Source organism: Dietzia sp. SL131, from assembly GCF_026672565.1.
Classification (GTDB): Bacteria; Actinomycetota; Actinomycetes; order Mycobacteriales; family Mycobacteriaceae; genus Dietzia; species Dietzia kunjamensis.
Genome location: NZ_JAPPRI010000003.1, coordinates 3,756,257 through 3,798,664 on the forward strand (window position 1 = coordinate 3,756,257; position 42,408 = coordinate 3,798,664).

The 42,408-nt window shown below is 69.6% G+C and carries 42 protein-coding genes and 3 pseudogenes (1 of these 45 running past the window's edge); 19 read left to right on the plus strand and 26 right to left on the minus strand.

Annotation, left to right across the window (positions count from 1 at the left end):
• The 3 genes and pseudogenes from OVA21_RS18600 to recR form a co-directional block, all read left to right on the plus strand.
• On the plus strand, window positions 1–2,234 hold the 3' portion of the coding sequence (locus OVA21_RS18600; protein ID WP_268093067.1) for a DNA polymerase III subunit gamma and tau. The gene continues 541 nt to the left of window position 1, outside the view; only the last 2,234 of its 2,775 coding nucleotides appear in the window; its start codon lies off the left edge, out of view; its stop codon occupies window positions 2,232–2,234.
• A 148-nt stretch (window positions 2,235–2,382) separates the two neighbouring features.
• On the plus strand, window positions 2,383–2,718 hold the full coding sequence (locus OVA21_RS18605) for a YbaB/EbfC family nucleoid-associated protein (protein WP_067714618.1): 336 nt from the start codon (window positions 2,383–2,385) through the stop codon (window positions 2,716–2,718).
• A 112-nt stretch (window positions 2,719–2,830) separates the two neighbouring features.
• A pseudogene (gene recR / locus OVA21_RS18610) lies at window positions 2,831–3,436 on the plus strand (recombination mediator RecR); the annotation flags it as partial.
• A 189-nt stretch (window positions 3,437–3,625) separates the two neighbouring features.
• Here the strand turns inward: recR and OVA21_RS18615 are convergent.
• The 4 genes and pseudogenes from OVA21_RS18615 to OVA21_RS18630 all read right to left on the minus strand — a co-directional run bounded on the left by OVA21_RS18615 (window position 3,626) and on the right by OVA21_RS18630 (window position 7,168).
• Window positions 3,626–4,555 (minus strand): amidohydrolase family protein, encoded by a 930-nt coding sequence (locus OVA21_RS18615; protein ID WP_096906202.1) that lies wholly within the window; start codon window positions 4,553–4,555, stop codon window positions 3,626–3,628.
• 246 nt (window positions 4,556–4,801) lie between these two features.
• A pseudogene (locus tag OVA21_RS18620) lies at window positions 4,802–5,499 on the minus strand (type 1 glutamine amidotransferase).
• Between the two features lie 179 nt (window positions 5,500–5,678).
• Window positions 5,679–7,001 carry a MurT ligase domain-containing protein gene (locus OVA21_RS18625; protein WP_268093068.1) on the minus strand — a complete coding sequence of 441 codons (1,323 nt, stop codon included), beginning with the start codon at window positions 6,999–7,001 and terminating at the stop codon, window positions 5,679–5,681.
• A gap of 44 nt (window positions 7,002–7,045) precedes the next feature.
• The gene (locus tag OVA21_RS18630; protein ID WP_256385628.1) at window positions 7,046–7,168 is read right to left on the minus strand and encodes a hypothetical protein; all 123 of its coding nucleotides are present in this window, start codon (window positions 7,166–7,168) and stop codon (window positions 7,046–7,048) included.
• On the opposite strand from OVA21_RS18630, the gene OVA21_RS18635 reads away from it, so the two are divergent.
• From OVA21_RS18635 to OVA21_RS18645, 3 genes are all read left to right on the plus strand, one after another.
• Window positions 7,167–8,108 (plus strand): exonuclease domain-containing protein, encoded by a 942-nt coding sequence (locus tag OVA21_RS18635; protein WP_259908094.1) that lies wholly within the window; start codon window positions 7,167–7,169, stop codon window positions 8,106–8,108. The genes OVA21_RS18630 and OVA21_RS18635 overlap by 2 nt on opposite strands.
• 143 nt (window positions 8,109–8,251) lie before the next feature.
• Window positions 8,252–9,613 carry an aspartate aminotransferase family protein gene (locus OVA21_RS18640; RefSeq protein ID WP_067714604.1) on the plus strand — a complete coding sequence of 454 codons (1,362 nt, stop codon included), beginning with the start codon at window positions 8,252–8,254 and terminating at the stop codon, window positions 9,611–9,613.
• 7 nt (window positions 9,614–9,620) lie between these two features.
• Window positions 9,621–10,052, plus strand: a complete 432-nt coding sequence (locus tag OVA21_RS18645) for a phage holin family protein (RefSeq protein ID WP_069389444.1) — start codon at window positions 9,621–9,623, stop codon at window positions 10,050–10,052.
• A 232-nt stretch (window positions 10,053–10,284) separates the two neighbouring features.
• Here the strand turns inward: OVA21_RS18645 and OVA21_RS18650 are convergent, their stop codons facing one another.
• The 5 genes from OVA21_RS18650 to OVA21_RS18670 form a co-directional block, all read right to left on the minus strand.
• On the minus strand, window positions 10,285–11,385 hold the full coding sequence (locus OVA21_RS18650; protein WP_268093069.1) for a peptidoglycan recognition protein family protein: 1,101 nt from the start codon (window positions 11,383–11,385) through the stop codon (window positions 10,285–10,287).
• A 404-nt stretch (window positions 11,386–11,789) separates the two neighbouring features.
• Window positions 11,790–13,649, minus strand: a complete 1,860-nt coding sequence (gene leuA, locus OVA21_RS18655; protein ID WP_268093070.1) for a 2-isopropylmalate synthase — start codon at window positions 13,647–13,649, stop codon at window positions 11,790–11,792.
• A 157-nt stretch (window positions 13,650–13,806) separates the two neighbouring features.
• Entirely contained in the window at window positions 13,807–14,238 is a 432-nt protein-coding gene (locus OVA21_RS18660; protein WP_268093071.1) for a GNAT family N-acetyltransferase, read from the minus strand.
• Between the two features lie 52 nt (window positions 14,239–14,290).
• Window positions 14,291–15,103, minus strand: coding sequence for a trypsin-like serine protease (locus tag OVA21_RS18665; RefSeq protein WP_268093072.1), 813 nt, complete (start codon window positions 15,101–15,103; stop codon window positions 14,291–14,293).
• 88 nt (window positions 15,104–15,191) lie between these two features.
• On the minus strand, window positions 15,192–16,085 hold the full coding sequence (locus OVA21_RS18670; protein ID WP_268093073.1) for a DMT family transporter: 894 nt from the start codon (window positions 16,083–16,085) through the stop codon (window positions 15,192–15,194).
• A gap of 71 nt (window positions 16,086–16,156) precedes the next feature.
• Here OVA21_RS18670 and OVA21_RS18675 point away from each other — a divergent pair, with 71 nt between their 5' ends.
• The gene (locus OVA21_RS18675) at window positions 16,157–17,419 is read left to right on the plus strand and encodes an aspartate kinase (protein ID WP_067714585.1); all 1,263 of its coding nucleotides are present in this window, start codon (window positions 16,157–16,159) and stop codon (window positions 17,417–17,419) included.
• Window positions 17,420–17,603: 184 nt separating this feature from the next.
• On the opposite strand, the gene OVA21_RS18680 is transcribed toward OVA21_RS18675, so the two are convergent.
• Window positions 17,604–18,494, minus strand: coding sequence for an endonuclease domain-containing protein (locus OVA21_RS18680; protein WP_268093074.1), 891 nt, complete (start codon window positions 18,492–18,494; stop codon window positions 17,604–17,606).
• A gap of 438 nt (window positions 18,495–18,932) precedes the next feature.
• Here OVA21_RS18680 and OVA21_RS18685 point away from each other — a divergent pair, with 438 nt between their 5' ends.
• From OVA21_RS18685 to OVA21_RS18700, 4 genes are all read left to right on the plus strand, one after another.
• Entirely contained in the window at window positions 18,933–19,967 is a 1,035-nt protein-coding gene (locus OVA21_RS18685) for an aspartate-semialdehyde dehydrogenase (RefSeq protein WP_268093075.1), read from the plus strand.
• Between the two features lie 201 nt (window positions 19,968–20,168).
• Window positions 20,169–20,396, plus strand: coding sequence for a hypothetical protein (locus OVA21_RS18690; RefSeq protein WP_067714579.1), 228 nt, complete (start codon window positions 20,169–20,171; stop codon window positions 20,394–20,396).
• Window positions 20,389–20,724, plus strand: coding sequence for a type II toxin-antitoxin system PemK/MazF family toxin (locus OVA21_RS18695; RefSeq protein ID WP_069389890.1), 336 nt, complete (start codon window positions 20,389–20,391; stop codon window positions 20,722–20,724). The genes OVA21_RS18690 and OVA21_RS18695 overlap by 8 nt, the downstream gene beginning before the upstream one ends.
• Before the next feature lie 68 nt (window positions 20,725–20,792).
• The gene (locus tag OVA21_RS18700) at window positions 20,793–21,464 is read left to right on the plus strand and encodes an enoyl-CoA hydratase/isomerase family protein (RefSeq protein ID WP_268093076.1); all 672 of its coding nucleotides are present in this window, start codon (window positions 20,793–20,795) and stop codon (window positions 21,462–21,464) included.
• Between the two features lie 113 nt (window positions 21,465–21,577).
• Here the strand turns inward: OVA21_RS18700 and OVA21_RS18705 are convergent, their stop codons facing one another.
• From OVA21_RS18705 to OVA21_RS18715, 3 genes are read right to left on the minus strand one after another with little or no spacing between them, the layout of a single operon-like run.
• Window positions 21,578–22,180 (minus strand): TetR/AcrR family transcriptional regulator, encoded by a 603-nt coding sequence (locus OVA21_RS18705; protein ID WP_268093077.1) that lies wholly within the window; start codon window positions 22,178–22,180, stop codon window positions 21,578–21,580.
• A 52-nt stretch (window positions 22,181–22,232) separates the two neighbouring features.
• Window positions 22,233–23,132 (minus strand): 3-hydroxyacyl-CoA dehydrogenase, encoded by a 900-nt coding sequence (locus OVA21_RS18710; RefSeq protein ID WP_119193257.1) that lies wholly within the window; start codon window positions 23,130–23,132, stop codon window positions 22,233–22,235.
• The gene (locus OVA21_RS18715; RefSeq protein ID WP_268093079.1) at window positions 23,129–24,562 is read right to left on the minus strand and encodes an NAD(P)/FAD-dependent oxidoreductase; all 1,434 of its coding nucleotides are present in this window, start codon (window positions 24,560–24,562) and stop codon (window positions 23,129–23,131) included. The genes OVA21_RS18710 and OVA21_RS18715 overlap by 4 nt, the downstream gene beginning before the upstream one ends.
• Before the next feature lie 210 nt (window positions 24,563–24,772).
• Between OVA21_RS18715 and OVA21_RS18720 the strand changes: the two genes are divergently transcribed.
• The 3 genes from OVA21_RS18720 to OVA21_RS18730 all read left to right on the plus strand — a co-directional run bounded on the left by OVA21_RS18720 (window position 24,773) and on the right by OVA21_RS18730 (window position 27,171).
• On the plus strand, window positions 24,773–25,021 hold the full coding sequence (locus OVA21_RS18720) for a BatC protein (protein WP_119193263.1): 249 nt from the start codon (window positions 24,773–24,775) through the stop codon (window positions 25,019–25,021).
• Window positions 25,022–25,027: 6 nt separating this feature from the next.
• The gene (locus OVA21_RS18725; protein WP_268093080.1) at window positions 25,028–26,263 is read left to right on the plus strand and encodes a cupin domain-containing protein; all 1,236 of its coding nucleotides are present in this window, start codon (window positions 25,028–25,030) and stop codon (window positions 26,261–26,263) included.
• Between the two features lie 92 nt (window positions 26,264–26,355).
• A complete protein-coding gene (locus tag OVA21_RS18730; protein ID WP_268093190.1) occupies window positions 26,356–27,171 on the plus strand; it encodes a sucrase ferredoxin in 816 nt (271 codons plus the stop codon).
• 79 nt (window positions 27,172–27,250) lie between these two features.
• Here OVA21_RS18730 and OVA21_RS18735 read toward each other — a convergent pair whose 3' ends face one another.
• The 4 genes from OVA21_RS18735 to OVA21_RS18750 all read right to left on the minus strand — a co-directional run bounded on the left by OVA21_RS18735 (window position 27,251) and on the right by OVA21_RS18750 (window position 31,025).
• A complete protein-coding gene (locus OVA21_RS18735; protein WP_268093081.1) occupies window positions 27,251–28,153 on the minus strand; it encodes an HNH endonuclease in 903 nt (300 codons plus the stop codon).
• Between the two features lie 59 nt (window positions 28,154–28,212).
• Window positions 28,213–28,650, minus strand: a complete 438-nt coding sequence (locus OVA21_RS18740; protein ID WP_268093082.1) for a (deoxy)nucleoside triphosphate pyrophosphohydrolase — start codon at window positions 28,648–28,650, stop codon at window positions 28,213–28,215.
• Between the two features lie 61 nt (window positions 28,651–28,711).
• Entirely contained in the window at window positions 28,712–29,812 is a 1,101-nt protein-coding gene (locus OVA21_RS18745; protein ID WP_268093083.1) for a hypothetical protein, read from the minus strand.
• Window positions 29,813–29,870: 58 nt separating this feature from the next.
• Window positions 29,871–31,025 carry a phosphotransferase family protein gene (locus OVA21_RS18750; RefSeq protein ID WP_268093084.1) on the minus strand — a complete coding sequence of 385 codons (1,155 nt, stop codon included), beginning with the start codon at window positions 31,023–31,025 and terminating at the stop codon, window positions 29,871–29,873.
• A gap of 308 nt (window positions 31,026–31,333) precedes the next feature.
• Between OVA21_RS18750 and OVA21_RS18755 the strand changes: the two genes are divergently transcribed.
• The 3 genes from OVA21_RS18755 to OVA21_RS18765 all read left to right on the plus strand — a co-directional run bounded on the left by OVA21_RS18755 (window position 31,334) and on the right by OVA21_RS18765 (window position 34,590).
• The gene (locus OVA21_RS18755; protein WP_268093085.1) at window positions 31,334–32,314 is read left to right on the plus strand and encodes an LLM class flavin-dependent oxidoreductase; all 981 of its coding nucleotides are present in this window, start codon (window positions 31,334–31,336) and stop codon (window positions 32,312–32,314) included.
• 63 nt (window positions 32,315–32,377) lie between these two features.
• Entirely contained in the window at window positions 32,378–33,007 is a 630-nt protein-coding gene (locus tag OVA21_RS18760) for a trimeric intracellular cation channel family protein (RefSeq protein ID WP_442778964.1), read from the plus strand.
• 92 nt (window positions 33,008–33,099) lie between these two features.
• On the plus strand, window positions 33,100–34,590 hold the full coding sequence (locus OVA21_RS18765) for a glutamine synthetase beta-grasp domain-containing protein (protein ID WP_268093087.1): 1,491 nt from the start codon (window positions 33,100–33,102) through the stop codon (window positions 34,588–34,590).
• Between the two features lie 54 nt (window positions 34,591–34,644).
• Here the strand turns inward: OVA21_RS18765 and OVA21_RS18770 are convergent, their stop codons facing one another.
• The 4 genes and pseudogenes from OVA21_RS18770 to arsB all read right to left on the minus strand — a co-directional run bounded on the left by OVA21_RS18770 (window position 34,645) and on the right by arsB (window position 37,286).
• The gene (locus OVA21_RS18770) at window positions 34,645–35,274 is read right to left on the minus strand and encodes an arsenate reductase ArsC (RefSeq protein ID WP_268093088.1); all 630 of its coding nucleotides are present in this window, start codon (window positions 35,272–35,274) and stop codon (window positions 34,645–34,647) included.
• Between the two features lie 66 nt (window positions 35,275–35,340).
• Window positions 35,341–35,733 carry an arsenate reductase ArsC gene (locus tag OVA21_RS18775; protein WP_442778965.1) on the minus strand — a complete coding sequence of 131 codons (393 nt, stop codon included), beginning with the start codon at window positions 35,731–35,733 and terminating at the stop codon, window positions 35,341–35,343.
• A gap of 39 nt (window positions 35,734–35,772) precedes the next feature.
• Window positions 35,773–36,177, minus strand: a pseudogene (locus tag OVA21_RS18780) (arsenate-mycothiol transferase ArsC); the annotation flags it as partial.
• On the minus strand, window positions 36,174–37,286 hold the full coding sequence (arsB, locus tag OVA21_RS18785; protein ID WP_069390035.1) for an ACR3 family arsenite efflux transporter: 1,113 nt from the start codon (window positions 37,284–37,286) through the stop codon (window positions 36,174–36,176). The pseudogene OVA21_RS18780 and the gene arsB, both read right to left, overlap by 4 nt.
• Window positions 37,287–37,384: 98 nt before the next feature.
• On the opposite strand from arsB, the gene OVA21_RS18790 reads away from it, so the two are divergent.
• The gene (locus OVA21_RS18790; RefSeq protein ID WP_067716176.1) at window positions 37,385–37,735 is read left to right on the plus strand and encodes an ArsR/SmtB family transcription factor; all 351 of its coding nucleotides are present in this window, start codon (window positions 37,385–37,387) and stop codon (window positions 37,733–37,735) included.
• A 126-nt stretch (window positions 37,736–37,861) separates the two neighbouring features.
• Here the strand turns inward: OVA21_RS18790 and OVA21_RS18795 are convergent, their stop codons facing one another.
• The 5 genes from OVA21_RS18795 to OVA21_RS18815 form a co-directional block, all read right to left on the minus strand.
• Window positions 37,862–38,431, minus strand: a complete 570-nt coding sequence (locus OVA21_RS18795) for a TetR/AcrR family transcriptional regulator (RefSeq protein WP_063972255.1) — start codon at window positions 38,429–38,431, stop codon at window positions 37,862–37,864.
• 105 nt (window positions 38,432–38,536) lie between these two features.
• Entirely contained in the window at window positions 38,537–39,214 is a 678-nt protein-coding gene (locus tag OVA21_RS18800; RefSeq protein ID WP_227022378.1) for a lysophospholipid acyltransferase family protein, read from the minus strand.
• A 146-nt stretch (window positions 39,215–39,360) separates the two neighbouring features.
• Complete coding sequence (locus OVA21_RS18805) at window positions 39,361–39,618, minus strand: oxidoreductase C-terminal domain-containing protein (RefSeq protein WP_007628308.1); 258 nt, start codon at window positions 39,616–39,618, stop codon at window positions 39,361–39,363.
• 183 nt (window positions 39,619–39,801) lie between these two features.
• Entirely contained in the window at window positions 39,802–41,190 is a 1,389-nt protein-coding gene (locus OVA21_RS18810; protein ID WP_007628310.1) for a cytochrome P450, read from the minus strand.
• A gap of 17 nt (window positions 41,191–41,207) precedes the next feature.
• Window positions 41,208–41,528, minus strand: coding sequence for a 2Fe-2S iron-sulfur cluster-binding protein (locus OVA21_RS18815; protein WP_007628312.1), 321 nt, complete (start codon window positions 41,526–41,528; stop codon window positions 41,208–41,210).
• A gap of 121 nt (window positions 41,529–41,649) precedes the next feature.
• Here OVA21_RS18815 and OVA21_RS18820 point away from each other — a divergent pair.
• The coding region (locus OVA21_RS18820) for an AraC family transcriptional regulator ligand-binding domain-containing protein (RefSeq protein ID WP_268093089.1) at window positions 41,650–42,408 on the plus strand (759 nt) is incomplete at its 3' end.

Here is a 42,408-nt window from a genome sequence, read left to right on the forward strand (position 1 = left end):
CGATGCGCGGGCTGCTCGAGCGGATCTGCGAGCAGGAGGGTGTGCAGGTCGAGCCGACCGTGTTCCCCCTGGTCATCCGGTCCGGCGGGGGATCGCCGCGCGACACGCTCAGCGTGCTGGACCAGCTCATGGCCGGCGCCGGTGACGAGGGCATCACCTACCCGCGCGCGGTGAGCCTGCTGGGGGCGACCGAGGTCGCGCTCATCGACGACACGGTGGATTCGCTGGCCGCCGGCGACGGGGCCACGCTGTTCCGGACCGTCGACAAGGTGGTCGAGGCCGGGCACGACCCGCGCCGGTTCGCCGCCGATCTGCTGCAGCGGCTGCGCGATCTCATCATGGTGCAGTCCGTGCCGCAGGCGATCGAGCGTGGGCTCGTCGACGCGCCGGTCGAGCAGGCCGAGACCATGCGGCGTCAGGCCGAGAACATCGGGCCCGCCACTCTCGCCCGCTGCGCCGACATGGTGCACGAGGGGATGGGGTCGATGCGAGGGGCCACCTCTCCGCGGCTGTTGCTGGAGATCCTCTGCGCCAAGCTGCTCCTGCCCTCGGCGGACGACTCCATGATCGCGCTGCTGCAGCGTGTCGAGTCGCTCGAGTCGGGCGCCGTGCGGCCGGCCGCCGCGGCGGGTGCCGTCGGTGGCGGTGGATCCGCACCGGGAGGGTCGCCTCGGGGAGACGACGACGAGCCCCGCCCCGGCACCGCCGGCGGGCCGGGGCCGCAGGCTGCCGGCCAGGCCGAGGGGCGGCCCAAGTTCGTGCGCCGGTCGCAGCAGCAGGCCGCGCCCGCCGCAGAGCAGCCGGCGCCGCAGACCCCCGCGCCGGCGGGCCAGGGTGCGCCCCCGGCTGCGGCTCCGGCTGCAGCTGCGCCTTCAACTCCGCCTCCGACTCCGACGCCGGCTTCGACTCCGACTCCGCCTCAGGCGTCCGCGCCAGAGCCGCCGCACGCCGCCGCCGAACCCGCGCCGAGCCGACCCGCCGCGCCGACTGCGCCCGCAGCGCCGACTGGGACCGAAGCGCCGAACGAGCCCGCCGTGGCAGACGACCCCGCCGCCCCGGCCGTGCCCGCCGGGTCCGTCGCGGAGCAGATCGCGGCGAACCAGATTCCCGAGTCGGAGTCCTCGCAGCACGCTCAGTCGCGGCAGTCGGCACAGCCCCCGCAGTCGGCCCAGCCGCCGACCTCCGAGCAGCAACCCGTAGGTGACGTACTGCCCGGGCCGGCATCCGAGCCCGCCGCAGGTCCCGACGCGCCGACCGCCGCGCCGTCCGCTCCCGCCGCACCCGCCGCTCATCCCGGCACGGCGACCACAGCGCCAGCCGCCGAAGCGGGCGCTCCGGAGCCTGCGCAGGAAGCCTCGGCCGGCGCAGACGCGACTCCTGCCGTCGCATCGGCCCCGCCCCCGCCCGCGCCCGCACCCGCGCCGGCGCAGACCGACGACCCGTGGCGCGAGCAACCCGCGGCGGCGACCGAGCCGTCCGCGACCGAGCAGTCCGCACCCGTGCCGCCAGCATCGGTTCCGGAGCAGGCGTCGTCCGGGCCGGACCCGGAGCCGCAGCCCGAGGCGGCGTCCGCGCTCGCGGCTGGCGCACCCGGCATCGAGGCCGAGGACATCCGCCGGGCCTGGCCCGCCATCCGCGACGCCGTCCGCGCCCGCACCCGCACCGTGGAGGTCATGCTCGCCGGCGCGACGGTCGCCGGGGTGGACGGCCGGGTGATCCACCTGGTGCACGACTACGCGCCGCTGGCCAAGCGCCTCTCGCAGCCGCACAACGCCACCGCCATCACCGACTCGATCACCGAGGTCGTGGGCGGCGACTGGACCATCCGCTGCACGTCGGGCTCCGCGTCCGCGGCAGCCGGGGACGCCGCGGCTCCCGCCGACGCGTCGCCTCCAGCACCCGGACGGGGATCCGCCGCGGGCCCTACTGACGCCCCCGGCGCGCCCCAGCAGGGCGAGCCGCGGGGCTGGGAGCGTCGCCTGCGCGGGGCGGACGCGGGGCAGGGCCAGGGCGGCGGTCGCTCGGGCGGCGGGTACGACGACATCCCGCCGCCGCCCGAGGAACCGGAGCCGGAACCGGGCGAGCCCAACAGCCCGCCCCCGCAGCCGGTCAGCGAGGAGGAGATGGTGGACGAGGCCCGCAGTGGCCCCCAGAACCTCGACCACCGGACCGGTGAGGACATCGCGTTGGCCCTGCTCAAGGAGCACCTGGGGGCCCGCCCGCTCGAGCGCTGACCCACCCGCCCCGCCGCGCGCCGGGGCACGGTGTCCTACCGGACGGTTACGCTGGGAACCGACCGACCGGGGCCGCCCCGGCAGGGTCAGGCCTGAACACCAGCCATGAACTCAGCACTGCCCCGCACACCGCCGAAAGGACCCCGCCATGCAGCCCGGACCCGACATGAACGCCCTGCTCCAGCAGGCACAGCAGATGCAGGCCCAGCTCGCCGAGGCGCAGCAGGAGATCGCCGCGAGCACCGTCGACGGTCAGGCAGGCGGCGGACTCGTCACCGTCTCCATGCGCGGCACCGGTGAGGTCACCGGCGTCACGATCGACCCGAAGGTCGTCGACCCCGAGGACATCGAGACGCTGCAGGACCTCCTCGTCGGCGCGTTCGGCGATGCCCACACCAAGGTGCAGGAGCTCGCCGAGTCCCGGCTCGGCCCGCTGGCCTCCGGTGGCGGCCTCGGCGACATGATGGGCGGACTGGGAATGTGAGCCTGCGGGGCCCGGCACGTTCCGGGCCCCGCCACCGGGTTCCGACTCGTAATCGGACCCGCCACCCGGCGACGCAGCCGTCGTCGGGACAGCAAGAGCACAGGAAAGCGCGATGTACGAGGGACCGGTCCAGAACCTGATCGACGAGTTCGGCAAGCTGCCGGGCATCGGTCCGAAGTCTGCGCAACGCCTGGCCTTCCACCTGCTGCAGGCCGAGCCCGACTCCGTCGAACGCCTCCGCTCCGCGCTGCAGGCCGTGGTCGAGGGCGTCACCTACTGCGAGGTCTGCGGGACCGTCGCGGCGGCCGAGCGCTGCCGTATCTGCTCGGACCCGCGCCGCGACCCCACGCTCATCTGCGTGGTCGAGGAGCCCAAGGACATCGAGGCCATCGAGCGCACCCGGGAGTTCCGCGGGCTCTACCACGTGCTCGGCGGGGCGCTCGACCCCATCAACGGCATCGGACCCAACGAACTTCGCATCGCCGGGCTGATGCGGCGGGTCGGCGGGGAGGCCGAGGGCGAGGAGATCGCCGAGATCATCATCGCGACCGATCCCAACACCACCGGCGAGGCCACCAGCACTTACCTGGCCCGTCTGCTGCGGCCATTCCCCGATCTCGTGGTGAGCCGCCTGGCGTCCGGCCTGCCGATGGGCGCCGACCTGGAGTTCGCCGACGAGCTCACCCTCGGCAGCGCACTGTCGGGGCGCCGCATCCTCTCGGGCGGGCCCGCCCAGGCCCCCCGGTCGGGCGGCGTGCTGCGCCCCGAGCAGATCGACCCCGCGCAGCCCGCCGTACCCGCGCCGAACTCGGCGCCCGCCCAGGACACCCCGCCTGCCCCGGACGCGTGGGCCCCGGCCCCGGCCGACCCCGCGCCGAGCCCGGAGATCGGCTACCCGGGCGCGGAGTCAGAGCCCGAACAGCCTCGCGGCGTTTCCGTGCCACACCGCCCGTAGCCAGTCGTCGCCCATCCCGAGCCCGGCGAGGGCCTCGAGCTGGTGCGCGTACGGGTACGGGATGTTCGGGAAGTCCGTCCCCAACAGAACCTTGTGGCCCAGATCGGCCAGGCGACCGCGCTCGTCCTCTGGAAACGGCATGGTCTCCTCGACGAAGTCCGTGAACGCCATCGTGGTGTCGAGGTAGACGTTCTGGTACCGCTCGGCCAGATCGAGGAACTCCGAGTACTCGCCCATGCCCATGTGGGCGACGATCAGCGGCAGCTCAGGGAACTGCTCGAGCACCGCAGCCACCGGCTCAGGTCCGGTGAACTCGCCCGCCACGGGCCCGGACCCGCAGTGGATGACCGTGGGCACCTGCGCCTCGGACAGCACACCCCACACCGGTTCCAACAGCGGGTCACGGGGGTCGTACTCGCCCACCTGGATGTGCGACTTGAACACCCGTGCCCCGGCGTCGACGGCATCCCGGACGTAGTCGGCCGCCGCCGGCTCGGGATAGAAGGTCGCCGTGTGCAGACAATCCGGGTGCCGGGAGGCGAACTCCGCGGCCCACGCGTTGAGCCAGGCCCCCATCTCGGGCTTGTGCGGGTACAGCATGGACGAGAACGCCAGCACCCCGTACGAGCGCAGCCGCTCGACCCGCTCGTCCTCGGCCTCCCGGTACGTGATGGGCCAGGGACGCCCGATCTTGGGGCCGGCGGCGTCGAAGTAGTTCCACACCTTGTCCATGACCCGCGTCGGCATGAAATGGGTGTGCACGTCGATGACCCCCGGCAGCCCCAGCGGCTCCCACAACGCGCGGACCTGCGCTGCCTCGACGGCGGGATCGGGCGGGGACACGGTCCCGGTGAGGGTGGCGGCGCCGTGGTGTTCACACATGTCACCGAGGGTATGTCAGAGGCGCCGACCCGCAGGGCGATCGGGCGTCCACGGCCATCGCCACCCCCGGACGCAGACGACCTCCCGGTCACGACACGAATCCGCCCCTCGGTATGCGATCCGCCCGCGGGCGCCGCAGCGCGTATCAAAATTCGGAGGGCGGATCGAGGCGGCTCGGGGCAGATCGGAGGGCGGATCGCGACCCGGGGAGCAGATCGCGATCCGGCGAGCGGACCGCCGGACGGCTCAGCGGCGAGCGGCCGCGATCCGTTCGCGGCGCAGCTGCGCCACCGCGGGGACCTCGACCGGCGGTAGCGAGTCCACACCCAGCGCGCGGCACAGCAGCAGGTCGGCCAGCTCGGGATTGCGGGCCAGCGCCGGCCCGTGCATGTAGGTGGCGATGATCGACCCCTGCACCACGCCCTCGACCAGCCCGCCGGCCGGGACCTGCTGCCCGGCCGGGACGCCGTTGCCGACCCCGGAGGTCACGCGGCCCAGGGGGCGGCGTCCGGGCCCAGGACGGTGGCGCCCATGTGGTTCTCGAAGCCCGTCAGCGGCTGCGTCAGGCCCGCGACCTGCGGCGCGACCACCAACTCGCCGATCGAGCGGGAGGCCTGCGGCGTCGTGGTGACGTCCAGCAGGCCGAGGCCGGGCGCACGGGATCCGTCAGAGACCACGAACCACTCGCCGAACACCTGCATCCCGGCACAGATCGCCAGGACCGGCGCGCCGCGCTCCACCGCTCGCTGCAACCCCGGCGACGCGGTCAGGTGCCGGGACGCGAGCTTCTGCGCCGCGTCCTCGCCACCGCCCACGGTGTAGAGGTCGCACGAATCCGGGACCTCGTCCTCCAGGGTGATCCGCACGATCTCGGCGTCGTATCCGCGCCACCTCAGGCGCTGGCGCAGGACCAACGAGTTGCCGTCGTCGCCGTACGTCCCCATGACGTCCGGCAGGACCAGGCCGATCCGCACGGTCGACTCGGAGGGCCGGGCCGAATCCGCGGCGACGGTGTCCAGCGGTGAGGCCGAGGCGCCGGCGTCGCGGCCCCCGGCGTTGCGCGGGTCGGGATTCGTCCCGGAACCGCCCGCGCCGGGGATCTCCGCGCCAGTGTTCTGCTCGCTCATCGCTGCTGCTCCTTCCGGTCGGCCCCGGCCCCGGTGCGGGGCCCGACAGCGGCGATCGCCCGCCCCAGATCGCGGAACGCGGTGTAGTTGGCCAGCACCTCCACGCGCCCGGGTGGGCAGCGGCGGATCGCGGTCAGCGGGTCCGGCTCCAGCTGGTGCTCGACCCCGGCGTAACTCAGCCGCACCGACAGGTCGGCGGCGCGCTCGCCCGAGGCGTACACGGTCACGCCCTCGAAGCTCTCGAAGCGCACGTCCCACAACCACGACAGGTCCACGCCGTCGGCGACCTGCCCGTTGACCGCGATCACCAGACCGTCGGCGGAGGGGTCGATCATGCCGAGCGCCTCCTGCCAGCCGGCCGGGTTCTTGGCCAGCAGCAGGTGGGCGGCCCGCCCGTCCACGTCGACGGTCGAGTAGCGCCCGGCCACGTCGTCGACCTGCTCCACCGCCCGGACGGCGGCGGCGGGGTCGGCGCCCATCGCCACGGCGGCGGCGACGGCCTGCGCGGCGTTGCCCCGGTTGGCCCGCCCCGGGATGGCCAGACTCATGGGGGCGCTGAACCCGTCGGGCCCGTGGATCGCCTCGTCGTCGACCCACCAGTCCGGTTCGGGCCGCTCGAACGTCCGGCCGTCGGGCAGCGTGCCCTCGGACCGCCACCGCACGGCCCCGGTGGAGTCCACTGTCCGCGAGATGGGTTCGCCGGTGCGCGGGCAGCTCACCGAGTCGCCCGCCCACGCGGACCCTGCGGCCACCCAGACCACGGACGGGTTGTCGTACGCCACGGAGGTGATCATCACGTCGTCGCAGTTCGCCACCACCGTCGCCTGCGGCTGCGCGGCCACCCCGGCCCGCAGCCGGCGCTCGATGGCGTTGATCTCCCCGACCCTGTCCAGCTGATCGCGGCTGAGGTTGAGCAGGACGATCGCCTCGGGCGCCGTGTTCTCCGCGACCGCGGGCGTGTGGAGCTCGTCGACCTCGATGGCGGCCAACCCGGCCACCCGGTCGGCCCCGAGAGCGGACACGATCCCGGCGTCCATGTTGTCGCCGTTCGCGTTCGAGGCGACCCGGCCCACCGTCGACAGGGCGGAGGCGACCATCCTCGTCGTCGTCGACTTGCCGTTGGTCCCCGTGACCAGCACGGTCCGCCGGCCCGCCGCGAGCTGGCGCATGAGGCCCGGATCGAGCTTCAGCGCCACCAGGCCGCCGATCATCCCGCCCGACCCGCGCCCCGACACCCGGGACGCCCAGGTCGCCAGCCGGGAGACGGCCACGGCCACCCGGCCGCGGGGGGTGAGTGCGGTGATCGCGGGGGAACTCATGCCGCAGAGTCTAGGCAGCGCGGCGTCCGGGCAGCACGGCCGCCTCAGAACCGCACCGCACCGCCCAGCGCGTAGCGGCCGCTCGCGGTGTTCACCACGGTGTGAACGCCGTGACCTGCGACGGTGACGGCCGGGATGTCGGAGGGGTCTGGGACGATGGTGGGCATGGCAGGTTGGGTGGTGGTGGACGTCGAGACGTCGGGGATGACGCCGGCGGTCGACCGTGTGTTGTCGGTGGCCGCGGTGGTGATCGACGACGACGGCGAGGTGGTCGAGGAGTTCACGACCCTGCTCAATCCGGGGGTCGACCCGGGGCCGGTCCACGTGCACGGCCTCACACCGGCACTCCTCGCTGGCAAACCACGCTTCCCGGACGTGGCCGCGGAGTTGGACCGGGTGCTCGACGGGAGGACGGTCGTCGCCCACAACGCCGCCTTCGACGCGTCGTTCCTCGCGGCTGAGGCCCGCCGGGCAGGACTCCCGGCGCCGCTCGAGCGGTTCCTGTGCACCCTGGACTTCGCCGGTCGGCTGCACCTGTCCACCGCCGACCTCAAACTGTCGACGCTCGCCGCCCACTTCGGGGTGGTGCAGCGGGCCGCGCACGACGCCCACGATGACGCCCTCGTGTTGGCCGGGGTGTTCGCCGGACTGCTCGAGGTGGCCGGGGGCAAGGACGTGCAGCCGAAGGTGCGCGAACTCGACGCGATGGTGGCGCATCCCGAGACCGGTTACCTCGTGTCCACTGTGTGGGCGGAGGCTCTCGCCGCCCCCAGGCTGTGGCGGCCGGCCGGGCGGCTCAAGCGCGGCGGCGGGCTGGTGCAGGGCATGGAGGTGGTCTTCACCCAGGACGTGGACCGCGATCCGGAGGAGATCGCCGGCCTCGTCGTCGACTCCGGTCTCTACGTCGCCGACCGCATCTCGTCCCGCACGTCCCTCGCAGTGTGCGACGCACCGGGTGCCGTGCGGGGTCGGACCGCGTTCGCCCGCAAGAAGGGGCTCGAGCTGGTGCCGTACGCGCGGTTCGAGGAGATGCTCGCCGCCGTCGCCCCCGGGCGGCCCGTCGCCGGGGCCCAGGCCGTGGACAGTGCGCAGGGGGCGCTCTTCTGACCCCGCGCTCCGCGCTGCTCGGCGCCCGCGTTCCGCGCCTCCAGACCCCCGCGTTCCGCATCGTGGGGCGCTGGCCCGAGGCGGCGCGGCGGAACTGACATGATGGGCGACGGCCACCGTCGTCGACCACAGGAGTACCGCAAGTGCCCGCACCCCAGAACGCCGCCGCCCGTGAGGTCTACGAGAAGGAACGCGCCCACGTCCTGACCCCGTGGTCGGCCTGGGGTTCGAGCGACCCGATGGTCGTCACCGCGGCCGAGGGCTGCCACCTCACCGACGGGGACGGCAACCGGCTGCTCGACTTCACCTCGCAGCTGGTCAACACCAACATCGGCCATCAGCACCCGGTGGTCGTCAAGGCCATCCAGGACCAGGCCGCCGAGCTGTGCACCATCAACCCGGCGCACGCCAACGCCGCCCGCGCCGAGGCCGCCCGCCTCGTCGCCGAGGTCGCGCCCGCCGGGATGAACCGCGTGTTCTTCACCAACGCCGGCACCGAGGCCGTCGAGCACGCCGTCCGCATGGCCCGCCGCCACACCGGCCGCCACAAGACCCTGTCGGCGTTCCGCAGCTACCACGGCGCCACCACCACCTCGATGAACCTCACCGGTGACACCCGCCGCTGGGCCAACGACATGGGCAACACCGGCGCCGTGCACTTCCACGCCCCGTTCCTGTACCGCTCGCAGTTCTACGCCGAGAACGACAAGCAGGAATGCGACCGGGCGCTCGAGCACCTCGACTCGCTCATCGGCCTCGAGGGCCCCGACCACTTCGCCGCCCTCATCATCGAGTCGGTGCCCGGCACGGTCGGCATCATGGTGCCGCCCGCCGACTACCTGCGCGGTGTGCGCGAGATCTGCGACAAGTACGGGATCGTCATGATCTGCGACGAGGTCATGTCCGGCTTCGGCCGCACCGGCGAGTGGCTCGCCCTGGACCACTTCCGCTCCGGCGACGACGACTGGGCGCCCGATCTCATCACCTTCGCCAAGGGCTCGAACTCGGGTTACGTCCCGCTCGGCGGCGTCATCCTGCACGACCGCATCGCCGCCTCCTTCGAGACCACGCCCTACACCGGCGGGTTGACCTACGCCGGGCACCCGCTGGCCTGCGCCTCCGTGGTCGCGACGATCAACCTCATGCGCGACGAGAAGATCGTCGAGAACGCGAAGATGATCGGCGAGGACGTCATCGGCCCGCGCCTGCGCGAGCTCGCCGAAAAGCACCCGTCGATCGGCGAGGTCCGCGGCCTCGGCGTGTTCTGGGCCGTGGAGATGGTGGCCGACCGCGAGACACGCGAGCCCCTCGCGCCCTACGGTGGATCATCGGAGGCCATGGCCCGCACGTTCGGTAAGGCCAAGTCCGACGGCCTGCTGCTGTTCATGAACTACAACCGATTCCATGTGGTGCCGCCGTGCATCATCACCCCGGACGAGGCCAACGAGGGCCTCGACATCTTCGACCGCGCACTCGACGTGGCCGACGAGTACGTGAGGAGCTGACCATTCGATGGCGCTGATATTGCGGCTGATCGTCAACGCCGTCGCCCTGTGGGTGGCGACGCTGATCGTGCCGGGCATCACCCTGCACGAGATCTCCGGGGCCGCAGCCTCTGGCGCCGGCGACATCGAGAACGAGGTGAACGTCCCCACCATCACGGCGCTGCTCGTCGTCGCGGTGGTGTTCACGCTGGTCAACGCGGTGATCAAACCGATCGTTCAGTTGCTGTCGCTGCCGCTGACGATCCTCACCCTTGGCCTGTTCCTGCTGGTGGTCAACGCGCTGATGCTCATGCTCACCGGCTGGATCACCACGACGTTCCAGCCGTTCGGGGCCGAGTACGTGGTGAGCGGGTTCTGGGCGGCGTTCTTCGGCGCGATCGTGATCGGCCTGGTCAACTGGGTGCTCGGCATGCTGGTCCCCAGCCGCGCCCGCGACTGAGCGGCGGCCGCCCGGGCGGGCACCCGCCGGGCCGGCACCCGCCCGCGACCGAGTGGCGGCGGCGGCCGCGGCTGAGCGGCGCCCGGGCGGGCACCCGCCCGCCGAGCAGAGGAATTCGCGCACCCGCTACTCGCGCGATGCAGTAGAGATCCTCTTCTCGGCGACTGCGACGGCGACGGCGACGGCGACGGCGATGGCGCCGCGAGGGGCGGGCGGCGCCGCCCGGTTCAGGTCAGGAGCCGAATGCCGCCGAGGAGACGGCGGTCGGGGCCCAGCCCCGCGCTGCCTGGTCGCGGATGAACTGCATCTGCGGGTAGAACGAGTTGCCCGGGCAGGCGGTCCCGCCCCAGTCGCGGTGGCCCGACACGGCCATCATCGGTCGCGTGGCCCCGCCCTGCGGGTTGCGATAAGTGATGCCCGCACGCGGGTTGATGCCGGTGGCGTTGCACAGGGCCCGGACGCAGTCGATGGCCGCGCCCACCGCGCGCGAGGTCGGCGGTGCACCGGTGAAGTCACCGAGCAGGCTGATGCCGATGTTGCCGTTGTTGAAGCCACCCACGTGGCCACCGGTGACGACCGGGGGAGCGATCCCGGCGACCGGCGGGACCTGGAAGACCGGATTGCCGACGGGCGTACCGCCGCGGCCCTGGTAGATCCGGCCCTCGGGGTCGATGAGCAGGTGGTACCCGACGTCGCCCCAGCCCAGGGTGTTGGCGTGGTAGTTGTAGATCGCCCGCACGCTGGCCGCACGGTCCGGGCCGACCGCCGAGGCCGTGTGGTGGATCGTGATGGACTGCGCGGGGAAGTAGGAGGGTGCCCAGCGGAAGCCCGCGACATCGCCCGCACCCCACGCCGCGCGCGGGATGACCGGTAGGCCCGCCAGGCCGACGCTGCCGAGGCTGTAGTTGCGCGGGGTGCCGCGGCCGTCGTCGAACACGGTCGCCTCCGCGCCCGCGGGCGCATCGACCTCGTATCCCACGGCACCATCAGGCGCGGAGACGAGCTCGGAGGCGGGCGTGCTACCGGCGTCCGGGGCGGAGTCCATTCCCTCGAGTGGGAGCCAGTCGCCGACCGAGCCGTCGGGGAAGGCGAACCGGATCCGGCCGACGATCTCCTCGGCACTGGGGAACGTCACACCGACGTAACCGAGCGGGCCGTTGGGCTGAATCATCCCGCTGCCGGTCGAGATCGACTGCATGAGGTCCTGGGCCACGCCGAGCGAACCGGTGGTGAAGGGATTGGCCCCGGCGACGGGGCCACGGACGGTGGAGGCGACGGCGGCGCCCACGCCGACGGATGCGGCTGTGAGAAATCCACGGCGTGTAACGGACATACGGGCTCCAGACTGAGGTTTGCGAAGGGCCGACCCATACCTATCGGCACGGCCCGCCGCTACATTACGCGGTTGACGTGACCGAATCGAGACCCTCGTTACCGGAGGGATATCTGAGGGTGATGTGACTGATGTGGCGGCGCCTGTCGGCACGATGAGGCCAAAAGGGCTGTGCCGCCCCACGATTCGGGCGCGCCCCGACGCGCGACGAGAAGAACGTTCCGCACACGGCATCTCGGGCGATGTGTGCGGAACGGTCCTGTCGATGGCCGGGCGACGCGCCCGTCCGGCCGGCGGGCCCACCCGGCCGGCGGGCCCACCCGGGCGGCGGGCTCACCCGGAGGGCAGGCCCGGCCAGACGGCGGGCACCACCCCGTCCGCCGGCCCGGCCGACCATCAGACGGTCAGGGGGCCCAGGTGCGGGCGCCCTCGACCGAACCGACGGCCTCGGCGCCCTCGGCCTCGTCGGCGTAGGCGCGGTTCACGGCGGAGACCACGGCACGCAGGGAGGCGGTGGTGATGGAACCGGCCCGTCCGACTCCCCAGAAGACCCGGTTGCCGAACTGCACCTCGACGTACGCGGCCGCGGTGGCGTCATCCCCGGAGGTCATCGCGTGCTCCGAGTAGTCGAGGATGCGTACCTCGTCGTCGAACATCTCGTTCAGGGCGGCGACGAACGCGGCGAGGGGTCCGTTCCCGGACCCCGCCAGCTCACGGGTCTCGCCCTTCCACTTGATGACGGCCTCGATGGCGTCCTCGCCGTCGTCGGTCTCGGCGGGTACGAGGTGCTGCGACATGCGCTCCATGGGCGAGACGCGGTCCAGGTACTCCGTCGAGAAGATGTCCCACATCGCCTTGGGGGTGACCTCGCCGCCCTCGGAGTCGGTGACGTTCTGGACGAGTTGCGAGAACTCCATCTGCAGGCGCCGCGGCAGCTGCAGGCCGTAGTCGCTCTTCATGATGTAGGCGACGCCGCCCTTGCCGGACTGCGAGTTCACGCGGATGACGGCCTCGTAGGTGCGGCCCTCGTCCTTGGGGTCGACCGGCAGGTAGGGGACCTCCCACGTGATGTCGGTGATGTCCTCGCCGCGGGTGTCGGCCTCGGCCTGCAGGGCGTCGAAGCCCTTGTTGATGGCGTCCTGGTGCGAGCCGGAGAACGCGGTGAAGACCAGGTCGCCGCCGTAGGGGTGGCGCTCGGGCACGCGCAGCTGGTTGGCGTACTCGACGGTGCGACGGATCTCGTCCATGTCGGAGAAGTTGATCTGCGGGTCGACGCCGCGGGTGAGCAGGTTCATGCCCAGCGTCACCAGGCAGACGTTGCCGGTGCGCTCGCCGTTGCCGAACAGGCAGCCCTCGATGCGGTCGGCGCCGGCCTGGTAGCCCAGCTCGGCGGCGGCGACGCCGGTGCCGCGGTCGTTGTGCGGGTGCAGCGACAGGATGGTCGACTCGCGGTGCGCCAGGTTGCGGTGCATCCACTCGATCTGGTCGGCGTACACGTTGGGAGTGGCCATCTCGACGGTCGCCGGCAGGTTGAGGATGATCGGGTTCTCGGGGGTGGCGCCGACGACCTCCGTGACGGCGTCGCAGATCTCCTTGGAGAACGCCAGCTCGGTGCCGGTGAAGGACTCGGGCGAGTACTCCCAGCGCCAGTTGGTGTCGGGGTAGTCCTTGGCGATCGTGGTGACCAGCTCGGCGGCGTCGGTGGCGATCTTCTTGATGGCGTCCCGATCCTTACGGAAGACCACCTTGCGCTGCAGGATCGACGTCGAGTTGTAGAAGTGCACGATCACGTCGGACGCGCCCTCGCACGCCTCGAACGTGCGGCGGATGAGGTCCTCGCGGCACTGGACCAGCACCTGGATGGTGACGTCGGAGGGGATCGCATCGTCCTCGATGATCTCGCGGACGAAGTCGTAATCCGTCTGCGAGGCGGACGGGAATCCGACCTCGATCTCCTTGTAGCCCATGCGGACGAGCAGGTCGAACATGCGGCGCTTGCGCGCGGGGCTCATGGGATCGATCAGGGCCTGGTTGCCATCGCGCAGGTCCACGGCGCACCACTGGGGGGCGTGGGTGATGATCTTGTCCGGCCAGGTGCGGTCGGGCAGGGAGACGTCCTCGACCTCCTCGGCGAACGGCCGGTACCGGTGCGCGGGCATCGAGGAGCCGCGCTGCTTGTTCCACGACGGCTGGTCGGGGCGGCCGGGCTTGGAGGGGGGAGTCAGGGTCGACGACGACGAGACGAAGGCATCAGCGGGATTCATTGCAGTGGCTCAACTTCCTAGGGGGGCGATCGGCAGGGATCGGACCGGCGCGACAGATCCCGCGACGGGGAGCCGGTCCGCCTCAGCGGGCCCCGCCGCGGCACCCAAGAAGGAGCACGCGCTGCATGCGGGCCATCATACACATCTGCGCGGGATGTCACGGAATCGGAATGACGAACGTCGAGGCCTCGGTCGTGGTCCCTTCGGGCGGTGCCGACGGCGGGTCCTGCGTGAGGTCGTCGGGCACCTGCATGGATCCCCAGACCTTGCTGCAGCCGGCCTCCTCGGCCACCTCCACCGCCTTCTCGACCAGTCGGTGGGCGATGCCCATGCCGCGCAGGTCCTCGCGGACCCGGATCCCGTAGACGAACAGGTCGGGGCTGGCGCCGAGGTGCCCGGTCTCCACCGCGACGAGCATCGCGACCGGCACCTCGTCCTGCAGCGCCAGCACGAGCAGGTTGGATCCGCGGTCGAGGAAGTCCGTGGTCCATTCCGCGGTGGGCGGGGTGCTGAGCAGGTCGCCCGCGGACAGCACGAGGTCCACGTCCGCACGCGCGGCGCGGCGGATGACGAGCTCCGGCGGGGTCATTTGTCCAGTGTGGCAAAAATCGAGGGGGTTCGGCATCACCGACTGCCCTGGGTCATCGGTTGGCGATCATCCAGTCGATCCAGCCGTTCTGGGCGGGGATCGATTCGTACCGGGCCGGGTTGGTGCCGTCGGGCTGCCGGCGGTCGTGGTCGGAGCCGGAGTGGACGCCCACCAGTCGGTCGCCCTGGAAGACGGGTCCGCCGGAGTCGCCGTACCCGTATCCGCCCTGGATGGTGTGGGAGCGGCCGATGCGTGAACCGGCTCGGGGCTCCATCCGGTCGAGGCGGGTGAGGCCCGTGCGGAGTTCGGGGGAGCGCAGGCCGCGGGGGGTGGTCTCGCCGAATCCGTGGAAGCGCAGGACCTCGCCGGGGGCGGGGTCGACGCCGGCGCGCTGCACGGACGGGGACGGCGCGGGGTGGCGGAGCTTGAGGAGCATGAAGTCCCCGGCGGGGGCCTTGTAGGCGGCGGCCGGGGTGTGGCGACCGAGGCTGCCGGTGTCGAGAGACCCGAATGCGCCGACGATGGGCGGGCTGGCCAGGGAGGCGGTCGCGGTGAAGCCGCCGGGAACGGTGGCGAGGTTGCCGAATCCGAGGGTGTACGCGTCGGGGTTCGTCGGCCCGCAGTGGGCGGCGGTGGCCACCCAGCGCGGGTGGATGACGACGCCGGTACACGGGGCGCCGAGGACGCCGTCGAAGACGGTGATCTGCACGGCCCACGGGGCGGGGCCGGAGGGGGCGCCGTTCACTACCGCGCCGGCCGTGGGTGCCGCGACCGCGAGCGACGTGGCCACCGTCCCGATGATGGCGGCGACCGTGGCGGCCAACCGGCCGGGGCGGGTGGGGCCACTGTGACGTGTGAGGCGCATGGGTCCCAGCTTAGGCGATGGTGGGGAGTTCTCGGGCCGCTCGACATGGGTCCTCATGGTGAGGACGTCGCGGCGTGCACCGGGGGCGTTACTCGGTGGCGCGGCGGTTCGGCGCGCGGTGGTCGGGGATCGACTGCGCCGAGTCGACGTCCTTGTGCGCGAGCCGCACCGTCGCGAGCACCATCACGGTGAGGGTGGCGCCCAGGAGCATCAGCGCGGCGCCGTCGACTGAGAACCACTCGCCCAGCACCACCACGCCCAGGCCGAGCGAGACGACCGGGGTGGTGACCGTGGAGGCGGGCACGGCCTGGTGCACCGCGCCGGCGGAGAACGACATCTGTTGGAGCGTCAGTGCGGCGACGGCGGCCACCCCCAGTCCGTACACCTCGCCGGTCGTGGCCACGGTGAACAGTCCGCCGTCGTGGAACCGCTCGGTGACGCCCTTCGTCAGCAGTGCGACGTAGGCGAACGCGGTGCCGCCGGCCACGCCCAGCAGGAGGGCACGGTTGCCGTTGGAGCGGCGGTTGCGGGAGACACCGAGGAGGGCGACGACGACGAGGAGTCCGCCCGCGCACGCGAGTGCCCACTGCCACCAGGGCGGGTGGGCGTCTCCTCCGGTGGGCCGTCCGTAGATGACGAGCACCATCACGCATCCCGTCAGGACGTACCCCCAGAAGAGTTCGGTCTTGGTGACCCGCCGTCCGGTGACCCAGGCACCGAGGGGGAGGGCGAACGTCAGTGAGAGAACGGTGATCGTCTGGACGAGGATGAGCGATCCGAACGCGAGCGCGAGGCCCTGGAACGCGAATCCGGCGAGGCTGATGACCATGCCGGTCCACCAGTACCGGCTCGCGAGCACGTTGAAATGACCCTCGTGTCGACCCTTCGCACGCTGGGGGGATCGGTGCCGCATGACGGTTCCGAAGGCCTGGCTGAGGGCGGACGCGAGGGCGAGAATCACTGCCGCCCAGATTTCACTCATCCCTGATGAGTAAACACCTCCCGTAAAGTAGGTCTGCGGTAAGCCGATCAACACCGGAAGGGTGTGACCGCGTGGCACTCGTAGTGCAGAAGTACGGCGGCTCCTCCGTGGAGTCCGCAGAACGAATCCGTCGGGTGGCGGAACGGATCGTGGAGACCAAGAAGGCGGGCAACGACGTCGTGGTCGTGGCCTCGGCGATGGGCGACACGACCGACGAGCTACTCGATCTGGCCGATCAGGTCTGTCCCTCGCCTCCGCAGCGCGAGATGGACATGCTGTTGACCTCGGGGGAGCGCATCTCCAACGCGCTGCTCGCGATGGCCATCAGTTCGTTCGGGATGGAGGCCTATTCCTTCACCGGATCCCAGGCCGGGATCATCACCACGACCAGGCACGGCAACAGCCGCATCATCGACATCACCCCGGGGCGCGTCCGTGAGGCACTGGACGAGGGCAAGATCGCCCTCGTCGCGGGCTTCCAGGGCGTGTCGCGCGAGACCCGCGACGTCACGACCCTGGGTCGCGGCGGGTCCGACACCACCGCGGTCGCCATGGCCTCGGCCCTGGGTGCGGACGTGTGCGAGATCTACTCGGACGTGGACGGCATCTACACCGCCGACCCGCGGATCGTGCCCGATGCCCGCAAGCTCGACACCATCTCGTACGAGGAGATGCTGGAGATGGCGGCCGTCGGGTCCAAGATCCTCAACCTGCGCAGTGTGGAGTTCGCCCGCCGCTACCACGTGCCGCTGCGCGTCCGCTCTTCGTATTCGACCAACCCGGGCACGCTCGTGGCCGGAAAAGTGGAGGACATCCCCGTGGAAGACGCAGTCCTGACCGGAGTCGCTCACGACGCCTCGGAGGCCAAGATCACGGTCGTCGGCATCCCCGACCAGCCGGGGTACGCGGCCAAGATCTTCCGCGTGGTGGCCGACGCCGAGATCAACATCGACATGGTCCTGCAGAACGTCTCCAAGGCTGAGGGCAAGACCGACATCACCTTCACCTGCCCCCGCGAGGTGGGTGCCAAGGCCGTTGAGGTCCTCTCGCAGGCCAAGGACGATCTGGGTATCGACCAGGTGCTCTACGACGACAACGTCGGCAAGGTCTCCCTCGTCGGCGCGGGTATGAAGTCGCATCCGGGCGTCACCGCGACGTTCTGCGAGTCGCTGTCCGAGGCCGGCATCAACATCGAGCTCATCTCGACCTCCGAGATCCGCATCTCGGCGCTGGTCCGCGAGGACGAGTTGCCCGACAGTGTCCGCGCGCTGCACAAGGCGTTCGAGCTGGGCGGCGACGAGGAGGCGCAGGTCTACGCCGGCACCGGCCGCTGACCTGACCCCTCCGCCGGCCCGCCCCAAGCCAGGCCGGCCCGGCGCCCGGCGCCCCGCGCACCCGGCGCCTGCGCACCCGGCGCCCCGCTGAGCAGAGGAGTTCGCCTGTATTGCCCGAGTGGCTCAGTGCGAAATCCTCTGCTCGGCGATCACCCGCCGCGGCTCGTCGTCCGAATCGGTCGGTTCAGCCGCGAAAGCTCCCGTAGCCGCGGCGGTGGAGGGCTGCGCGCACGTGGGCCAGGATCTCGCCGGGGGTGCGGACCAGCGAGGTCGCGGTGACCACCTCGATGTACCAGCCGGCCGCCCGAAGCCGGTTCCGTCGGATCTCGTCCTTCGCCTGCTGCTCTTTCGTGCGATGGTCCCCTCCGTCGTATTCCACCGCCACCTTCAACTCCGGCCAGGCGATGTCCAGGCGATACCTGAACTCGGGGACCCGGTGCTGCAGGACGAATCCGGTCAGACCGTTCTCGAGTAGGAACAGCCGCGTCCGGGTTTCCCAGGGCGACTCGGCATCTGTGTCGACCTCCTCGAGCCTCTCGAGAACAGTCCGGCGACCGCGGACGCCGTGCATGTCCTCCACCAGGGCCGGTAGGCGGCTGATCGGTAGGACGCCCATGGTGGTGGAGGCGTCGAGCGCGCAGATGGCCTCGACGCGCCGTTCGCGACGAGCGATGTCGAACAAGACCCACTCGGGGCTGGCGATGCGGATGTCGGGGGAACGTCCCGACGTCAGCACGTGGATGTGCTCGGGCGGGATCCGGTACTGCCAGCCCGCCAGCCCGGGCCGTTCGATCCGCCGGCCCGGCGCCACCACATCGTCCGCGAACTCGCGCGGCGGGAAGTCGTGCCCATAGAGCGTGGCTGCGATCCACCCGGTCAACGTTGCGTCCGGGTAGAGCGTCATGAGCGCTTCGGCCCGCGCCCAGGCGTCGACGTGCACGTGGTCCCGGACCCACAGTCCGTGGTGCAGGCGGGTGTAACCGCGGTTCGTGACGCGGCTTCCGGTCAGGTGCCGCAGGTCGCGGGTGCGGATGGGGGCTGTGCGGATGGGGGCGGTGCGGGATTCTGCGCTCACGGACCGTGACTCTGCCAAGCGGACGTTGACTGACAGGGGCGCAGAGCAGGGATCCGCGTCGACCTGTGGATGGGGCCGAGGGGTGTGGATAGCGATGCCACGGCCTCTGGCCCAGGACGTCGACCTCCTCGGCGAGCACCGCGGTCCTCGCCGAGAAGAGGAATTCGCGCAACGCCACTCGGCCGATACAGGCGAATTCCTCCGGACGGCGAGGCCGGGGGGCGAGCGACCGGATGGCGGGGCGTGCCCCGCCATCCGCGCTCCGCCCCGGCCTCGCCTTGCGTGGTGTCTGTGCCCGAAGCGCGGCCGGGTGTGACGCACGCCGCTGTCGGAGCTGGGCGACCCCGGTAGGATGGGGTACTGCCGGTCGGTCGAGCGCAGGGCGGAGAACCCGTCCGCGGCGGGCCGGGACCAACCTGTCAGGAGTTGACCTTTTCGATGACCACTGTCGCCGTAGTCGGAGCCACGGGCCAGGTGGGGCGCGTCATGCGTGCCCTGCTGGAGGAGCGGGACTTCCCGGCTGACAAGGTCCGTTTCTTCGCGTCCGCCCGGTCCGCCGGGACCACGCTGCCGTTCCGCGGTGAGGACATCGTCGTCGAGGACACCGCCAACACGCCCGACGAGGAGCTGGCGGGGATCGATATCGCCCTGTTCTCCGCGGGCGGCACGATGTCGAAGGAGCAGGCCCCTCGGTTCGCCGCCGCCGGCGCCGTCGTCGTCGACAATTCCAGCGCGTGGCGCAAGGACCCCGACGTCCCGCTCGTCGTCTCCGAGGTGAACCCGGACGCGGCGAAGAACCCACCCAAGGGCATCATCGCCAACCCCAACTGCACCACGATGGCCGCGATGCCGGTGCTCAAGGCGCTGCACGATGCGGCGGGCCTCAAGCGTCTGGTCGTGTCGACGTACCAGGCGGTCTCCGGTTCCGGGCTCGCCGGCGTGGACACGCTGAACGATCAGATCACCGGCAATGTCGGCGCCGGCCACGAGCTGGTTCACGACGGCTCGGCGCTGAAGACCGACGACCACGGGCCGTACGTCGCGCCGATTGCGTTCAACGTGCTGCCGCTCGCGGGTGGGCTCGTCGATGACGGGTCCGAGGAGACGGACGAGGAGCAGAAGCTGCGCAATGAGTCGCGCAAGATCCTCGACCTGCCGGAGCTGCGGGTCGCCGGCACCTGCGTGCGGGTGCCGGTGTTCACCGGTCACACGCTGAGCATCAACGCGGAGTTCGACAAGGACATCACGCCGGAGCAGGCGCGCGAGCTGCTGTCGAAGGCGCCGGGCGTCAAGGTCGTCGACGTGCCGACCCCGCTGGACGCGGCGGGCATCGACGAGTCGCTGGTGGGCCGCATCCGCCAGGACCAGTCGATCGAGGGCAACAAGGGCCTCAACCTCATGGTGGCGGGCGACAACCTCCGCAAGGGTGCGGCGCTCAACACCATCCAGATCGCGGAGCTGCTGGTCAAGTAGCGCACCTGCTGGTCGAGTGGCCAGTCGCGGGCTGAGCCGGTCGGGAGTGCAGCCGGTCGGGAGTACGACGACGACGAGGCCCCGCAGTCGCACACAGACGAGAGCCGCCGCCCGGTCACGCAGACCGGGCGGCGGCTCTTGTGCACAGGGCTCGCGAGGAGTTCGCTATCTCGGCGGTATGACCGTGAGTATACTTTCGGTATGTCCCACACGACGATCAAGGTGAGTCGCGACCTCCGGGATCTTCTGAAGAGGCAGGCCGCCGAGGAGCACCGCACGCTGGGCGATCATCTGGCGTATCTCGCCTCACTCGCCGAGAAGCAACGGCGGCTCGAGCGCCTGCGTGCGGAGATAGACGCGACATCGCCTGAGGATCTGGCGTCCTACCGCGAGGAGTCCGAGTGGTGGGAGCGGGCGCAGGATGCCTGACCCGACTCCCGGGGAGGTCGTATGGGTTGTCCTCGATCCCGTGGTGGGTCGTGAGCAGAGCGGTCGCCGGCCCGCGGTGGTGGTCTCGTCGCGCGCGCACATCTCCCTCGCCGATACTCTCGTGATGGTGGTGCCGGTGACGTCGGTGGATCGCGGATGGTCGAACCACGTCCTGCTCCGCGGAGACGTGTTCGACCGCGACTCCTGGGCGATGACCGAGCAGGTGCGCACCCTTTCGCGCCAGCGTGTTGTCGGCCATGCCGGCCAGGTGGATGCGGGGACCCTGGCAGACATTCGCCGGTGGATCCAGGATTTCCTCGACGAGTAGCGGTCGACCGCCGAACCCCGACCCCGACCCACCCGCACCCCACAACCCACCACCCGAGAGGACCACCCATGACCCCGACCCTGACCCACCACGAGGACATCGCCGTCCTCACGCTCGGCGACGACGAGAACCGCTTCACCCCGGACCGGCTCGACGCGATCAATGCCCACCTCGATGAGGTCGAGCAGTCGGCGAAGGGGCTCGTCACCGTGGGGTCGGGCAAGTTCTACTCCAACGGACTCGACCTCGACTGGCTCATGGCCAACTCCGACCGCCTCGACTGGTACGTCGGCCGGATCCACGAGCTGTTCTCCCGCGTCCTGACGTTCTCCCTGCCGACGGTCGCTGCGGTCAACGGGCACGCCTTCGGCGGCGGCGCCATGCTCGCGACGGCCCACGACTTCCGGGTGATGCGCGACGACCGCGGCTACTTCTGCTTCCCCGAGGTGGACATCAACATCCCGTTCACACCGGGCATGGCGGCGCTCATCCAGGCCAAGACGACCCCGCAGACGGCGATGACCGCGATGAGCACGGGCCACCGCTACCCGGGGTCCGAGGCGAAGGAGGCGGGCCTCGTCGACGACACCGCTGCGGAGGCCGAGATCGTCACCGCGGCGCTCGGGCGTCTCCAGCCGATCCTCGGCAAGGACCGCACCACTCTCGACGCCATCAAGTCCACGATGTTCGCCTCCGTCACCGAGGCACTTCGGCAGAGCCCGGAAGGAGAAGCGGGGTAACACGGATTCGGCCGCACGACGAGAGCCGCCGCTCGGTATCGCACACCGGGCGGCGGCTCTCACGTGATCACGGGCCCGGCGTCTCGCTGCCGGACGCCCGGGCCTCCTCGGAGCTAACAGTCGTCTCCGTGAGCGAGCACCTCGAAGGCCTCGTCGAGCAGATCGGCCAGGGAGGGGTCGCCCTCGCGTTGCCGTGTCGCATGTTTCCTCAGCGCGGCGCCGCACGCGGCCATGCTCAGATCCACCGTGAGTCGGGCGCGGAACTCCGTGCCGCTCTCCACGCGCTGACGGGCCGATTCGTACAGAGGGCCGAGGATGTCCTCGATGTCGGGTCGCCTCTCCGGGCCCAGGACGAACCCGATCCGCTCACCGAGTACGGCGAGGTTGCCGAGGGCGACGATGTCGTCCTCGGGCCGGGTGTAGGCCTGCTTGAGGATGCCGTGGAGGATGCGCAACGCAGACATGTCAGAGGGCGCGTTCTCCACCTGCTTCGCCCACCGCGCAACCTGTTCGCGGACGAAGTACAGGAACACGTCCTCGCGGCGGGCGAAGTAGTTGTGAAACGTCCGCGTGGAGACGCCGGCCCGCTCGGCGATGGCGGCGACGGTGGCCCCTTCCACGCCGTGGCTGACGAGGAGTTCCACCGCCGCCACCGAGAGCCGTGTCCGGGTGTCGGCCTTCTCGCGCTCGCGCAGACTAGCTCTGCACGATTGCACGGCCGTGCAAGGAGATGTGGCCAAGCTCTCCCGCGTCGCGGACCGCCTCGGGTCAGGTGTGGTTCCAGCTGGTGACCGGCTCCTGCACGTTGCCGTCGGAGTCGTAGGTGTAGAAGCCCTCCCCGTCGCCGAGGCCGGCCTTACCGGCGTCGATGCCCTTCTGGAGCAGGTCGGCGAACTTGATCCGCGTCGGGTCGCCGGAGGCGCGGGCGATGTTGGCGGCGACGTTGAAGCCGACGGTGTCGTAGACCTGGAACGGGCCGGCGGGCGCGCCGGTGGCGGTGCGCCAGACGTTGTCGATGTCGGCGGGATTGGCGATGCCGTTGACGTAGAGCTCGGCGCCCGCGTTCAGCCAGGGGACGAGCAGGCCGTTGAGCAGGTAGCCAGGTGTCTCCTTGAGGACGGGCACCGGCACGAGTCCGATCTCGGCGGCGAACTCGAGCACGATCTCGAAGTACTTACGGTCGGTCTGCTGCGCGACCATCACCTCGCCGGTGTTGTAGCGCCAGACGAGGTTGGCGAAATGTAGGGCGAGGAACCTCTCGGGTCGTCCGGTCTCGGCCGCGAAGTCGCTGGGGCGGAGGGTGGAGGTGTTGGTGGCGAAGATGGTCTTCTCCGGCGCGCTCTGGCCGATCTTCGTCCACACGTCCTTCTTGAGGTCGAGATTCTCCGGCACGGCCTCAATCACCAGGTCGGCGTCGGCGACGGCCTCGGGGATGTCGGTGGTGGTGCGGATGGAGGCGATGGCTTCGTCGAATCTCCTCTCGTCGAAGTCCGGCAGGTCGCGCCTGTAGTAGTCGCGCATCCATTCCCACCGCTCCGGGAGCTTGGCCACGAGCTCGTCGGAGATGTCGTAGCCGGTCACGGTTTTCCCGTGGTAGGCCGCCTGCATGATGATCTGGGAACCGAGTACACCGGTTCCGAACACGGTGACGTTCGTGATGTCCGTCATGACTGGCTCCTCTCGCCCGGGGTGGCGACCCCGGTTGCGGTTCTGGTCGCGGATTCGGCGTTGGCGCCGGTGGTGGGTGTGGCGGCGGGTTCGGTGGGACCCTGCCGTCGGGCCCGAGCGTACTCGTCCGGCTGGTGCACGACGACCTGTGTGCGCCTGCGGGTGAGGTAGTCGCGGAACCACGACACGAGTGCGGCGGCGCGCTGGGACCAGCCCGACAGCAGGACGAGGTGCACTCCGAGCCAGGCCAGGAAGGCGAGCATGCCCTGGATCTGGAACCGGCGCGGGCCCATCTCCGCGATCGCGTGGCCGCGGCCGACCATGGCCATCACGCCCATGTCGCGGAAACGGAACGGCTTCCGTTCCCGTCCTTGGAGGTCCGCGCAGATGTTGTCGGCCGCCCAGGTGCCGGACTGTTTGGCCACCGAGCCCAATTGGGGCAGTGCGCGGCCCTTCGCATCGGTGATGTTCGCGGCGTCGCCGAGGACGTACACGCCCGGCACGCCGGGGGCGGTGAGGTCGCGTTCGACGTCCACACGCCCGCCGCGGCCGGTCGTCAGACCGGCGGGCTCGAGCAGGCCGGAGGCCTTGAGCCCGGCCGTCCAGATGACGATGGCGGCCGGTAGCTCGGTGCCGTCCTCGAGCTTCACGCCGCTGGTGGAGACCGAGGAGACCGCTCTGCCCAGGTGGATCCGGACGCCGAGCTCTTCGAGGCTGCGGCGGGTGTACTTCTGCGAGCGCGTCGAGAACGGCGGCAGGACGGTGTCTACCATGTCGACCAAATGCACCTCGCACTGCGCGGCGGCGAACTCGTCCGAGTAGTACTCCGACACCACGAACTTGATGTTCTCCGCGATCGCGCCGGCGGTCTCGACCCCGTTGGGGCCCGCCCCCACCACGACCACCGCGAACGTGCCCCGGCGCTCCGCGGCGTCGCGGGTCGCGGCGGCTCTCTCGAGCGCGCCGAGCATCGCCGAGGACAGGCTGGTGGCGTCGTCGACGGAGTACAGCGGGTACGCCAGCTCGCGCGCTCCCGGGGTGTCGAAGAAGTTGGGTTCGGACCCGGTGGCCAGCACGAGAATCCGGCCGCGATACGTCAGCCCGTCGTCGGTGGTGACGGTCTTGGCGGCGGCGTCGACGGAGGCCACGCGCGCGGTCCTGATCGTCACGTGCTCCCGTTGGCGATGCAGGATGCCGCGCAGCGGGCGCGCCACGGTGGAGATCGCGATCTGCGCGGTCGCCGCCTGGTAGAGCAGCGGCTGGAACTGGTGGTAGTTGTTCTGGTCGAGCAACAGCACGTCCACGCCGGAACGTCCCAGTTGCTTGGCGGCGTAGAGGCCGGCGAATCCGGCACCCACGATCACCACGTCGTGTTGGATCGCCGAGTGTCCGTCGGCGGGATCAGTGTCTTCTGCCGATGTATTCGCCATGGCTCGTCCCTACTCGGCCTGTGAGGAGATGTCCACCGCGGGCCATCGCCCGCGGTGGACCGGTCGCGGGCGATGCCGGACCGGTGCCATAGTGGGAATCGCACGTCCCATCGTGTCCGGGCGTACAGCCTCGACAGGTGGCCACATCGCACGACATCGCGCAGCTCGACCCCGTGCGGGTCTGGGCCTGCACCGAAGAGAGGAATGCAGATGGCTATCAACGACGACGACATCACCACCTCCGGCGCGCGGGGAGAGGGCACCGCGGACGGCGGCTCCAACCCGGGCGGGCATGACGGCGGCGCTGACGGTTCCGCTTCCGCGGGCGAGGGCACTGCCGACGGCGGCTCGAACCCCGGCGGCCACGATGGTGGCGCTGACGGCTCGGCCGGCGAGGGCACTGCCGACGGCGGCTCCAACCCGGACGGGCACGACGGCGGCGCTGACGGCGCGGCCTGAGCGAAGGTGCTCGAGCGGTGCGTCGCACGCGGCCGGGATGAGTTCGCGGCGGACTACTGGGGTCACCAGCCCCTGCTGAGTCCGGCGGCCCGTCTGCCGCGCGACTTCTCCGACCTGCTCACGCCGGCGATGGTCGACGAGATCATCGCCGAACGTGGCTTACGCACGCCGTTCATCCGGATGGCGCGGGAGGGCACGCTCGTAGACCGGGCCTGCTTCACCCGTACCGGCGGGTTCGGCGCACTGATGCCCGACCAGGTCGACCCCGACGGCGTACTCACGGAGTTCGCCGCCGGGGCGACGATCGTGTTGCAGGGTCTGCACCGGTTCTGGCCGCCGATCATCGACTTCGTCCGAGGCATGACCTCGGACGTCGGCCACCCGGTGCAGACCAACGCGTACATCACCCCGCCCGCAAACCGGGGGTTCGATCCGCACTACGACGTCCACGACGTCTTAGTGCTCCAGGTGTCCGGCACCAAGCGGTGGCGTGTGCACGAGCCCGTTCATCACCATCCGCTGCCTGACCAGCCGTGGACCGATCACCGCGAGGCGATCGCCGAACGGGCGAAGGACGAGCCGGTCATCGACACCGTGCTCGAGCCGGGGGACTGCCTCTACCTGCCGCGCGGCTGGATCCACTCCGCCGAGGCGCAGGGTGACACCTCCATCCACCTCACGGTGGGCGTGGCGCCACTCACCGGGCACGACGTCGCCACGGCGATGATCGAGGCACTGGCCTCGGAGGAGGAGCTGCGGGCGTCGTTGCCGTTCGGGCTCGCCCCGGTCGATGCCGCGCGCGCGGAGCCCCACGCCCGCGAGGTCCTCGACGTGCTGGCCCGGTTGATCGGCGAGAAGCAGGAGCAGCTCAGCGCTCTCGCCGGCGACGCGCTCGCCGAGAAGTACCTCGACCTCACCAGGCCTGCCGCGATCCGCCCGCTGGCCACCCTCGACGCCGTCGAGTCCCTCGAGCCCGACACCCGGCTGCACCTGCGCGAGGGGCTCCATGCACGGGTGGACTGCACCGACTCCGACGCCGACTCCGTCGCCGCCAATCTCGGCACGGTGGTGTTGAGGCTGCCCACCAAGTTGGTGTCGTTCCCGGCGGTATGCGCTTCCGCCCTGCGCGCTGTCCTTGAGGGCGCTCCCGTGAGTGCCGGTTCGCTGCCCGGCCTCGATGCCGACGACGGCCTGGTGGTTCTCCGGCGGTTGCTGCGGGAGGGCGTGGTGGTGGCGCTGTGAGCAGGCCTGCGGACTGGGAACCGTGCAGTGACTCGTCGTTGCGCCGCGGCGATCCCCTGGACGGGTCGGGCTCCCGGGGATTGCGATGGCTGATGGTCGAGCTGGCCGGCCCGTGGGGTTATTCGGCGTTGCTCGACTCGCCGTCACTCCTTCCGCCCGAGCTGGGTCGCGAGATCGCCGGGCGTGCCCAGGAGGCTGATGTGCGGGTTGCCGCGATCCGCAGGCCGGGTCGTCGTCGTCATACAGAGGAGCGACGCTGGCGGTGGGCGCTCGCCGACGCCCGGCCCGGGCATGAGTCGCTGCGGTGGGGCGCGGTCGACGGCCCGGTCGGGTACGCCGAGATCCCCCTCGACGGTTCCGCCGGCACCCCGTCAGCGGACCCGCTGGTCGCGGTGTGCGCGCACGGCAAGCACGATCAGTGCTGCGCGGTGCGGGGGCGCAGCGCCGCGGCGCGGATCGCCGAGCGGTACCCGGAGGCGACCTGGGAGTGCTCCCACCTGGGCGGCGACCGCTTCGCCGCGACGATGCTCGTCCTGCCGCACGGCCTCTTCTACGGCCGCGTCGACCAGGCGCAGGACCCGGCCGACATCGTCGCCCGCTACACCGAGGGCCGCGTCGACGAGCGGTACCTGCGCGGACGCAGTAGTCATTCGGCGGCCGTGCAGAGCGCCCAGCACCATGCCCGTGCGGTGGTGCCCGACGACCGCATCGACGCCTTCGCCCCGGTTCGCGTCGTGGAACGGGACGAGCACGTCGAGGTGACGCTCGAGGGCCCGCGCGGTCCGGTCGAGGTGTGGCTGCGGGAGACCTACTCGGAGCCGATCTTCACGATGTGCCGGGCCCACGCCCCCGGTCCGGTGAGGCAGTGGGAGCTGGTCGACATCACAGACGGATCAGAAAGAAGCTAAAGTGAAATTATGCGCCCGGCGCATATCAGCCCACGTCGATGGAGTGTCGCTAGCCAGCGCCCGGCTTTCTGGCTAGCTTTCAGCCGGCGTTCTTGAACTCATCGTATCGGGCTGCCAACCGTTCCCTGTCGGGCTTATCGGGGCCACGTCTCGGCAACCAGAGATTGCGCTGGTTCATCTCCTGTAGGCCGTGGCTTAGCATCGGGCCGTCTACCTCCGCGAGCACCTCTTCGTTTATGTGAACGGTGTAGTCAGGCGAGATTCCTAGAATGTTCTCGTCATAGGCTGCGTGGTGAATTTTGCAGAGGGAAAGTCCATTTGTCACGTGAGGTTGACCTTCGTCTTCCGAATCGGCAGTAATATGTGCTGCGTCCAAGAGGGGAACCTTTTTGAGTACGCAAACAGCACACCGTTCGCCATAGGCGGTCAGTACGCGCGCACGAAATTCTGGCTGATGCAAGCGCTGACGTACGACTCTTTCTGCGTATCGTCTTTGGTCTTCGGTTAGGTGTGAGGGGTCAGGGAGGAAACGAAGGCTCTCATCGAGGGCCAAGAGGAAGCGCTGATGTTCCGGTTCGTCTTTCACAACGTAAACAGGCATGATAGGTACGAATTGGCCGGTCGCTACCTTCCGAAGCATCACAATCGGTAGGCCGAGCTTCATTGCTTCGCGCAGCTTCTTATTTGAACCGCCTCGGGGGTCTTGATCCGCGCGCTGTTTTTCGTAAGAGTAGCGATATAGCGAATTCCCATGATCGCCATCATCGTATTCGCTATCGGGGTCACTTACGATAGTAAGCGTCGCCGCGTATGATCGCGGGTTCCAAATTCCCTTGTAAGAGTTCAGAATTCGTTCGGGGCCCCAGCCAAAATCAACCTGATTAAGCCATTCGCGAGAGAGGGTTGGGTTCGATGCAAACTCCGCTGCGAGAGCGTGCATCAGGGACTTGCGCTTAGTTAGCTCAAGTGACAGGTCTGGCATGTAATGAAGCATGCCAGGTGGGATCCGTTCTAACCTGGTTTTGTGAACCCTCGATACGCTTAATTCGCGTCGGGTCGCCGTTGCTTGACTGCCATGCAGCGTGGTCGCGATGCACTCAGTTCAAGCGCTGCGACGGCAGGGAGATCCGGTGTCGCCCAGTCGAGCGATGAAAGGGCGGGGAGAGGTAGCCAGCGCAATTCATCGTGATCGGAGCTACGGGTAGGTGCCAATGCAGACGTGACGAGGTAGCAGGCCAGGTCAATGTCGAGATCGCCGACCGTAGTTGCCGTCCTATCGACGAGACTGCCAACCGAGATCGAGATCCCTAGCTCTTCCTGGATCTCGCGAATCAGTGCGCGTTCGGGGGTCTCGCCGTCGTCGATCTTCCCGCCTGGAAACTCCCACTTGCCGGCCGCGGACTTGCCGGGTGCTCGTTTGCAGGCGAGCACCTTGCCATCCCGATAGAACACTGCCGCTACCACTTCGATCCGCGGCAATTGAGCTCCCTTGTCAGCGCGCTTAACATTCGGGAGTAGACCTTATCGTCAGCGGCGCCAGTCACTCAGCCATATCTCCCCAGTCGTCGAATCCCGACGGGTCGTGGCGGCCCAGGTTCGCGTGCTCGAACAGGCCCCAGCCCACGTCGCCGTTGCAGGTCGCCCGGGCCACGTGGTCGACGGTGTTGAACGGCAACATGGATACGACGTCCGGGGCAGTCATGTCGTAGGTGACCGACTCGCTCCAGTCGCGGCCCATCCAACGGCCGTGCGACCACGCCGGGTCGCCCACGTAGCCCGCGCCCATGCTCAGCGGGACACCGAGCAGGGTCTCCACCTCGAGGAGGAGCGGCTCGCCGCGCGGGTTCGTCAGGTGCAGCCGGGCGCACTCCGGGTGACGGGTACCGCTGCGGTAGTCGACCTCAAGCCGTGGCCAGCCCAGCTGCTCGATCCGGCCGTCGGCGAACACCCGGCTCGCGTGGTTGAGCGTGCGATGGCCATCCGGACTCTCCTGCAGGATGATGACCATCGCGTAGTCATCGAACCGCAGCGGGATGTACGTCCACCAGAATCCCTCGCGCGGCTCCGCGGCCCACCGCCCCGGCGGATCCGACTCGCCACTCGGGCGGATTCCCCACGAACGGTCGCGCGTACCGAGCCACACGTCTGGGTCCACGGCGAAGTCGCGGCCGTCGACCGAGAGCATCCCCGACCAGCTCCCCACCTGCGCGAAGCGGCTCGCGTCCAGCATCGCCCGCGTACCCTCCAGTAGGACGTGCCTCTCCTCCAGGACTGCTTCGAACGAGCCCTCCCACGTCATGTCCATGGACAGGTCCGGGTGCTCGCAGATCAGACGCAATGACCGTAGCGGCTCGATCAGCTCGATCCGGTACCCGCCCACCGCCGGCTTGAGCGACCGCGACTCGAGCGCATCGGAGAACCGCACGGACCGCTGCGCATCCTCGTGGCGCACAGTCGCGAATGCGTCCACGACGCCGAGGTTGGGATAGACCCCGAACCCGGTCACCAGGAACACCTCGCCGGTGCGGTCGTGCGCGTTGAAGTAGTAGCGGTCGTAGAAGTTCCGATCGCTCGTCACCGCCTGCGCCATCGGCAGCGGCGTCTGGTGGACGGGGAACTCGTCGAGCGGGGTGGGTTTCACGTGGATCCTCGGAAGTGGTCGGCCGGGGGCGCGGCGGGGGAGGGGCCGGTGGGCGCGGTCAGTCTGCGATGAGCCGGGCGAGCATGGCGTGGTGGAGGACGTACTCGTCCGGGTGCGCGGGAGCGTCCTGCTCACCGAAGTGGATACGACGTCGAGTGATCCGCGACAGGATGATGGCCTGCCGCAGCCCGGCGTACACGTAGTAGAACGGGAGATCTCGAACGGTGGCGCCGGTGAGCTGCTCGTACTGCTCGACGACCTCGCCGTGGTCGAACAGGTCCGGAATGCCGGGGAAGTCGAAGGCGACCGCGAGCTCCTGGAACAGGTCGTGGAAGTACAGGAACCACCCGAGGTCGACCTCGGCCGGAGCGATGGCCGCCATCTCCCAGTCCAGCACGGCCGTGGGGGTGGTGCCCTCGTAGAGGATGTTGCCGATGCGGGCGTCGCCCCAGCTCAGGACGTCCGGTCCGGTCTCGTCGGGCCAGTGGGCGTCTATCCACTCGAAGGCGCGCTCGATCACCGGGATCGTGAGCCCGTCCTCGCGGGTCGTCCACTCGTAGTAGGCGCGCTGCTCGTCGACGTGGGCGCGCAGCGCGCTCATGCCGGGAGCGGGCGCGAGCGACGACACCAACTCGGCCGCCTGCGGGATCTGGTGGATCGCCGCCAGCACCGCGACGGACTCGCGCTGGAACTCCCGCCGTCGCTCGGGGGCCATCTCCAGCAACCAGCCGTCGAAGACGTACGGGGGATTGTCGACCGGCGCGCGGCCCGTGGCGCGGTCCATCACCAGGAAGGGCGTGCCGAGGATGGCCGGATCCTGCTCGAGCCAGCGGACACCGGGGACCGGCAGGTCGGTGTTCTCGCCGACCACCCGCATCACGTCGAACTGCTTGGCCAGGTCGTAGACGGGAAACACCGGAAACGCGTCGTCCTGCGGACACATCCGGGCCACCAGCTGCGCCGACTGCGGCTCGGCCGTGCCTCCTGGCGAGGCCGGGCCGGCCGGGGTCCAGGTGGCGTCGAAGAGGACCGAGATGTTGGACATCCCCGAACTCTCCGGCCTGCTCACCGCCGAGACCTCGACACCTGCGGAGGCGTCGACCTCGTCGCGGGCCGCGAGCCAGGCGGTGAGGCGCTCGCGGAACTCGTCCAGGTCCGCCTCGCCCGAGGTCACCCGTTGGTGGAGTGGTTCGTCGGAGCGTGCGGTGGTCATGCGATCGTCGTCATGTGGTTCGGACCCTTCGTACGGACCTGATGCGCGGGCGGGACCCGCACCCAGCCCAGTGTGACCCAACGCATAATCCGGGGGATCTGAAATGCGCATCCCCGCAGTCGCCCACGCGGTCTGGGGCGGGGACCCTCGTCGTCGTCGTACTTCGTCGCAGTGCTTCGCCGTAGTTCCCTGGACCGACAGGGGGTGGGGAGATCGGTGATCCGTCACCGACATGGGCGGATCGGTAGCCTCTGGGCGTGGGCCAGCACGGCCCTTAATGCAACGGTGAACGTAGAAAAAGGTGTGTTGTGTCGGTCCCCTTGAGCATCCTCGACCTGGTCTCCATCTCGGAGGGCTCCGCCGCCCGTGAGGGCATCGCCGCGTCGATGGAGTCCGCGCAGCTCGCCGACCGGCTGGGCTACTCGCGACTCTGGTTCGCCGAGCACCACAACACGCCCAACCTCGCCTCCAGCGCCACGGCGCTGCTCATCTCGCAGGCGGCGTCGGTGACCGAGCGGATCCGCGTCGGCTCCGGCGGCGTCATGCTGCCCAACCACGCCCCGCTCATGGTGGCCGAGCAGTACGGCACGCTGGCCAACATCCACGGCGACCGCATCGACCTGGGCCTCGGCCGCGCGCCCGGCACCGACGGCATGACCGCCCAGGCTCTGAGCCGCTCGTCCGCCGAGCCGCAGGCCTTCGCCCGGCACATCTACGACCTGCAGGGCTGGTTCGGCGAGGAGGGCACGGCGCGGAGCACCCCGATCCTGTCGTCGGTCTCGCAGAACACGGAGGTGCCGATCTGGGTGCTCGGCTCCACCGTCAACGGCGCGTCCATCGCCGGGCAGCTGGGGCTGCCGTTCTCGCTGGCCTCGCACTTCGCGCCCGATCAGATCGACGACGCCATCCGCGTCTACCGCGACTCGTTCAGCACCGAGGCGCCCACCGCGCGCATCGACAGGCCCCAGGTGATGGCCGGCATCAACGTCGTCGTGGCCGACACGGACGAAGAGGCGCAGCGGCAGTTCACCACCCTGCAGCAGATGTTCCTCGACCTGCGGGCCGGGCGCAGCCGCAAGATCCAGCCGCCCGTCGACCCGTCGGAGTTCGCAGGCAGCACGCCCGCGATGCTCGAGATCAGCGCCGTCGGCTCGCCCGCCACGGTCAGGGCGCAGCTGGACGAGTTCGTCGAGCGCACCGACGCCGACGAGCTCATCACCGTCACCTACGCCTACGACCCGGCCGTGCGGAACCGGTCGATCGAGCTGCTCGCCGACCTCTGGTTCTAATCACGCGTCGCACCCGTGGAATTCCTCACCATACTGTTCCTCATCGGTATCACCGCCGAGGCGATGACCGGCGCGCTGGCCGCCGGTCGCGAGCGCATGGACCTGTTCGGGGTGGTGATCGTCGCGTGCGTCACCGCCATCGGCGGTGGCTCGATCCGGGACGTCCTGCTGGGCCACTATCCGCTCATCTGGGTGGAGAATCCGTCCTACCTCGCGTTGGTCGCGCTGGCCGCGGTCGTGACCGTGTTCGTCGCCCCGCTCATGCGGCACTTCAGGGTGCTCTTCCTCGGACTCGACGCACTCGGACTGACCGTCTTCGCGATCTTCGGTTCCCGGATCGCCCTCGAGATGGGCCACGGCGTCCTCATCGCCGTCGCTGCCGCGGTCATCACGGGCGTGTTCGGGGGAGTCATGCGTGACCTGTTGTGCGACCGGGTGCCGCTCGTGTTCCGGCACGAGTTGTACGCCAGTGTCGCCATCCTGGCCGCGCTCGTCTACGTGGGTCTCGCGGCTGCGGGCGTCCCGGAGAATTGGGGCGCGGCGATCACCCTCGTCGTGGGGTTCGGCCTGCGAGTGGCCGCGATCCGCTTCACACTCTCACTGCCGGTGTTCGACTACCAGGAGATCGAGCACCGTCGACGCGGACGTCGTCGGCACCGCTGGAGCCGGGTCTCGTCGGCAGACCTGGACTGACGCATCGGGCTCGTCAACCGCGGCGCGCCCCCGGCCGCGCGCAGGCCCCGCCGTCCGGAAGCGGGCCGGCCCCGCCGCTGATAGAACGGGGCATGGCCATCGACGCACTGGAACCCCACCCGCTCGTCCGACTACTCGGCAAGCCCTCGGCCGACTTCACCGCCGCCGACCTCGTGCGGGCCACCGAAGAGCTGGAGCTGAGCCAGGTCAACCTGCGCTACGTCGGCGGCGACGGCCGGCTCAAGACGCTCGCTTTCCCCATCAATTCGCGCGAGCACCTCCACGAGGTGCTCACCCGCGGCGAACGCGTGGACGGCTCGAGCGTCTTTCCCGGCACCGACACCGACGCCAGCGACGTCTACATCGTGCCCCGGCATCGCACCGCGTTCCTCAACCCCTTCGGAGAGCGCTGCTCGCTCGACGTGCTGTGCGCGTTCTACGCGCCCGACGGGACGCCGCTGCCCTATGCGCGCGAGCAGGTGGTGCGCCGCGCCGCCGAGGCGCTGACGCGGCAGACCGGCATGACGCTCGAGGCGTTCGGCGAGCTCGAGTACTACCTCGTCGACGCGCCCGAGGCGATCTACCCGGTCGAGGAGGAGCGCGGTTACCAGGAGTCGGCGCCGTTCTCCAAGCACGAGCGGGTCCGCGAGCAGGTGCTGGGCCACCTCGCCGCGATGGGGATACCGCTGAAGTACGCACACGGCGAGGTCGGCAACATCCTCACCGATGACCGGCAGATGGTCCAGCACGAGATCGAGCTCCAGCCCCTGCCCCTCGAGCAGGCGGCCGACGCCCTCGTCCTGACCAAGTGGGTGGTGCGCGAGGTCGCCTACTCCCACGGCCTCGAGGCGACCTTCGCCCCGCTGGTGAGCGGCGAGGGCGCCGGCAACGGCCTGCACATCCACAGTCGCCTGGTACGCGACGGCGCCAACGCCATCGTGGGTGAGGCGGGCATCAACGACACCGGGCGACGCCTGATCGCCGGTTACCTCGCGGCGGCCAGGGCCCTGTCCGCGGTCGGCAACACGGTGCCGACGTCCTACCTGCGGTTCGCCGAGGGCGACGAGTCGCCCGAGGACATCTGCTGGGGGATGCAGGACCGCACCGGCCTGGTCCGGGTCCCGTTGGCCTGGGGCGGCGACGTCCTGGCCGACATGGTCGCCCACGCCAACCCCGGCAGCTCCGAGCCGATCCCCGAGCCCGCCACGCACCCCCAGACCGTCGAGTTCCGGCTCGGCGACGGCTCAGCCGACGTGCACCTGCTCCTGGCGGGCATGGCCGTGGCGGCCAGGTGCGGGCTCGACGACCCGGGCAGCCTGGAGCAGGCCGAGCGCCTCAACGCCGCCGACGGCGAGGACTTCGAGACCCTGCCCACCTCGTGCGCGGAGTCGGCCGACGTGCTGGAGGCCGAGCGAGAGATGTTCGAGGCCGACGGTGTGTTCCCCGCCGAGCTCATCGACTCGGTGCTCGCGGGGCAACGCGGTGATGACGACGACGATGACGACGACGACGAGGTGGGCGACTCCGGAAGCGGAGAGGCCGACCGGGATGAGCTCATCCGCCGTCACTGGCACGTCGGCTGAACGTGCCCGGTCGGCGAGGTGGCACTACCGGCCGTGCGGCTCCCGCGGCTCAGCTCAGCGGCTGATCTCCGCCCACAGTGCCCGGACCCGGCCGTCGATCTCCTCGACGATCCGGCGGACGGTGTCCTCGGACTCACCCCGGGGGTCGACCAGGTCCCAGTCCAGGTAGTTCTTGCCCGGGTAGACGGGGCACGCGTCGCCACAGCCCATGGTGATCACGTAGTCGGCCGCGCGGACCACGTCGTCGGTCAGTGGCTTGGGGAACGCCCCGGCCATGTCGATTCCCCGGGACTCCAGCTCGGCGAGGACCCGCGGATCCACCTCCGAGCTGGGGAGTGAGCCGGCAGACCGGACCTCCACGTCCGCGCCGGCATGATGCCGCAACAGGGCCGCGGCGATCTGGGAACGGCCGGCGTTCTGGACGCAGACGAACAGCACCTGGGGGACCGCGGACTCGAGCTTGCCCTGGGCCAGTGCGAGAGCCCGGAGCCGATCGGCCGCGAAGTGCTGGGCCAGTGCCGCGAGATGTGTCCTGACCTTCGCCGTGCGGCCCAGCGTCGCGTAGGACTCGAACACGTACCGCTCGACGGTCTCCGGCGAGAAGATCCCCTCGTATGTCGTGGCGAGTCTCTCGGCGGCGCGGTGCAGGACGTGGACGTCCAGCTCGGGGGTGTCGGTGATCATGAGGGGCCCTTTCAGCTTGAGGTGGAGCCGGAGGTCACGCCGATGGAGATCAGGTCAGGGGAGCCACTACGACTCGGTCTCGAGCAGTTCGGAGATCAGCGCGGTGACCCGCCGCTTGATCTCGTCGCGGATGGGGCGGACGGCCTCGATTCCCTGGCCTGCCGGGTCCGCCAAGTCCCAGTCCTTGTACCGCTTGCCGGGGAAGATCGGGCACGCGTCGCCGCAGCCCATGGTGATGACCACGTCGGAGGCGCGGACGGTGTCGGTGGTGAGGATCTTCGGGGTCGCCGAGGTGATGTCGACGCCGTCCTCGGCCATCGCCTCGACGGCGACCGGGTTGATCTGATCCTTGGGTGCCGACCCGGCAGACAGGACGTCGATTCGTCCTCCGGCCAGGTGGGACAGGTAGCCGGCGGCCATCTGGGAGCGCCCGGCGTTGTGGACGCAGACGAACAGCACCCGGGGCCTGGAATCGGTCAGCTCTGCGAGCAGGGTGCGGACGCGGCGATCGATGTCGTCGCGGACCAGACGCATCCGCTCCATGCCCTCGATGCCCCGGTGCGACGGCTCGTCGGTGCGCCAGATTTCGAGCGCGCTGACCTCGTCGTCGTCGATCTCCCCGGCGGCCTCGTCGCCCAGGACGATCACCCGGTCCACCTGTCGCAGCAGGTCGGGGTCGACGGCCGTGGGGGTCTCGCCGGACATGTCGGCGCCGACCTCGGCGACCACCTCCGCGGACAGCGCGTTGACGGCCGAGCCGGGCCGGGTCCCCGCCGAGTGCACCTCGATCGCGTCACCGGCGTGCAGGCGCATGAGCGCCGCCGCCATCTGGGACTTGCCGCCGTTCTTCACGCACACGAACAGAACGCTGGGGACGTGGTGCGCCTGCTGCTCCCCGGTCATGAGCGGGTCCCGGTCACCGAACGATCGGGCAGGGTCGGGTCGCCCGGGAAGAGTTTCGGTCCCGCCCACAGGGCGACGTAGACGAGCCCGATGAGGACCGGGACCTCGATGAGCGGCCCGACCACGCCTGCGAGGGCCTGGCCGGAGGCGATGCCGAAGGTGCCGATCGACACCGCGATCGCCAGCTCGAAGTTGTTGCCCGACGCGGTGAAGGCCACGCTGGTCGACTTCGCGTAGTTCAGCCCGACCGCCCGCGAGGCGAACAGGCTGATGAGGAACATGAGGACGAAGTACAGCAGGAGGGGCACGGCCATCCGCGCCACGTCGAGCGGCTGGGACGTGATGGCATCGCCCTGCATGGCGAACAGCAACACGATCGTGAACAGCAGCCCGTAGAGGGCCCACGGGCCGATCCGGGGGAGGAACGTCTCCTCGTACCACTCCCGGCCCTTGGCCCGCTCGCCGAACACTCGGGTGAGGAAGCCGGCCAGCAGCGGGATACCGAGGAACACCAGCACCGAGAGCACGATCGCCCACACCGAGAACTCGGCCGTCGTGGTCTCCAGCCCCAGCCAGGAGGGCAGAAGCTGGAGGTAGAACCAGCCCAGGGCGCCGAACGCCACGACCTGGAACACCGAGTTGATCGCCACCAGCACCGCCGCGGCCTCCCGGTCGCCGCAGGCCAGGTCGTTCCAGATGAACACCATGGCGATGCAGCGGGCCAGGCCGACGATGATCAGCCCGGTACGGAACTCCGGCAGGTCGGGTAGGAAGACCCACGCGAGGGTGAACATGAACGCCGGACCGGCGATCCAGTTGAGGAACAGCGACAGTGTGAGGAGCTTCCGGTCACCGGTGACCCGGTGGGTCTCGTCGTAACGGACCTTCGCGAGGACCGGGTACATCATCACCAACAGGCCGATGGCGATCGGGACGGAGATCCCGCCGATCTTCACCGAGTCCAGCGCCCGGTCGAGGCCGGGGATGAACCGTCCGAGCAGTAGCCCGACGGCCATCGCCGTGAGGATCCAGAGGGCCAGCCAGCGGTCGAGGAACGACATCTTCTTGGCGACCGGTGCCACGCCGGGCCCGGTCATCATGGTGCTCATCCGGGAGAACGTCCTTAGATCGATGATTGTCTATGGGGGAGGCTAGGCTGACATATCGGTGAGTGTCAATGTATCTTCGGGGTCAGGTGAGGTGGACGATGACAACAGTGGAACCCGGCCTGTCGGCCCCGGTGCAGGACGCGTGTTGCTCGATGTCGGCGGGGCCGGTGGACGCTCCCACCGCCGAGCGGATGTCGGCGCGACTCAAGGCGCTCGCGGACCCGATGCGGCTGCGCCTGTTGTCGCATATCGCGGCTCAGGGGTGTGACTCGGTGTGCGCGTGCGACCTCCTCGAAGTGGTCGACATCAGCCAGCCGACGATCAGCCACCATCTCAAGAAGCTCGTCGAGGCCGGGTTGCTGGTCCGCGAGCAGCGCGGCAAGTGGGCGCACTACTCGGTGGTGCGCGAGTCCTTCGACGACCTGCGCAGCTTCCTCGACCTGTCCTGACCGGGTGACGACCCCTGCCCTGTGGTGTGCTTTCGCATGGCGCGGAAGTGCGCGGTGGAGTCGAGAAGTGAGCGGTTGCCCGGAGTGGTGGCCGGACGGCAGGCTCCCGACGCCCGGCGTAGGTCACTATTCGAGTGAGAGGAACCGGACGGCGACCTCGGAGATCTTCCGCGCTGTCGCGGTTCGGTCCCACTTGGGGAGCGCAAGATGACTGACCGTCAGGCGCACCAGGGTGTCGGCCGCGTCGATGACATCGCCCGGGGGGAGACCCGGATAACTCTCCGCGACCCATCCGGCCAGGGTGTCGGAGGCGAGGTCGAGAAGCGGCGCGGATGTCGTGAGCAGCGGGAGCATCCCCGTGGACGCCTGACCTCCCGCATCAAGGTCACGGTTGGAGATGAGCACCGCCTTGAGCAGGGGGCTGCGCCCGGCCTCGTTCAAGGTGTAGTCGACGGCGGCTGCGATGCCTCGCTTCGCATCGCCGATGTGCGCCTCCAGCGCGCCCCGGATGCCCTCGAGGAAGTGCGAGGCCTCCCGGAGTACGACGGCTTCTCCGAGGCCGGCCTTGTCACCGAACTCCTTGTACAGAGCCGCCCGCGACACCCCGGCACGATCAGCCACCTGCCCCATGCGCACCCGGTCCCAGCCGCGGTCGACAGTCAGGTCGTGGGCAGCCTCGAGGACAGCCAGGCGCATGTGCTCCTTGAATCGTTCGCGCATTGACGGTGCCCGCATGACAGAAAGGTTAGCGATTCCTGTCTCGCGATCGACTCGCGTCACTGACTTGGACACGGCCACACGCTACCTAGCGTGCTCGTCGGCCAGTTGGTCGACCATCGCTGCGAGGGTGTCCTGAAGTCTTTGCACACCCGCAGCGGCTCCCGTCGCCGTCGGCAATTCTCGGAGGTCCTCGAGCGGGACCGGGTCCCCGACCAGCAGGGTGACCCGACGACGGCGGCCCAGCACCACCCTTCCTTCGTAAGCTGGCGCGATGGCCTGCACACCCCATTGGGCGACGGGGATCAATGGGACTGACGTCTCGAGCGCGATGCGAACAGCACCCGACCTGAGCGACATCAGACGTGCATCCGGTCGGTTCGTGATCGATCCCTCCGGGTAGACGACGACGAGGGCGCCGCGATCCACTGCTTCGATCGCGGCGCGGATCCCGGCTCGCCCGTCGGAGCGGTCGACCTGGACGTGGCCGGCCGACCGAAACCACCAGCCCACTGCTCTGCTCTGAAACAGGCTCGATTTTGCCATGAACCGGGGGGTCCGGCCCTGGGCGAGGACCATCTCCGCGAGGAAGAGCGGGTCGGCTTGGGAGACATGGTTGGCCGCCAGTACTGCGCCCCCCGACCCGGGAAGGCGCTCTGTACCGCGCCAGTCCGCTCTCCTGACGAGCAGCAGAAGGGGTTTGCAGACGACCAACGCGAGCCACCATGCAGGGCCGCGGGCGTCCGCGGGTGCGCGTCGCACGCCTGCGGACTGATGCGAGTCACGGGCGCCCGGAACGAAAGGCAGAAGTCTCATCGCGGGCCCTGCCGTCGACCTCCAAACCATCCTTGTTCACCTCGGGGGTCAGACGTTCGGTGGTGACCACGACCAGTGGTCGGTCTGCTTGCTCACACCGCCACCTCCGGTGTCAGGGCAGTCGTGTCGACGGCGACTTGGCCGAGAATGCCGTTGGTGGTCATGGAGTCCCCGGGGCGGTTGACGCTGTCAGCGGCGACCGGCTCGCCCTGCCTGAGGTAGTAGCAGGTGCGGTTTCGGTCAGAGGTGGGGTCACCGCTCAGGACGATGTCGTCATAACCGTTGTTGAGTCCCGCGATCCGCAGCTTGTGGTCGTACTGGTCCGACCGGGACCATGGGAGCGCCGACACCTTCTTGTCCCTTCCACAGATCGTCCTTGTTCCTTCCACAGGTCTTCGAGAAGGGGGTCGCTGGTAGGGCAACATCGGCTCGTCACCGGCCCACGATGTCACCGGACCAACCCTCCCGGCGGAGGCGGGTGGCCGACTGCGCGCCGGCATGGCTGGCGCCGACCACCACCGCGCGCCCCGAACTCATCCGGTTCCCTTGGGGGTGAGCTCGACCATCAGCTTGCTGATGCCGCGAACGAAGTTGGACTGCACGTACTCCGGCTCACCGACGACATCGATCCTCTCGAAGCGTGGGAGCAGCTCCTCCCAGAGGATCCGCAACTGCAGCTCGGCCAATCGGTTGCCCATGCACCGATGGACGCCGAACCCGAAAGCGATGTGGTTGCGGGCGTTGGGCCGGTCGATGATCAACTCGTCCGGCCGCTCGAACACGGACTCGTCCCGGTTACCTGACGCGTACCACATGACCACCTTGTCACCCTTGCGGATGAACTGGCCGTTCACCACGGTGTCGGTCTTGGCGATCCGCCGCATGTAGGCAAGAGGGGTCTGCCAGCGGATGATCTCCGAGACCATGTTGGGGATCAGATCCGGATTGGCCTTCAGCTTCTCGAACTGGTCGGGGAACTGGTTGAGCGCGAGAACCCCCCCACTCATCGAGTTGCGGGTGGTGTCGTTGCCCCCGACGATGAGCAGGATCAGGTTGCCGGCGAACTCCATTGGTCGCTTGATCAGGTCCTTGGTGGCCTCGTCGCTCTGCAGCATCGTGATCAGGTCGAAACCCGGCTCTTCTCCCTCCGCCAGGCGGGCGGCCTTGTCATGCCACAGTGCGCTGAGTCCACGCGCCATGTCGACCATGCCCTTGAACAGCTCGTCGTTGTCGGAGGGCCCTCCATTGGCCTGCTCCATGGAGGTGGCCAGGTCCGACCACTCGACAAGCTTGTGGCGCTGCTCGTAGGGGAAGTCCAGCAAGGTCGCCAGCATGCGCGCGGTGAGCTCGATCGACACCGTCCTCACCCAGTCGAAAGGCTCGTTGACGGGCAGGTTGTCCAGGACGTCCCTGACGCGCTCCCGGATGAGGCCCTCCATCTCGCGCAGGTTCTTGGGAGCCACCACGCCTTGGACGGCGCGCCGTTGAACGTCGTGCCTGGGCGGATCCATGGCGATGAACATGGCGATGTCCATGAACCGCGGCGGCGCCCCGATGACGATCAGGGGCTCGGCGGAGAAGGCCTCGTGGTTCTTGTCCACAGCGATGATGTCGGCGTGCCGCGTCACCGACCAGAACGGCCCGAACGGACTGTTGGGCTGGTAGTGCACCGGGGCCTCGTTACGCAGGCGCTCGAAGTAGGGGGCCCACTGCCCCTGTCGGTACAGGAAGGGGTTGCTGAGGTCGATGTCTTCGAGCGCGAGTTCTTCGACCGGCGGGATCGGGCGTTCGACGAACATCTTCTGCCCGTTCGTGCCCGTCAACCAACGTCGGCTCTTGTCGTAGAGGTGCGCGGCCTGGACCTGGCGATCCAGGGGTATGGCGGCGTCGACCTTCGTCTTCACTGCGTCAGGGATCTTCATCTCGTCAACACCTCCTGTTACATCTGGAATTCAGGCAACTGCACGGTCAAGCCGTCCCATGACCGGGAGACCTGGACTTGGCACGACAGCCGCGACGTCGGCTCTCGCTCGGGGTTCATCGACAGCATCTCCTCCTCCTCCGGGCCGGAGGGGCCGACCTTGGCGGCCCAGGCGGAATCGACGATCACGTGGCAGGTGCCGCATGCGGCCTCTCCGCCGCAGTCACCATCGATGCCCGGAATGGCGTTGTTCGTGGCGACCTGCATCAGCGAGCAGCCCTCCTCGATGGGCGCCTCGTGCTTCTCCCCGTCGTATGACACGAAGGTAACGACTGTCATCTACAACTCCCTCACTATTGACTACGTCATCGACATTTTCTCCAGTATTGTCGTTGATATCGGCGATGACCATGTTGAATCGTGTCATCCTGCTGTGAGATCGGGTCACGTGAGGAGCGCTGTGCAGAGAAGCGAGCCGGGCGTCCCAGCGCTTGCCTTCGCGCAGCTGCTGGCCAGTCCGGCGATCGATCCGGACAGTGCCGAGCAGTTCCGTGCCATCATGGCGCGCGAGGGAACCGGGGAACTGTCTCTGATCCGGACCCAGGAGCAGGCACCGCTGCGGTGGTTTCGCGAGGTCTACCCGGACCTCGATGCCGAGCAGGCAACGAAGCTGGGGATCGCCTGCGCGGAACAGGCCCAGCTCACGTCCTTCGGGCCGTTGAGCGTGCCGCTGGTCAGCGCAGGAACCGTCGCCCAGGTCGTTCAGCTGTTGACCTATCTTCCCGTGATCACCGAGGCCGTCACCACCCAGTCCGATCCCCAGCGCGACGACCTGACGATCCGGCTCACCGGGAACGCGGCAGACCCCGACCTGGACTGTCTCGCCGTCACCTACTGCGGACTCGCCCTCATGCGGTTGGTCGACCGACTGGTCGACGACGCGTCGGAGGTGACCATGCATAGTCGCTGGCCGGAGCCAAGCAGCGGGGCTCGAGAAGCCTGGCCGGGGGCGCGGCTCATCTTCAACGCCCCCCTGTCCTATGTGCACATCCCTGAACGGACGCTACACGCGGCCTGCCGCTTCCCCGACCCAGTCGCCTACGACGTCGCCGTCACCAGCCTCCAGCAGGCGCTCGAACGTCAGGGCGGCAGCCCGGAGTTCACCCGCAGAGTGCGGGCGTTGCTCGAGGACGGGTCCGGGGTGAGGACCCTCCAGTCG

Bases quoted from the DNA above. Each gene is read 5' to 3' on its own strand.
- OVA21_RS18690 (WP_067714579.1), top strand. From the start codon at position 20,169: ATGTCCCACACGACGATCAAGGTGAGTCGCGACCTCCGGGATCTTCTG.
- OVA21_RS18795 (WP_063972255.1), bottom strand. From the start codon at position 38,431: ATGCGCCTGGCTGTCCTCGAGGCTGCCCACGACCTGACTGTCGACCGC.
- arsB (WP_069390035.1), bottom strand. From the start codon at position 37,286: ATGAGCACCATGATGACCGGGCCCGGCGTGGCACCGGTCGCCAAGAAG.
- leuA (WP_268093070.1), bottom strand. From the start codon at position 13,649: ATGAATCCCGCTGATGCCTTCGTCTCGTCGTCGTCGACCCTGACTCCC.
- OVA21_RS18665 (WP_268093072.1), bottom strand. From the start codon at position 15,103: ATGCGCCTCACACGTCACAGTGGCCCCACCCGCCCCGGCCGGTTGGCC.
- OVA21_RS18660 (WP_268093071.1), bottom strand. From the start codon at position 14,238: ATGACCCCGCCGGAGCTCGTCATCCGCCGCGCCGCGCGTGCGGACGTG.
- OVA21_RS18630 (WP_256385628.1), bottom strand. From the start codon at position 7,168: ATGCCCACCATCGTCCCAGACCCCTCCGACATCCCGGCCGTCACCGTC.
- OVA21_RS18645 (WP_069389444.1), top strand. From the start codon at position 9,621: ATGGCGCTGATATTGCGGCTGATCGTCAACGCCGTCGCCCTGTGGGTG.
- OVA21_RS18750 (WP_268093084.1), bottom strand. From the start codon at position 31,025: ATGACCACCGCACGCTCCGACGAACCACTCCACCAACGGGTGACCTCG.
- OVA21_RS18695 (WP_069389890.1), top strand. From the start codon at position 20,389: ATGCCTGACCCGACTCCCGGGGAGGTCGTATGGGTTGTCCTCGATCCC.
- OVA21_RS18670 (WP_268093073.1), bottom strand. From the start codon at position 16,085: ATGAGTGAAATCTGGGCGGCAGTGATTCTCGCCCTCGCGTCCGCCCTC.
- OVA21_RS18790 (WP_067716176.1), top strand. From the start codon at position 37,385: ATGACAACAGTGGAACCCGGCCTGTCGGCCCCGGTGCAGGACGCGTGT.
- OVA21_RS18650 (WP_268093069.1), bottom strand. From the start codon at position 11,385: ATGTCCGTTACACGCCGTGGATTTCTCACAGCCGCATCCGTCGGCGTG.
- OVA21_RS18815 (WP_007628312.1), bottom strand. From the start codon at position 41,528: ATGACAGTCGTTACCTTCGTGTCATACGACGGGGAGAAGCACGAGGCG.
- OVA21_RS18730 (WP_268093190.1), top strand. From the start codon at position 26,356: ATGGTCGAGCTGGCCGGCCCGTGGGGTTATTCGGCGTTGCTCGACTCG.
- OVA21_RS18720 (WP_119193263.1), top strand. From the start codon at position 24,773: ATGGCTATCAACGACGACGACATCACCACCTCCGGCGCGCGGGGAGAG.
- OVA21_RS18715 (WP_268093079.1), bottom strand. From the start codon at position 24,562: ATGGCGAATACATCGGCAGAAGACACTGATCCCGCCGACGGACACTCG.
- OVA21_RS18770 (WP_268093088.1), bottom strand. From the start codon at position 35,274: ATGATCACCGACACCCCCGAGCTGGACGTCCACGTCCTGCACCGCGCC.
- OVA21_RS18625 (WP_268093068.1), bottom strand. From the start codon at position 7,001: ATGAGTTCCCCCGCGATCACCGCACTCACCCCCCGCGGCCGGGTGGCC.
- OVA21_RS18760 (WP_442778964.1), top strand. From the start codon at position 32,378: ATGACCGGCGCGCTGGCCGCCGGTCGCGAGCGCATGGACCTGTTCGGG.
- OVA21_RS18710 (WP_119193257.1), bottom strand. From the start codon at position 23,132: ATGACGGACATCACGAACGTCACCGTGTTCGGAACCGGTGTACTCGGT.
- OVA21_RS18765 (WP_268093087.1), top strand. From the start codon at position 33,100: ATGGCCATCGACGCACTGGAACCCCACCCGCTCGTCCGACTACTCGGC.
- OVA21_RS18605 (WP_067714618.1), top strand. From the start codon at position 2,383: ATGCAGCCCGGACCCGACATGAACGCCCTGCTCCAGCAGGCACAGCAG.
- OVA21_RS18635 (WP_259908094.1), top strand. From the start codon at position 7,167: ATGGCAGGTTGGGTGGTGGTGGACGTCGAGACGTCGGGGATGACGCCG.
- OVA21_RS18685 (WP_268093075.1), top strand. From the start codon at position 18,933: ATGACCACTGTCGCCGTAGTCGGAGCCACGGGCCAGGTGGGGCGCGTC.
- OVA21_RS18700 (WP_268093076.1), top strand. From the start codon at position 20,793: ATGACCCCGACCCTGACCCACCACGAGGACATCGCCGTCCTCACGCTC.
- OVA21_RS18810 (WP_007628310.1), bottom strand. From the start codon at position 41,190: ATGAAGATCCCTGACGCAGTGAAGACGAAGGTCGACGCCGCCATACCC.
- OVA21_RS18735 (WP_268093081.1), bottom strand. From the start codon at position 28,153: ATGCCAGACCTGTCACTTGAGCTAACTAAGCGCAAGTCCCTGATGCAC.
- OVA21_RS18615 (WP_096906202.1), bottom strand. From the start codon at position 4,555: ATGTGTGAACACCACGGCGCCGCCACCCTCACCGGGACCGTGTCCCCG.